The organism is Bradyrhizobium sp. 186 (assembly GCF_023101685.1).
In the GTDB taxonomy this organism is placed as follows: Bacteria; Pseudomonadota; Alphaproteobacteria; order Rhizobiales; family Xanthobacteraceae; genus Bradyrhizobium.
In genome coordinates this window covers 9,330,278-9,387,533 of record NZ_CP082164.1, presented here as the reverse complement: position 1 = coordinate 9,387,533, position 57,256 = coordinate 9,330,278, and the positions used below count along the sequence as shown (strand labels likewise).

Sequence of the window (57,256 nt, the reverse complement as noted above, 5' to 3'; positions counted from 1 at the left end):
GCCGGCTTCACCGGGATCTCCGCGCCGGTGCGCATATAGTCGCGGACGAACTTCAGCATCGCGCCCAGCTTGCCGCCGGGGTGGAAATGCGCGAACTCCAGCGCGGTGAAGCCGCGGCCTTCGAGCAGCGCGATCGCAATGGCGTCGCCGATCGCGGCCTGCATCAGGGTCGAGGTGGTCGGCGCGAGATTGTGCGGGCAGGCCTCGCGCGCCTTCGGCAGCTCGATCACGATGTCGGCGGCTTGTCCCAGCGAGGAGGCGGCGTTCGACGTCACCGCGATCATGGGAATCGCAAAGCGCGCCGAATAGTTCACGAGGTTCTTCATCTCCGGCTGCTCGCCGGACCAGGACAGCGCCATGATGACGTCGTCAGTCGTGATCATGCCGAGATCGCCATGGCCGGCTTCGGCCGCGTGCACGAAGAAAGCGGGCGTGCCGGTCGAGGCCAGCGTCGCCGCGATCTTGCGCGCCATGTGGCCGGACTTGCCGAGCCCGGTGACGATGACGCGGCCCTTGGCCTGCCGGATCAGGTCGACAGCCTTGGCAAAGGTCTCGCCCAGCGGGCCGCGTAGCGCTGCTGCCAGCGCGTTGATGCCGCCGCTCTCCGTCTCCAGCGTGCGGAGCGCCGACTCGACGCTGGCGGGGGTGGGGCCGGATGATTGGGTCATCAGCGGTTTCGAACTCGGCATGCATCAATCCAGGGAAGTGGGCGATTGCCCGATTGGCGCCTGCTTAGCACGCCGTGGCCTTCGAGGCGACGCGACCTCCAAGGCCCTCAACCGGTCATTAACCATAATTGTTTTAACTCCATTAACGATGGTTCCCGCTGTGCGCGGGAGGTCGTCGTCGAAGTATCTGATTTCGTTGGAGTTGTTCCATCGTGGGGTCGCCTCCAGGCAGGGGCCGGAGCAGTCGCGCGTACGCCTTTCGCGCCGCTTTGCCATGCCTGCTGCTGGCTGTGCTGGAAAGCGCACCGGCAGCGGCCCAGAGCCTCACGCCCGACCTCTTCAATCCCAACCGCGGTGGCTTCGCCGCGCCCGACACACTGCCGACGCGCCGTACGGCGGGCGTGCCGCGGGCGCCGTCGGATGCGATTCCGACGCCGCCCGATCCCAATGCCGATCCGCGCAAGAGCCGCGAGACGCCGGCGGCCTCGCGCATCGGGCAGGTCCCGACCTATGGCCTGCCTGCCGCCAACGGAGCCAGCAGCTCCGGCTACGACTCGCTCAACCGCAAGCGGCAGCAGCCCAAGCTTCATCCGGGGCAGCCGAAGCCGAAGCGCGCCGCCGGGCCCGGCTCGCCGGTGCCTGCTGCCGCGCCGGACACCAGCCTCGGTCCGCCGCGCATCGCGCCGCCGCCGTCCGAGACCGCGAACAAAACGCCGATACCGCGGGCGATGGCCGGCACCGTGCCGGGCCAGCCGCTGCGCCGCCGCCTCAGGCTCGACGACGATCCGTTCGGCGCGGTCGGCGACTATGCCGGCAGCTTCCTGATCAAGGGCGGGCTCGAGCTCTCCGCCGGCTACGACACCAATCCGGCGCGTCTCCAAAAGCCGATCGGCTCGCCGGTTTACGTGGTCGCGCCCGACCTCCTCGTGATGTCGGACTGGGAGCGCCACGCGCTGGTCGCGGATCTGCGCGGCTCGTTCTCGGGCTACGGCAATCAGATGCCGGCGACGATTGACGGTTTTGCTTCGCCGTCACCGGTCGATATCGACCGTCCCGATTTCACCGGCCATGTCGACGGCCGTTTTGACGTCAATCGCGACCTCAAGCTGACCTCGCAATTCCGGCTGCGGCTCGCCACCGACAATCCCGGCAGCCCGAACGTGCAGGCAGGCCTTCAGAAATATCCGATCTACGCCAGCTATGGCGGCACCTTCGGCTTCGACCAGACTTTTAATCGCTTCCAGGTCGCGGCCGGCGCCACCGTCGATCGCACCGCCTACACCAACTCCAAGCTGACCGACGGCTCCACCTTCAGCAACGACGACCGCGACTTCAATCAGTATGGCGGCGTCGGCCGCTTCTCCTACGAGCTCAAGCCGGGCCTGAAGCCGTTCGTCGAGATCCAGGGCGACAGCCGCGTGCACGACCAGGCCGCCGACCGCAACGGCTACTTCCGTGATTCATCCGGCGGCTATGGCAAGGTCGGCTCGTCCTTCGAGTTCTCGCGCATCCTCACCGGCGAGGTCTCGGTCGGCTATTCCGCGCGCAACTATGTCGACCCGCGCCTGAGCCAGCTCGCGGGCTTCCTCACCTCGGGCTCGCTGATCTGGAACGCGAGCGGCCTGACCACGGTGAAATTCTTCACCGACACCCAGATCGCCGAAACCACCATCCCCGGCTCGTCCGGCGTGCTGGTGCGCACCTACGCCGCCGAGGTCGATCACGACTTCCGCCGCTGGCTCACGGCCGTTGGCAAGTTCACTTACGGCACCTACGACTATCAGGGCCAGAATCGCAACGACAAGACCTACTCGCTCGAAGGCAACCTGATCTACAAGCTCAACCGCAACCTCTGGATCAAGGGCACGTTCCGCCACGACATCCTGGACTCGAACCAGCCGGGATCGAGCTCGCAGGGCACGGTGGTGATGCTGGGCGTGAGGATGCAGAATTAGCCCCTGCTGTCATGCCCCGCGAAGGCGGGGCATCCAGTACGCCGCGGCCTCTCGGCTCAATTACTGTGTCTCTGGAATACTGGATCGCCCGCTCCAGTGCGCAAGTGCGCACAAGGCGGGCGATGACAGCTCATTCAAAATCTAGCAGCGGAGCGAAAACCTATCGCGGCAGATCCGTCTTCCCCATCAAGAACGCATCGATCGACCGGGCGCACAGCCGGCCCTCGCGGATCGCCCACACCACCAGCGATTGCCCACGGCGCATGTCGCCGGCGGAGAACACGTTCGGGCGCGAGGTCTGGTAATCCAGCATGTTGGCCTTGACGTTGCCGCGCGGATCGAGCTCGACCGAGAGCATCTTGAGCAGGCCCTCGTGCACGGGATGCACGAAGCCCATGGCGAGCAGGATGAGGTCGGCGTCGAGATCGAACTCGGTGCCGGGAAGCGGCTTGAACTTGTCGTCGACGCGGACGCAGTGCAGCTTCTTGACCTTGCCGTTCTCGCCGGAAAACTTCTGCGTCAGCACCGCGAATTCGCGGATCGCGCCTTCGGCCTGGCTGGAGGACGTCCGCATCTTGAGCGGCCAGTTCGGCCAGGTCAGGCCCTTGTTCTCGTGCTCGGGCGGAGCCGGCATGATCTCGAGCTGGGTCACGGAGAGCGCGCCCTGGCGCAGCGAGGTGCCGATGCAGTCAGAGCCGGTGTCGCCGCCGCCGATGACGACGACATGCTTGCCGCCGGCCAAAATCTCGGTGACGCCGTCGAGCGGCTCGCTGGAGACGCGGCGGTTCTGCTGCGGCAGGAAATCCATCGCATAGTGGATGCCGTCGAGATCGCGGCCGGGGATCGCCAGGTCGCGCGGAGCTTCCGCGCCGCCGGTCAGCGCCACAGCGTCATACTCGTTGAGCATCTCGCGCGGATCGACATTGCCGTCAGCGCCGACATGGCTGTTGTAGCGGAAGGTGACGCCTTCGCCTTCCATCTGCGCCACGCGGCGGTCGATGATGCCCTTCTCCATCTTGAAGTCGGGAATGCCATAGCGCAGCAGGCCGCCGGCCTTGGCGTACTTCTCGAACAAATGCACGTCGTGACCGGCACGCGCGAGCTGCTGTGCGCAGGCCATGCCGGCCGGACCCGAGCCGATCACCGCGACCTTCTTGCCGGTCTTGACCGCCGCGATCTCCGGCTTCAGCCAGCCATTGTCCCAGGCACGGTCGACGATCGCGCATTCGATGGTCTTGATGGTGACGGGGTTGTCGTCGATGTTGAGCGTGCAGGACGATTCGCACGGCGCAGGACAAATGCGGCCCGTGAACTCCGGAAAATTGTTGGTCGAGTGCAGATTGCGCGAGGCCTCTTCCCAGTTGCCCTGGTAGACGAGGTCGTTGAAATCGGGGATCTGGTTGTTGACCGGGCAACCGGGCGTGCCGGGCGCGACCGAGCCGGTGCCGTGGCAATACGGAATGCCGCAATTCATGCAGCGCGCGGCCTGGTTGCGCGTTTCCTTCTCGGAGAGGGGAACGACGAATTCGTGAAAATGCTTCACGCGCTCGGCGACCGGGGTGTACTTGCGGTCATTCCGTTCGATTTCGAGAAAACCCGTGATCTTGCCCATTAAACCCGAAGTCCCTGCCGCTTAATTCGTCTGTTTCTTCCTCATCGTCATTGCGAGGAGCGAAGCGACGAAGCAATCCAGGCTGTTCCCGCGGAGAGATGCTGGATTGCTTCGCTTCGCTCGCAATGACGAGCTTTGATACCTACGCCCCGATCGCGATTTTCGGCTCGGCGTCCGCGTTGGCGGCCATTTCGCGCAGCGCGCGCCGGTACTCGACCGGCATCACCTTGCGGAATTTGGGTAGCCAGTCCTTCCAATTGGCAAGGATGTCGGCCGCGCGCTTGGAGCCGGTCGCCTTGGCGTGGCGCGTGATCAGGACATGCAGCCGCTCGACGTCGGAATCGAGCAGGTTGTTGAACACGTCGACCCGGCCGTGCGCCTCGAGGTCCCCGGTGTGATGATAGGTGCCGGCATTGATCAGCTCTTCCGACAGCACCGGCTCGAGATCGACCATCGCCATGTTGCAGAGCTTGTCGAACTCGCCGCTCTCGTCGAGCACATAGGCGATGCCGCCGGACATGCCGGCCGCGAAGTTGCGCCCGGTCTTGCCGAGCACGACCACGATGCCGCCGGTCATGTACTCGCAGCAATGATCGCCGGCGCCTTCGACCACGGCGACCGCGCCGGAGTTGCGCACGGCAAAGCGTTCGCCGGCAACGCCGCGGAAGTAGCACTCGCCCTGGATCGCGCCGTACATCACGGTGTTGCCGACGATGATGCTCTCTTCCGGCACGATGCCGCTGTTCCTCGGCGGCTTGACGATGATCTTGCCGCCGGAGAGTCCCTTGCCGACATAGTCGTTGGCTTCGCCCTCGAGCTCGAAGGTGACGCCTTGCGCCAGCCACGCGCCGAAGGCCTGGCCCGCGGTACCCTTGAGGCTGACATGGATGGTGTCATGCGGCAGGCCGGCATGGCCGTAGATCTTGGCGAGCGCGCCCGACAGCATCGCGCCGGCGGAACGGTTGGTGCTGTTGATCCCGGCCTCGATCTTCACCGGCGCGCCGCGGTCGAGCGCGGGCGTGGCCTTCTCGATCAGCGTGCGATCGAGCACGGCTTCCAGATGGTGGTTCTGGCGCTCGGAATGGTAGATCTTCTGGCCCTTCTCCTCCTTCTGGCGGACAAAGAGCTTCGAGAAGTCGAGACCCTTGGCCTTCCAATGCGCGACCAGCTTGGTCTGATCGAGCAACTGGGTCTGGCCGATCATCTCGTTGAAGGTGCGGAAGCCGAGCGATGCCATGATCTCGCGGACTTCCTCGGCGACGAAGAAGAAGAAGTTGATCACGTGCTCGGGCTGGCCGGTGAAGCGCTTGCGCAGGATGGGATCCTGCGTCGCGACGCCGACCGGGCAGGTGTTGAGATGACACTTGCGCATCATGATGCAGCCGGCCGCGATCAGCGGCGCGGTGGCAAAGCCGAACTCGTCGGCGCCGAGCAGCGCGCCGATCACGACGTCACGCCCGGTGCGGAAGCCGCCGTCGACCTGGACCACGATGCGGCTGCGCAGCCGCTCGCGCACCAGCGTCTGGTGGGTTTCGGCGAGGCCGATTTCCCAGGGCGAGCCGGCATGCTTGATCGAGGTCAGCGGCGAGGCGCCGGTGCCGCCCTCGAAGCCCGCGATGGTGACGTGGTCGGCGCGCGCCTTGGCGACGCCCGCGGCCACCGTGCCGACGCCGATCTCGGAGACGAGCTTCACCGACACGTCGCCCGTCGGGTTGACGTTCTTGAGGTCGTAGATGAGCTGCGCCAGATCCTCGATCGAGTAGATGTCGTGGTGCGGCGGCGGCGAGATCAGGCCGACGCCCGGCGTCGAATGCCGGACCTTTGCAATGGTCGCGTCGACCTTGTGGCCGGGCAACTGGCCGCCTTCGCCGGGCTTGGCGCCCTGCGCCATCTTGATCTGCATCATGTCGGAGTTGACGAGATACTCCGTGGTGACGCCGAAGCGGCCCGAGGCGACCTGCTTGATCGCCGAGCGCATGCTGTCGCCGTTCGGCAGCGGCTTGAAGCGGTCGGCTTCCTCGCCGCCTTCGCCGGTGTTCGACTTGCCACCGATCCGGTTCATGGCGATCGCGAGCGTGGTGTGCGCCTCGCGCGAGATCGAGCCGAAGCTCATCGCGCCGGTGGCAAAGCGCCTGACGATGTCCTTGGCCGGCTCGACCTGATCGAGGGCTACAGGCTTGCGCTTCTCTTCCTCGGCGCTCTTGACCCGGAATAGGCCGCGCAGCGTCAGCAGGCGCTCCGACTGCTCGTTGAGGATTTTTGCGAAGGCGCGGTAGCGCTCCAGCGAATTGCCGCGCGCGGCATGCTGGAGCAGCCCCACCGACTCCGCGGTCCATGCATGATCCTCGCCGCGGCTGCGATAGGCATATTCGCCGCCGACGTCGAGCGCGGTCTTGTAGACCGGCGCCTCGCCGAACGCGTCGGCATGGCGGCGCACCGCCTCTTCCGCGATCTCCGCCAGGCCCACGCCCTCGACGCGGGTATGGGTGCCGGCAAAGAACTTCCCGACGAAGTCGGCCTTGAGGCCGATGGCGTCAAAGATCTGCGCGCCGCAATAGGACTGATAGGTCGAGATGCCCATCTTGGACATCACCTTGAGCAGGCCCTTGCCGATCGACTTGATGTAGCGCTTGACGATCTCGTAATCGTCGAGCGAGCCGGGCAGGCGGTCCTTCATCGCGATGATGGTCTCGAACGCGAGGTAGGGGTTGATCGCTTCCGCGCCGTAACCCGCGAGACAGGCGAAGTGATGAACTTCGCGCGGCTCGCCGGATTCGACGACGAGGCCGACCGAGGTGCGAAGACCCGTGCGGATCAAATGATGATGCACGGCGGCGCAGGCGAGCAGCGACGGGATCGGCACGCGGTCGGTGCCGACCATGCGGTCGGACAGGATGATGATGTTGACGCCTTCGCGCACGGCGCTTTCAGCGCGTGCGCAGAGCTCGTCGAGCACCTGGTCCATGCCGGCCGCACCGAGGCCGGCGTGGAAGGTGGTGTCGAGCGTGCGCGACTTGAAGTGGGTTTCGGCCACGTCCGAGATCGAGCGGATCTTTTCGAGGTCCGCGTCGGTCAGGATCGGCTGCCGCGCCTCGAGCCGCTTGGTGGTGGCAAGCCCCTGGAGATCGAACAGGTTCGGCCGCGGTCCGATGATCGAGACCAGGCTCATCACCAGCTCCTCGCGGATCGGGTCGATCGGCGGGTTGGTGACCTGCGCAAAGTTCTGCTTGAAGTAAGTGAACAGCGGCTTAGCCTTATTCGACAGCGCCGAGATCGGCGTGTCGTTGCCCATCGAGCCCGCGGCTTCCTCGCCAATGGAGGCCATCGGAGTCATCAGGATGGTGATGTCTTCCTGGCTGTAGCCGAACGCCTGCTGGCGATCGAGCAGCGACAGGTTGGAGCGCACGCCGGTGGTCGGCACCTTCGGCAGCTCTTCCAGCACGATCTGGGTGCGTTCGAGCCACTTCTTGTAGGGATGGCTCCGGGCGAGCTCGGCCTTGATCTCGTCGTCGGGGATCAGGCGGCCCTGTTCGAGGTCGACCAGCAGCATCTTGCCGGGCTGAAGCCGCCACTTGGTGATGATCTGGTCCTCGGGGATCGTCAGCACGCCCATCTCGGACGCCATCACGATGCGATCGTCCTTGGTCACGAGATAGCGCGCCGGCCGCAGGCCGTTGCGGTCGAGCGTGGCGCCGATCTGGCGTCCGTCGGTGAATGCGATCGCGGCGGGGCCGTCCCACGGCTCCATCAGCGCCGCATGATATTCGTAGAAGGCGCGGCGCGTCTCATCCATCAAGGGATTGCCGGCCCACGCTTCCGGAATCATCATCATCACGGCGTGCGGCAGCGAGTAGCCGCCCTGCACCAGGAATTCGAGCGCGTTGTCGAAGCAGGCGGTGTCCGACTGGCCTTCGTAGGAGATCGGCCAGAGCCGGCTGATGTCCTTGCCATAGAGGTCTGAGCTGACGGACGCCTGGCGCGCCGCCATCCAGTTGGTGTTGCCGCGCAGCGTGTTGATCTCGCCGTTATGCGCGATCATGCGGTAGGGATGCGCCAGCGACCAGGCCGGGAAGGTGTTGGTCGAGAAGCGCTGATGCACAAGCGCCAGCGCGCTCTCGAAGTCCTTCTCGTGCAGGTCGGGATAGTACTTGCCGAGCTGGTCGGCGAGGAACATGCCCTTGTAGATCACGGTGCGGCACGACATCGAGCAGGGATAATAGCCGGCAAGGCCGCGGTCGCGGCGCTGGTAGATCGCCTGCGAGATCGACTTGCGCAGGATGTAGAGCCGGCGCTCGAAATCGTCCTCGGTCTTGGCGGTGCCGTTGCGGCCGATGAACACCTGCATGCAGGCCGGCTCGGTCGGCTTCACGGTGACGCCGAGCGAGGAATTGTCGGTCGGCACGTCGCGCCAGCCGAGCAGCGTCAGGCCTTCCGCCTTGATCTGGTCGGCGATGATGCTCTTGATGACGTTGCGCCAGGCGGTGTCGCGCGGCAGGAACAGCGCGCCGATCGCATACTCGCCGGGATTGGGCAGCGTGAAGCCGAGCTCCTTGGCCTTGCGGGTGAAGAACGCGTGCGGGATCTGCACCAGAATGCCGGCGCCGTCGCCGGCGCGCGGGTCGGCGCCAACAGCGCCGCGATGCTCGAGGTTGCAGAGGATGTTGAGCGCGTCCGCGACGATCTCGTGGGACTTCTTGCCCTTGATGTTGGCGATGAAGCCGACGCCGCAGGAATCCTTTTCCAGACTCGGATCGTAGAGCCCTACGGCCGGCGGACGCGAATTGTGTTCCTGAATCGGATCGGTCGTTTTCGAGGCGACCGTCGCCGACAGTTCTTCTGCCACGATGCTTGCCCGCTCGAATTGCGACCCGTTCATGTCCTCGTCCTCTCCATGCGGCAAGCTTCCTCACCGCCATCTTCGGCGCACCTTGGGCGTTCCGCGGCACCCGCTTCTGGGTCACCGCTCGTCCGCTGCGAGCCGCATTTTCTTAAATTCAGGCCAAGGCGTTCTACGTCCCCGAGAACGGCTTTGCCTGTTATCTTCCTGGCGCTCGAAAGCACCGACTTTCGTTGCAATCCCTATGCCGGAACCGCAAGCAAAATTGAGACAGTCTACCTGTCCTAACCATCACCTTGCCAAATTTTTGTCTATCACACAAGCGCGCGAAAGTCCCGATTCCCAACGTGTCAATCACCGCTTTCCGCACGGCGCGCGGCCCCGGTTTTGAAGCAAACGCGCCCCGATCCGGCCCAAGCGCCGCCGGAATCCCCAACGAAGCTTCGATCAACCCTTCGGAAGGCGCGCCACGCCGATAGAAGCGAAAGAGCGCGAGACGTTCGGGGGCCTGACAGGAGCGTTTCGACCATGAAGTTTTTCACAGGATGTGTGGCTGCCGCCGTGCTGGCGCTGGTGGCAACGGCCGCTGAGGCGCAGGTACCGGCGAACGAGGCGGCGCGGGGGGCCTATGTCGCCGTGTCGGATTTCGACGGACCGTACGGGCCGCCCGAAGCCGCCCCTCCGCCGCCGCGCCACGGTTATGGCTACGGCGACGAGCGCGCGCCCGCGCTGCTGCCGGCAACCGAAGTCTACGCGGTACTGCGCGAAAATGGTTTCTCGCCGCTCGGCATCCCGCGCCTGCGCGGCGCCGTCTACACCATCTCCGTGATCGACCGCCGCGGCGACGACGGCCGGCTGGTCATCGATGCTCGCGACGGGCGGATCCTCCGCTTCATGCCGGCCTATGACGCCTTCGGCATGGCGCCAGCCTATGAGGAGCGCGCGGTCGTGCCTTACGGGCCGCAAAGCGCGTTGCCGCCGCCGACCGCGATCCGCGGCGGCCCGCCGCGGCCGCCAGCCCCGATCCCGCACGTCGCAAGCCGCACCGTGCCGCTGCCCAAGGCCGCCCCGCCGCGCGGCGAGACGCCGGTGGCCGCCGCCAAACCGGCATCGCCCGAGCCGGCGCCTGCCGCGCAGGTTCAGCCTGCGCAGCCTGTGCAGCAGACGGCCGCTGCGCAGCCGAAGCCCGCCGAGGCAGCGCCACAGACCGCCGCGCCAACCGTCGACCAGGCCAAGCCCGCCTCGACGATCCTGCCGACCCAGGACATGCCTGCCGCGCAGGGGTTGGATTAGGCGCTACCGGTGATCGAATTGTCGTTGTGACGTGAGCTGGTGCCACACTTTCGGTGTCGTCCTGGCTTTCGCCAGGACGACGGCGGGGGAAGAGCAGAGCAAAACAAACGGCGCCCGAAAATTCCGGGCGCCTTCTCGCGTCAAGGCAACCGCCCCTCAGCTCCGCCCATACCCCGCCGCTTCCAGGATCAAATTCGCCACGTCCTTCGGATGCGACACCAGCGAGAGGTGGCCGGCGTCGAGCTCGACGGTGGTGGCGTTGATGCGCTTGGCGAGGTAGCGCTCGAAATCGGGATTGATGGTGTAGTCGTTCTTCGACACCGCGTACCAGCTCGGCTTCGTGTGCCAAGCGGCTTCTGTGGTGCGGCCGGCGAAGATCGAGGCCGCCGTCGGCCATTGCACGGCATAGAGCTCCTTCGCCTGCTCCGGCTTCACGCCGTTGGCGAAATATTTCAGGAACGCGTCTTCCGACAGCTTCGTGAAGCCGTCGCGTTCGACAATGCCGGCGCGGACGGGGCCGGTCGGAAACTGCTTCGAGAGCGCGACAAAATCCTCGTTCGCATCGGGCGCGCGTGCGGCGATGTAGACGAGCCCGGAGACCTTCGGGTCGGTGCCGACCTGGCTGATCACGGTGCCGCCCCAGGAATGGGCGACCAGCACCGTCGGGCCGTCCTGCTCGGCCAGCGCGCGCTTGGTCGCCTCGACTGACTCGGCGAGCGAGCTCAGCGGATTCTGCACGGCGGTCACGTGCAGCCCGGCAGCCTGAAGGATCGGGATCACTTCCGACCAGCTCGAGCCGTCGGCCCAGGCGCCGTGCACCAGTACGATATTCTTGGCTTTCACGGTCTGCGGCATCTGCGCGTGAGCAAGGCTGATGGGAGCGGCCAGCAGGCCCGCGGCGACGAAAAGGTTGCGCCAAAGTTTCATGATCGTTCTCCGTTTTATTTTGGGTTCGATGCCCTAAGGACGGAGCGCGGGGCGGCGGCGTTACGCCACTTCACCGCTCTGTGATGCGGTGCGAAAACAGCTAGGCAAAAAGACCGCCAAGCAAACGGTGTCGTCCTGGCGAAAGCCAGGACCCATACCGCGAGGTCTGCCGATCGTGCGCGGTAGGAGTACCGAACGACAAGTCTTCGCCAAACATTCTCCTGGGGTAATGGGTCCTGGCCTTCGCCAGGACGACGGCCGGGATGGGGCAAGGACAAACAAAAAACGCCCCGGGGCACCGGGGCGTTTTCCGAACCTGGAAAGTGGTGCGTGCTTTAGGCGGCGGCCTGCGAGCTCTCGATCACCTGCGCGCCTTGCGCACCGGTGTTGATCGCGATCTGGCGCGGCTTCTTGGCCTCGGGAATCTCGCGCACGAGGTCGACGTGGAGCAGGCCGTTCTCGAGCGAGGCATCCTTCACCTGCACGAAATCGGCAAGCTGGAAGGCGCGCTCGAAGGCACGCGCAGCGATGCCGCGGTAGAGCACTTCAGATTTGCTGTTCTCGTTGGCGACTTTCCCGCCCTTGATCGTCAGCGTGTTTTCCTTCGCGACGATGGAGAGCTCATCCTTGGCGAAGCCGGAGACTGCAACGGTGATGCGGTAGGCGTTCTCGCCGGTACGCTCGATGTTGTAAGGGGGATAGCCGGGGCTGCCGTCCGAGCTCGTCTGGTCGAGCAGGTTAAAGAGACGGTCGAAGCCGACGGTGGAACGGTAGAAGGGGGTCAGATCGTAGGTACGCATGGTCAAGTCCTCCATTGAGCGACTGTTTGGTAACCCGCCCGCCTATCGGGCCGGGCTTAGTCTGTGTGCAGCCTGATGTTCCGGTCCCGAAACACTGGTAGCGGCCTGCACCATGATGATATGGGTTTTGGGAAACTGCGTTCAAGAGGGCGGCACTCGCGCCTTTTCGGCGCTCCCGCCCCCTTGATTTCAGCACTTCCCGCCCATGACGTTGGTTTCGATCCCTTCCAACCCCGCGCCCGAAGACGTCGTCAGCGGCACCATCAAGACGCCCGATGGCGCCGAGCTGCGCTTTGCGCGCTGGGCGCCGCCGTCGAACCGCAAGGGGACCGTCTGCGTCTTCACCGGGCGCAGCGAGCAGATCGAGAAATATTTCGAGACGGTGCGCGATCTGCGCGACCGCGGCTTTGCGGTGGCAATGATCGACTGGCGCGGGCAGGGCCATTCCTCGCGCCGGCTGCGCGATCCGCGCAAGGGCTATGTGCGCGACTTCGCCGACTTCGAGATCGACGTCGAGACCTTCGTGCAGCAGGTGGTGCTGCCGGATTGCCCGCCGCCCTTCTTCGCACTCGCCCATTCCATGGGCGGCGCGGTGATGCTGCGGGTGGCGCATGCGGGAAAACGCTGGTTCGATCGCATGGTGCTGTCGGCGCCGATGATCGACCTGCCGGGCCGCGCCACCTCGTTTCCGGTACGCACGCTGCTCAAGACGATGCGCCTGATGGGGCAGGGCGGCCGCTACATTCCCGGCGGCAACGACCGCCTCACCGGGCTCGATCCCTTCATCAACAATCCCCTGACCAGCGACCCCGTGCGCTATGCGCGCAATGCCGCGATCCTGGAGGAGGATCCGACGCTCGGGCTGGCCTCACCGACGGTCGCCTGGGCCGATACCGCCTTCAGGGCGATGAACACCTTCAAGGGCATGAGCTACCCGTCCGAGATCCGCCAGCCGATCCTGATGCTGGCGGCGTCCAACGATAAGGTGGTCTCGACCGCGGCGATCGAGGAGTTCGCCTATCATCTGCGGGCCGGCTCTCACCTCGTCATCGCCGGCTCGAAGCACGAGATCCTCCAGGAGCAGGACCGCTACCGCGCCCAGTTCTGGGCCGCCTTCGACGCCTTCGTGCCGGGCACGCCGCTGTTCAAGTGAGAGGGCTGGCCGCGGCAGCTCACAGCGTCTTCAGATACTCGATCAAATCGTAGCGCTCTGCGTCGTCCTTGAAGCCGCGGCCGATGACGCCCGGACGCTTCTCCTCGCCCGGCTTCCGCTCGAAGGAATGGCCGGATGTGCTGTTGCCCTTGATCGGCTGCTCGTCGGTCCCCATTGTCGAGAATTGCGTTTCGCCCGTCTTGCAGGTCTCGCCCTCGGCAACGGCGAAGCCGACGTCCTTCGGATCGTAGTCACGACGGCCCATGCAGAATTTCTGCGGGCGCTCGTTCGCCGGCTTCAGCATCCAGTAGAGGGATGGCACGGAGCCGTTGTGAAGATAGGGCGCCGTGGCCCAAATGCCGTTCAGCGGACGCGCGCGATAGCGCGGTCCGCGCGCCGTATTGGGACAGTTCTTGCGCGAGAGATTCCATATCTCGGCCTGTTCGGCCTCAGAGACATTCTTGTCCGTCATCCACTTCCGGGCGACGAGATCGACCACGGTCATCAAGCCGAGCGCGTAGGACATTTCCGTCGCGGAGCTATCGGTCGACGTGTCGCATTTCCACCACGTCTTCAGGTCGCTCGTCTGCACGTTGAGATAGCCGGGAATCTGCAGTGTCCTGTTGCCCAGCACCAGGGACTGTTCGGGGTCCGTCCTGATCTCGTCGACGGGTATCGTCACCGCATCCAGCATCTTGCTGGTCCCGCTGGCCTGCCAATGCGACGAGGACCAGAAGGCCGGCTCGTTGAGGGACGGCAGATGGCATCCCGCGCACATCTCCGCGTAGATCGCGCGGCCCCGGTCGACCCGCTTGGAATCGAGCTTCCATGCGTCATCGGCAAAGTATTGCGACGGCCATTTCGGTGCCAGCAGCCCGCCGAACTTCTTGTCGGGGTCGGAGGTCTTGAAGGGATCCGGGCCCCGCAGCAGATCCTCGATCCAGCCAAGGGTCCGGATGTCGACCGACGACCGCCACAGCCTGTTCTCGGGATAAGCGTCGGACAGATTGAGCAGCGCCGTCACGCCCAACGCTTCGCCGGCGTTGCGGATCAGCGGCTGCTCGATCGAGGCATCGTACTGGGCGAATTTGAACCACGGCACGGTCCAGATCGGCGGATAGCTCACCGGCGCGTCCTGGGCATGCAGGTTCTTCTCGAATCCGCGGACGCCGCTCAGTGCAAAATCCTGCGCGAAGACCTGGTTTCCGATGCGATTGAGGGCATCGAGGCGGCCAAACCCTTCCTCCGTGTCCTTCTGCTGCTTGCCGTCCCAGGTCTTCTTGCTCTCGATCGTCTTCTCATAGCTCGTGGCCCAGCCGAGCAGGAACTTGCCGATGCCGCGCAGCTGTTGCTTGAGCGCCGCACGGTCGTCATCGCTCGCTTCAGGACCGAGCACGCGATCGGCAAAGCGCTTGAAGCGGAACGGCACGTACACGGTGTAGACGATGGATAGGCCGGTCGTGAGCTCGAGCTTCTTCAGGTCGGTCATCGCCGGGCCGCCATCGAAGCGGACGTCGACGCCCTTGTAGTGGATCTGGCCGGTGTGACAGGCGGCGCAGGTCAGGCCGATCTTGTCCTCTTCGCGGCGTCCCGTAGAGGGGTCGACGACGCCGGTCAACCGCGCAAAGCCGACCGGCAGGCCGTCGACATTCTCGGCTTTCGGCCACCCGGTCGACACGTCCGGCACCTGCGTCGTCTCATAGACATTGGCGTAGCCGAAGCGGCGTAGCGTCGCGGTGTCGGTGCCGATCGACTGCGGGCTCGGGATGAAGCCGAAGCGCTCGAGATAAGCGCTGTCCTTCAACATTCCCGGCTGCGAGAACAGGCGAAGCCGGGGCTGCTCCAACGCGGTGAACCAGTTGTATGGGACTGGAAACGTGGCCGTGCCCTGGCTGGTGTGATGGAACCAGTTCCGGTCCTGGAGCGACCAGTTCTGTTCGAGCCAATAGGCGGCCGTCGTCTCCTGGAGCTTGGGCAAAGGCGGCGGCAGTACCTGCGCCGCCTTTCCCGGTAGGACGGCCCTGACCTGATCGGGAAATTCGGCAACGGCAACATAAGTCACGAGACCGGCGGCGAGCAGCCACGCCGCAACCTTGAGGCCGCCCCGCACTGTGCGCTGGCAGGCCGACAGCACCGGCTGCGACAGCAGCCGCTGGTTGATGCGAGCAGGGAATTTCCGCTCATTGAACAGCGTGCGCACGTCGGCCACGCTGAGATAGCGGTCCTCGCCTTCGCCCTTTCCTATGATCTTCAGGAGGATGGGCCACTCGAATTTCATCAGCAGGGGGTCGTACCAGCGCGCGGCGCTGCCGGCGCGCTTGAGGTTGTCGCGCATGAAGACGTCGATTTCCGAGGCGTTGAGGCCGGGCTCGGTGCCGCCGTTCGGGTCGGCGTAATTTCGGCCGAAGTTCGCAAGGCGCGCGATCTCGTCCTCGTTGACCTTGCCGTCGACGCTGAGAATGCGCGAGCCGGCTCCGCGTTTGTCGAGGGGACCGCCGCGTAGCGCGTCGAGCTGCGCGCCCGACCACATGCTCTTGAGGATGTGACCGATACCGTTGGCGATGAGCGCCACCCAGCGGACCTGGACGCGGGCGAGAGCTTTCTTCAGTCCCTTCTCCCCGCTCGCATCCGCGATGGTCTGCGACAGCGTGCCGAGCGGCACAGTCCCGCCGGCGACAAAACCCTCGCCGACGAGGCCGCGCAGGAACGGACAGGGATTGTCCGGCGATACTTCGATCGATGGAACGAAGGGTTTCGAGGTGGGGTCATGCATGGCCCAAAATCCTGAAAACAGCGAATCGTGAAAAGCAGACACGCCGACAGAGCGCGGAAATTCCTAACAAACAGGCAGTGCGGACGCCGCGGACTATACTACTTCAGCGTGTGACAAAGTGTGGCTGAATTCACTGTGCTGTCAACAAAACCGACGTGTGATCGTCGCGCAGCCCCAGCTTGCCCTCAGGATTCGGCGGCGCGTTTGACGTTGCTCTGGACCAGGGTCAATTTGCCGAGCGGCACGCCTGCTTTCAGAAGGCCCTCGCGGTAATGGGCGATGTCCTCGGGCCGTTTCCAGTGAAAATTGCGCAAGTGGCGGTCGACATTCAGGGTCGGGTAGTTGCCCATGAGCACCCCGGTGGCCTCGTTCGCTTCGGCGGTCCGCCTCAATTGCGCCAGCGCCGCGGCGCGGATCGCCAAGGCCTGCAGGTGATTGGGATTGACGTAGAGCTGCTCGCGGGCCCACGACAGGGTCGCGTCATACTGCCCCAGGAGATAATGGCTGAACGCGTTCAGCGCCGCCCATTGGTAGCGCGGGTCGCTGTTGTCGCGCTGCGCGGCCATGGAAAACAGCTCGATCGCCTCCCGGTGCTCGCCGATGACGAAATGGCAGATGCCAAGCACGCCGCGCGCGCCCATGTCGTACGGATTAAGGGCGACCGCGCGCTTGGCGGCGTCCATCGCGGCCTCGTCATGCCCCTCCATGGCGTGAGCCCAGGACAGGATCGAGAACGCGAAGGAGGAGCGCGGGTCGAGCCGGACGCTGGTTTCGGCAAGGTTCATCGCCTCGGCCCACATCTGGCGCGTGCCCTTGACCCAGCCAAACTGGATGCTCTGGATCTGGATCGTGGCGAGATAGGCATGCGCGATCGACAGTTTGGGCTCGAGCCTGATCGCCTGCCGGAACAGCTCGACGGCGGCGTTCAGGTCCTCCTTGGTCTGCCGGTAGTAGTGGGACAGCCCCTTGAGGAAACGGTCCCAGGCGGTCACGTCGGTCGAGAGCCGCGCCGGCGCCGAGGCCTCGGCCCGGACGATCTCGGTGGCGATGGCGGCGGACAAGTTCGTGGTGATCTCGTCCTGCATCGCGAAGAAATCGCCGATGTCGCGGTCGTAGCGGCCGGTCCAGAGCTGCTCGCCGGTCTCCGGCGCGATCAGCTCGGCGGTGACGCGGATCTTGGCTCCGGCACGCCGCACCGAGCCCTGGATCAAATAGCTCGCGTCGATCTCGCGCGCGATCAGGCGGGTGCTTGTGTTCTTGCCCTTGAACGCGAAGGTCGAGTTGCGGCTCAGCACGCGATAGAATGATTGCAGCGACAGCGCGTGGATCAGGTCTTCGGTCAGGCCGTCGGAGAAATATTCGTCCTGGGCGTCGCTGAGATTGGCGAAGGGCAGCACGCCGACGATCGCGGTCCGGTACTGCTGCGAGAGGGCGGATGCCTCCTTCAGCGCGGGCGCAAGCGCCGGTGCGCCCTCGTGGATCCAGGTCCAGACGCCGACCGGGTCCTTGATGTTCTTGAAGCGATGATTGCCGGCATCGACGAGCGGCACGGTGAGATGCTTGCTCGCCTCCTTGTAGGCCTTGGCCGAGATGGCGAAGCCGCCGGGGCTCGCCACGGATTCGAGGCGGACGGCAATGTTGACATCGTCGCCGAACACCTCGTCCTCGTCGGCGATGACGTCGCCCATATGGATGCCGAGCCGGAACTGCATGGCGCGATCGGCGGGCAGATGATGGTTGCGCTCCGCCATCACCGTCTGCATCGCGATGGCGGCTTCGGTGGCGCCGACGATGCTGGGGAACTCCAGCAGGAATCCGTCGCCGGTGTTCTTCACGACGCGGCCGCCATGATTGAGGATGATGGGGTGGATCGCGCTGCGATGGGCCTTGAAGGCGGCATGGGTACCGGCCTCATCGCTGCCCATCATGCGCGAATAGCCGGCGACATCGGCGCAGACGATGGCAGCCAGGCGTCTTTCCATATCCTCGGATCTCCAAGGGATGGCGGACCGGCCACGGCGTGGCAGTTGCCTCGAATCCCGCAATTTGAGAACCCTGCCTTTATAGAGCAGATGAGGCCGAGCGAAAGTATGATCCGCATTGCAAATTCGAGGTAAATTCTACGCAATCGCGGCGGTGGACGGTGCGGGCCGAACCGATTAAGCCGAATCCCTCGAGACCGCCCGATCGGGCGGCGGGGGACCTCACATGCTGGGCATTCACGAACTCTGGCTCTTCGTCCTGTCGGGCGTGCTGCTTAATGTGACGCCGGGGCCGGATACCGTCTACATCATCGGCCGCAGCATGCAGATGGGCTGGCGAGGCGGGGCCGCCGCCGCGCTCGGCATCAGTTGCGGCTGCTTTTTCCACGTCGCGGGCGCGGCGATCGGCCTTTCGGCGCTGCTGATGGCCTCATCCACCGCATTCTCGATCCTGAAGCTGGTCGGCGCGGCTTATCTTCTGTTCACCGGCCTCCAGATGCTGTGGTCGCGGCCCACGCTCGCCGCACCCGTGACCGGCGAGGACGACCGCAGCTCGCTGCGGCGCGTTTTCCTCCAGGGCGTCTTCACCAACGCACTCAATCCCAAGGTGGCGCTGTTCTTCCTGGCCTTCCTGCCGCAATTCGTCGCAGCCGATGCGCCGCACAAGCCGCTCGCCTTCCTGACGCTGGGCCTGATCTTCATTTGCACGGGAACGCTGTGGTGCCTGGTGCTGGCGGCGTTTGCGGCGAAGGCCGCCCACCGGCTCCGGCAGTCCGAGGGCGTGATCGCCTGGATCAACCGTACCCTCGGCGGCCTCTTCATCTATCTCGGCATCCGCGTCGCCATGCTGGAGACGCGGTAACTTCTTTTACGCAAACTCCTTCAGCAGCGCGCTGCCGGCCAGATAGAGGCCGAGCAGGACCATCGCGATCAGGAACCAGTGGCGAAACGCCTCGGCCGGCATCCGCGCCCGCACCGACTGGCCGATGAACATGCCGGCAAAGGCGCAGGCCATGGCGATGGCGCCGGGCATGGCGTTGGCCGGGGTCATCAAGCCGCCCGCCGTGAGGTTGAAGGCCAGCGCCAGCGTTGCCACTGTGAAGAACACGCCGAGCGCCTGCACCAGCTCGTCCTTCTCCATCCCGATCGCCTGCATGAACGGCATCGAGGGGATCACCTGCACGCCGGTCGAAGCCGAGATCACGCCGGTAACGACGCCGACCACGCCGCCGACCCATTTCTCGTTCTTCGGCGCGACGCGGAACTGGAACTTGTTCAGCCCGATCGCGGCGTAGATGACGAGCAGGACGCCGAGCACGATCGTGCCGTAGCGCGCATGGGGACCAGTGAGCGCGCCGGCGTTGAGCCAGCATCCGATCACGGTGCCGATCATCAGCGGCCACAGCCGCTTGAGGATGTCGCGCAGATAGGGGCCGACAAAGGTCTGCCAGATATTGGTGACGATGGCGGGCACGATCACGATAGCGATCGCGCGGCTCGGGGCCATGCTCACCGCGAGCAGGCCCATAGAGACGGTCGGCAGGCCGAGCCCGACCACGCCCTTGACGAATCCGGCGATCAGGAAGACGGCGGCGATGACGATGAGGAGCGGGTCGATCATGCCGCCACATTGACCGAAGCCGCGTGCCGGCACAATCTGGAGGTTACGGAGACTGCCTTCGCCTTGGACGAAGGCTAAGCGGAGGAAGCCTCCCATGCGCTTCGATCTCGTCGATCTCCAGCTCTTCATTGCGGTGGCTGACCAGCGCAGCATCACCCGCGGCGCCGAGCGGTCGCACCTGGCGCTGGCCTCGGCGAGCGCACGCATCAAGGGGCTCGAGGATGCGCTCGGCGTCGCGCTGCTCAAGCGCGGGCGCCGCGGCGTGGAGTTGACCGCGGCGGGCGAGAGCCTGCTCGATCACGCCCGCCTCGTGATCCACCAGATCGACGCCATGCGCGGCGATCTGGCGGGCTTTGCCAGCGGCGTGCGGGCAAGCGTGCACTTCCTCGCCAACACCTCAGGCCTGTCGGAGCATCTGCCGAAGGCGCTCGCGGGCTTCCTGCGCGAGCATCGCGACGTCGCCATCGACATCGAGGAGCGCGAGAGCACCGACATTGCCGCCGCGATCACCGCCGGCGCCGCCGACCTCGGCTTCGCCGCCGAGCACGCGCTGCCCGACCATATCGAGCGGTTTCCCTTCAGCGAGGACCGCCTGACGCTGGTAACGTCGCGGCGCGGCCCGTTCGCCGGTCGCCGCCAGATCGATTTCCAGGAGGCGGGTGATTGCGAGTTCGTCGGGCTGACCAGCGCCACCGCGCTTCAGGTCCACATTTCCAAGCATGCCGCGCGGCTCGGCATGCGCCCACATTTCCGCGCCCGCCTGCGCGACTTCGACGCGATCTGCCAGATGGTCGCCGCCGATGTCGGCGTTGCGCTGGTGCCCGAAGCCGCCGCCCGCCGCTGCGCCAAGCTGATGCCGCTCGCCATGGTCCGCCTGCGCGACGCCTGGGCCAACCGCAGGCTCGTGATCTGCGCGCGCAGCTTCAAGACGCTGCCGCGGCCGGCGAAGATGCTTGTGGAGCATCTGCGCGCAGCGGCGATGTGAGGGGTGCCGCAGTGATGTGGGCTCGCAGTGTGGCCGCGATCCCCGCTCTGCTCCCTCCCCCCTTGCGGGGGAGGGCGTGGAAGGGGGGTAGCCCAGGAAAAGGTGCGTGTTTAGTAGGCTAACAAGCGCTCGCGCGAATCGAGACAGTCCCCGTGTGGCACCCCCCTCCCTAACCCTCCCCCGCAAGGGGGGAGGGAACGCACTTTTGTCGTGGCGGCGTTCCTGATTCCGTTCGCTACTTCGCCGTCTCCACGCCGGCGTCCTTGATCACCTTCGCCCATTTCGCGGTCTCGTCCGCGATGAACTGCCGAAAATGCTCCGGCGTGTCGCCGATCAGCGTTGCGCCTTGCGCCGCGAGCTTCTCTTTCACCGCCGGATCCGCCATCGCCTGCGTCGCGAGACGATGCAGCGCCGTGACGATCTCTGTCGGTGTGCCCTTGGGCGCCACCATGCCGTACCAGTTCTCGATGCGGAGGTCCGGAAAGCCGGCTTCCGCCGTGGTCGGCACATCAGGCGCAGTCGGTGCGCGTTCCGCCGAGCCGACCGCGACGGCGCGCAAGGAGCCTGCCTTGATCTGCGGCAGCAGCACCGGGAGGTCGAGGAAGGTCATCTGCACCTGCTGGCCCAGAAGATCGTTCACCGCAGGCGCGGCGCCGCGATAGTGCACATGCACGATGTCGATCTTCGCCGTCAGCTTGAACAATTCGCCGGCGAGATGCGGCAGGCTGCCGGGGCCGGAGGAGGCGAAGTTGAGCTTTCCGGGCTGCGCCTTCGCCAACGCAATCAATTCGCCGATGTCCTTTGCGGGCACGTTGGTCGCGACCACCAGCATTTCCGGCACGGTCGCAACCAGCGTCACCGGCGTCAGGTCGGACAGCGTGTCGTAGGCGACCCTCTCCATGCTCGGGCTGATCGCGAGCGCGCCGGCACTGGAGATCGCGATGGTGTAGCCGTCGGACGGGGCCTTTGCGACCGCATCCGTGCCGAGCACGCCGCCCTGGCCGCCGCGATTGTCAATCAGCACCGGCTGACCGGCGAGTTCGGACATGCGCTGGCCGATCACCCGCGCGATGATGTCGTTGGGGCCGCCGGCTGGGAACGGCACCACCAGACGGATCGGCTTGGCCGGAAAATTCTGCGCCGACGCGAGCGCCGGAAACAGCAACAGGGTCGCGAGGACGAACTTGCGCCAGTTTTTCATCCAAGCTCCCTTTGTCGCCTATCCGTTGAGCAGCTTCAGCGCTTCTTCGTGAACCCGCGCATCGCCGGCGGCGACGATGCGGCCGCCACCCTGGGCCGGCTTGCCTTCCCAGGTGGTGACGACGCCACCGGCACCGGTCACGATCGGGATCAGCGCTGCGATGTCATAGGGCTTCAGCTCGGTCTCGACCACGAGATCGACGTGACCTGCCGCCAGCATGCAATAGGAGTAGCAGTCGCCGCCATAGCGCGACAGCCGCGCGCCCTTCTCGATGCGGCCGAAAATGGTGCGATCGCGCTCGTTCATCAGCAGCGGGCTGGTGGTGTAGGTCGTGGCCTCCGACAGCGAGGCGCAGCGGCGGACCTGGAGCCGGCGCTCGCCGGAGGGGCCCTTATAATTGGACGAGCCGTTGTCGCCGGAGAAGCGCTCGCCGATGAAGGGCTGATGCATCATGCCGAACACCGGCGCGCCCTTGTGCAGCAACGCAATCAGCGTGCCCCAGATCGGAAAGCCGCCGATGAAGGATTTTGTGCCGTCGATGGGGTCGAGCACCCAGACATAGTCCGAATCCTCGCGCTCGTTGCCGAATTCCTCGCCGACGATGCCGTGCTGGGGGAAGTTGGCCTTGATCAGCCGCCGCATCACCGCTTCCGCGGCGCGGTCGGCCTCGGTCACGGGATCGAAATCCTTGGTCTTGCTCTTGTCGTCGATCGAGAGCGAGGTGCGGAAGAACGGCAGGATAGTTTCGCCGGAAGCGGTGGCGAGCCGTCCGATGAAGGCTGAGAAGTCGATCACCGTCACGGCACATCCTCGAAACGAAAGTCGGGTGAAGCTCGCATCTGCCTATCTCAATTCGCCTGTGGCGGGCAGCGGTGTCTTGATTTGCACCCTGGTATTTTGGATGCCGCGCCTCGCTGCCTCAAACAAATCATAGGTTGGCCAAATATCGATCATTGAGTTGAATACTTAGTTCCGAACATGCCTTGTTCGTATGCAAATGACTATCAAGCCATTGAAATTCCTTATTAAAAGAACTGAATCTGGGTTTCTCTGGAAGCAACCGAGCCATGTGTGTTTTGCATGGGAAACGGCTCAAAAGCCCTTGCACTTTGTGCGTCGCGGCCGCATATTGTTGCGGTGCGGTAGCGCTTTGCGTTACCGCTGCCCTCCTTGGGCGTTTCCTCCCTAGACTTGGGCCGCTTGTTCATAACAAGCGGCCCTTTTTTCTTGGGCCTGCTGTTTTCATTTTCGCGCGCGCAACGGTGCGAAGCGAAACATGCTCGCGCCAGATGCGCGCGCGATCTGATCACAAAGAAAAGCGAGCGCTATTCCGCCGCGGCCTGGAACGGGCCGAGATCGCCGAACGGGATCGTGGTTGCCAGCACGTCGGCGAGCGCCGCGAAGTCGGAGGCCACCTGCGCAAAGCGCGGGCTGCGCTCGCGCCGCCGCTCGTCCATGTAGATCCCGCGGTTGAGCTCGAGCTGCACCGCGTGCAGGCCGCTCGCCGGATTTCCGTAATGCTCGGTGATGAACCCGCCGGCATAGGGCTTGTTGCGGCCGATCGAATAGCCGAGCCTGCTCAGGGTGTCCTCGACCCGGTCCGGCAAGAGCGGCGTGCAGCTTGTGCCGTAGCGGTCGCCAATCACGATGTCGGGCCGCCGCGGCTCGTCGCGGGAGACGCCGACCGAGGGCATCGAGTGACAGTCGACCAGCACCACGGTGCCAAACATCTGGTGCACCTTGTTGATCAGCCGGCGCAGCGCGCGGTGGTAGGGCTTGTAGAGCGTCTCGATCCGCCCCAGCGCGTCGTCGACCAGAATGCGCTCGCGATAGATCTCCTGGCCGTCGCCGACCACGCGCGGGATGGTGCCGAGCCCGCCCGCCACCCGCATCGAACGGGTATTGGCGAAGCTCGGCAGGCGTCCGAAGAACATCCGCGGGTCGAGCTCATAGGGCTCGCGATTGACGTCGACATAGGAGCGGGGAAAGTTGACCCGCACGGTCGGAAAGCCGCGATCGCTGAGATGGCCGATCAGCTCGTCCATAAAGGAATCTTCCGACCGCCGCAGCGTCGGCAGGTCGATCCGCGAGGCCAGCAGGAATTCGTCGGGGTAGGTCGAGCCGGAATGGGGCGAGTTGAAGATGACCGGCGCGCGCCATTCGGCGGGCTCCACGATCTCGAAGGCTGGCGACATGTCGCCGTCAAACCGGGTCATCTTCTCAGGCTTCGTCCCTTCGCGCCGCAAGATCCGGAAAGATCCGGCAAGGTCCGGATCGAATCGATTCGGCCGGTCGAGCGGCTCTTATGTGCCCTCATTGTCCGGAATCGCAACCAGTCTGCCAAGCGAAAAGATGTGATCGGCGCTGGAACGTATCTTAACCCTGCGGGGATGGAGCGGGTTCTCTCCGAGCGGCTCGATTGCTTCCAGCCGCATTCCGGTTCACAAGGGGCGCCCGCGCAGCTCGCCAAGGGTCTCGCTCAGGGTAAAGATTTTCACCCGAAATTTACCCTCTGTCGGGCTTAGTGACCTCTGCTGATGTGCTTTGAGGATTCGACGTTCCTGCCATGCCAAAGATCCTGCTCGCCGAAGACGACAACGACATGCGCCGTTTCCTGGTCAAGGCGCTGGAAAACGCCGGTTTTCAGGTCTCGTCCCATGACAATGGCATGGCCGCCTATCAGCGGCTGCGGGAAGAGCCGTTCGAGATGCTCCTGACCGACATCGTGATGCCGGAGATGGACGGCATCGAGCTCGCCCGCCGGGCCTCGGAACTCGATCCCGACATCAAGATCATGTTCATCACCGGCTTCGCCGCGGTGGCGCTGAACTCGGATTCGGACGCCCCCAAGAACGCCAAGGTGCTGTCGAAACCTGTGCACCTGCGCGAATTGGTGAGCGAAGTGAACAAGATGCTGGCGGCCTAAATCGGCCAGCGTCTGTCCTTGCGCCGGCTCCACTGAGCCGTTATAGGGACCCCACCCGATCTAGACGACCTCTAGGGCACGTAGCTCAGCGGGAGAGCACTACCTTGACATGGTAGGGGTCACAGGTTCGATCCCTGTCGTGCCCACCATCCTTCGCTCGCGAAGCGAGAGAAGGATGCCGCGCCGAAGCCGAACAGGCGCAGGCGGGCTTTTCGCCCCCAGCTAAGGCGGCTATTTCAGTTCCGTGTTTGCGACCGGCAGGATGGAGGCGACGTGCCAGCCGCTCGCATCTTCAACGTATGTCTGGCTGATCAGAAACGTATTTTGTTGGGGTGGCTTGCCCGGAAGACCTCGCGTGAAAACGATGGGGACGAGGATCTGTATGACCTCGTTCGAGATCACAGCGACACGGAATTGCGACATGTCGGGTTCAAGATGCCAAGTGCCCTCGTAATACGCCTTGAAGCGGTCGGCGACCGCATCACGGCCTCTCGTATCGATGCCTCTCGCAAACAAGAGCGTGCTGGGCGAATTCCAGAGCATGGCCCTCACATTGTCCGCGTTATGCGCATTCTGTGCGGCAATGAATTTTTCGAAGATGGTTCGCGCCTCGGCATCATTTGCGGCAGCCAGCGCGCGTCCACCTGACGAGAACGTCACGGCGAGAAACAGCGCCGCGGCAATTGCCGCAAGATGACGACCTCGTGCAAATGATTGTGGCTTGACGGAGTCCGGAGACATCTCGGGTCGGATCATGTTCACCTCTCGTTGTTTCAGCGCTGGGGTTTGACCGGCGCATTGTCGGAATTCGGATGGCACTCACGAGCCGGGTTCTCGGGAAGCCGGCGGAGTATTGGATGATGCTCATAATAACACTATTCGCTCCGCCGACTTTTCAGGATCGCGCGATCGGCGGTCACCGCTGCATCACATATGCGTTGGGCCAGGCGATGCTGGATGCCGCGGGATCCTCAGGCAACCCTCTCGCAATCGGGTGCGACCGCCCGGAACAGCCCGGCGCCATCGGGCATTGATGCGTCATGTCCAAGGGGGTGCCTACGCCGAATTCTACCAGGCGCTGGGCGAGCCGGAGCTCGGCTTTCTCTTGGTCTGCACCGCGGACTTCGCGACCGCGGAAGGGTTCGGCCCCGACGTCGAGCTCACGCGAACGCAGACCATCATGCAGGGCGCCTCCCATTGCGACTTCCGCTATCGCCGCGATCCGGGCGCGGCGCGATGAAGGGGAGGTGGGTCATGCGGGCAATTTGTCTTGCAAGCGCGATGTCGACACTGATCGGCTCGACAGCTCACGCAGGGATCATCGACTGGCCGGCCGAGCTCCAGCACTGCCACGCGCTGCGCGAGAATATCGCGCCGCTGCTCCAGGCCGGCGAGGGTATATCCGCGGCGCGCAAGAAAATCCCCGGTGCGGAGCCGCGGTAGCGTGCCGGTTACATACTCCGTCATTGCGAGCGGAGCGAAGCAATCCAGGAATGTATCCGCGGATTCTGGATTGCTTCGCTCCGCTCGCAATGACGATGATGAAGCAGTTGCTCGCAGCGCCGGGCGAGGTCATCCGACCAGATACTTCGCGACAGCCGCCTCATCCCATGCGATGCCGTTGCCGGGCTCCTCGCTCGGCAGCGCAAAACCGTCCTTGATCTTCAACCGCGTCGCCAGCACCGCGTCGGCCCAGTCGACATATTCCAGCCAATGCGCGGTCGGCGTCACGCACAGCAAATGCGCGCTGACTTCCGAGAACAGATGCGTCGACATCTCGATGCCGGCGGCGTGCGCCAGCGAGGCCGCGCGCAGCCAGCCGGTGACGCCGCCGATGCGCTGCACGTCCGGCATGACGTAATCGCAGGCCTCTGCCGAAAGCGCGGATTCCATCGCGAAGGCGCTGTCAAAATTCTCGCCGATCTGGACCGGCGTGCGGAGCGCGTCCGCAATGCGGGCGCAGCCGGCGTAGTCGTCATGGCGGATCGGCTCCTCGATCCACAGCAGCCCCTCGTCGTCGAGCATCTCGCCGCGGCGAATGGCCTCGGTCACCGTCAGCGCTTGATTGTAGTCGCACATCAGCGTGACCTGGTCGCCGACGGCCTTTCGCACCGCGCGCACGACGGCGAGGTCTTCCCGCGCGTCGAGCCGACCGACGCGGATCTTTGCAGCCTGAAAACCCTCGGCCAGCAGCTTGTGCGCCTCATCGACCGCGGCCGCCGCCGGCATGATGCCAAGCCCCTTCGAATTGTAGGCCTTGACCGGCTTCGGTGCGCCGCCGAGCAGGCGCGCCAGCGGCAGGCCTCTGCTGCGCGCCAGCGCGTCCCACGCCGCCATGTCGATGCCGGATTGCGCCAGTCGCTGGAGGCCGGCCAAACCCAACAGCGTGAAGCGCTGGGTCAGCTTGCGCTCGATCTCGAACGGCAGCAGCTCGTCGCATGCGAGCAGCTCCGACATTTCCGTGACCATCGCCGTCAGCGGCTTCAAGGCCGACGGCGTGATCGAGAACAGATAGGCATGTCCCCGTGCGCCCTGGTCGGTCTCGCAGTCGATCAGCACCAGCGCCGCCTTGGCGACCGCGCCGGTCGAGGTTTGGAGCGGCAGGTTCATCGGCACGATCACGGGGCGCGCGGCGAAGCGCTTGATGCGGATGGTTTCGGTCATTCGGAGGATCTCCCGGCGGAGCTGATGCAGTCTGCGCCGATCTTAAACATTCGACATGAAACGAAAAAGCCGATTTCTGCGACGACCATGGATTGGCGTTGGAAGAGCTCTGTGCGGCCGTATATCGACCCGGCGGTCGTGAAGTCCGGCGATACGGCACGGGTGCGCTCGCTGCTGGAAAGCGCGCTGGCTTCGCTCAAGCGGAGATGAGGCGTGTCATCGCTTCGCGCCTTCGCTGAATGCGGTTTCGATCACCTCGCCGAATGGTTGCCAGGAGCGGCCGTCAAACTGGACGAGCCGCATCTGCTTGATCGGCAGATAGCTGTCTGGCGAGGTATTCATCCTGATGCTGGGCAACGCAACGGGGGGCTGATGATCCCTGAGCGAAGCCGCCTGACGCATGATGTTCTCGCGCGATAGGTCGTCGCCGCATTGTTTCAGCACTCGCGTCAGCGCCTCGGCCACGGCGTAGCCATAGAGCGCAGCGCTGTTGTTCGTGCTTTCTACGTGATGGTACTTGTCCATGAAGGCGAACCAGTCCTTCATTGCAGGATCGTCTTTCCATGCGGGATCGCTCGGATCCTTCAGAAAGGCCGCCGAGATCACGCCGGCCGAATTCTCCAATCCTGCGGGCGCCATCGCATTGGCGATCGAGGCGGAGGCATCGTTCACGATGAAGACCGGGCGCCATTTGAGTGCCGCCGCCAGCTTGATCACCTTGGCCGCCGTCGACGGCACCCCGAGAAAGACGAAAATATCGGCGCCGGCGCGCTTGAGGATCGAGACGTGCCCTTCGAGATGTTCATCGGCGATGTCGAAGGCGATATCGACGAGGACAAGACGGTTCAGATCGCCAAGACCTTCCTCGATGCCCTTGAAGAGCACGCGCCCGAACTGATCGTTCTGCCAGAGCACCACGATCTTGCGATGCGGATAATAGGCCTGGATGTAGTTGGCGTAGATGCGCCCCTCGGCCTTGAACGAGGGTTGCCAGCCCATGGTCCAGGGAAACGCCTTGGCCTGGCTCAGCTCCTCGTCGCCGGAGGCGACGAAAAGCTGCGGGATTTTCTTCTCATTCAGATACCGGCGCGTGGCGAGATTGCCGGGCGTGCCGAACGATCCGAACATCAACAGCACGTCGTCCTTCTCGACCAGATTGCGGGTCAGCTCCAGCGCCGTCGTCGGGTCGGAATTGTCGTCGCGCGTGATGAAACGGACCTTGCGCCCGTTGATGCCGCCACGATCGTTGATCATATCGAAATAGGCGGCCTCCGCCTTGCCGATCGCGCCGAATTCCGAAAGCGGTCCCGAATACGGCATCACATTGCCGATGCGGATTTCCTTGTCGCCAGCGGATTGCTCTGCATGTTGCTGGGACATCGCCCCCAGCGACGCCAACGCGACCACGAAAACGAGCAGCACCCTGCCGACGATGCGCATGTCCGACACCTTGATGTTGGCCCCACATGGAGGTCGGCTCAATCGGTCAAGCCCGCTTGATCTAGGTCAAGCGTTTGTCAATCCTGTGGCTTGACGGCTCGTTTCGAAGCAGCGCACCTGTCATCCTCGAAAGGAAATGGCAGGCGTGCTGACGCGCTGACTGTGGCGGGCCGCTAGGGCAGCCCGCGGACTTTGAACTCTAGCTCGACCCGGCGGTCGTGAAGTCCGGCGATACGGCACGGGTGCGCTCGCTGCTGGAAAGCGCGCTGGCCTTGCTGAAACCGGCGTGAGGACGCGTGCGCATCCGCGCTCTTTTCGATTGAGAGAGTGTGCCGCGTGGCACCGCCCTCCTTGGCACCGCGGGGAGGATTTATCGATTGGTCGTGGTCATCCTTGCAACAAGATCACCGAATGGCCCGTAGGACTGGCGGGCAGGATCGCCGTACAGTCCGCCAATTTTCTGTGTCTCCATAACGAACGTCTCGTAGGCCGCCTTGGCGAACTCGGGTTTTTTATCGGCGAGTTTGGTTCGGCAATCGTCTAATGAAAAATGAATCGATCTGTGATAGATCACGTTTGGGATAGCGGACCTTAATTTGGGTGGTGGTCAAAATTGACCAGGGGTATCAGACATCAGAGGTCCATGATGGTCCATCACCGCCCACCATTGGCATCCTCAGTAACTGAGAGCATCGCGCTCCCGCCGGATCCAGGCGAGCCTCATGACCATTCAGCGACCACCTTGTCCCAAATGCCAGACAACGACGATGCTGGCGCGCATCACGCCCGGTCCCGCCGGTTTTGACATTCGTACCTTCGAATGTCCCGCTTGCGATTTCATCCATCAGATCGCGGTCGAGTTGGTGGACCCGATGAAATCAGCTGATACCTTGGCTTGGTTTCAGGGCGAATTGCGGGCGCCTGCGTAGGACGCGCACTTAACGCTGCGCGGTATCAGGACCGCCGCTTTCGAGCGTCGAATCGAAACGCGTTTGATTTTGCATGATACGCCTGACAGCTATCGCCAGGAGCCGCATTGGGTCGATAGAGGCACAGGTCTGTGCTACCGTTCAGCCGATGCGTTGACGAGGTGCAGCTTGGTCGCGGGCGAAGCCGGCGGCATTGCCTTCTCAAAATCTGCGAGAATGCTGGCGCCGAGCTCCGAGGCGGGGATCGGCCGGCCGAAGAAGAAGCCCTGGACCTGATCACCGTCGGCCGTGTCGAGAAAAGCCGCCTGGTTGGCGGTCTCGACGCCTTCGACCGTCACTCGCATGTGCAACTCGCGTCCGAGCGCGATGATCGCTTTCACCACCGTCCCGACCTGGCAATGGGAGCCGTCGAGGCCCTGCATGAAGGTTCGATCGATCTTGATCTTGTCGAACGGAAAGCGCCACAGATAGCTGAGACTCGAATAGCCAGCCCCGAAATCGTCCATCACGATGGCCACGCCCATCGCCTTGAGCGTCCGGAGCTGCGCCATGATCGTTTCGGTGTTGCCGAGCAGCAGGCTTTCAGTGATCTCCAGTTCGAGCCGGTGCGCCGCGAGTCCCGCCTCTTTCAGTGCGGCGGCGACGATGTCGCTGATGGTGCCCGCCGCGAACTGCGCGGGTGACAGGTTCACTGCAACGGTCAGGTGCGCCGGCCAGGTCGCGGCGGTGCGGCATGCCTCCCGCAACACCCACGCCCCGATCTTGTCGATAAGCCGTAAGTCCTCGGCGACGGGAATGAAGGTCAATGGCGGAATGAGCGTTCCGTCCGCCGCGGGCATCCGGATCAGCGCCTCGAAGCCGGCAAGGTGGCGCTGAGATATTTCGAAGAGCGGCTGGTAATGCAATTCGAAGCGATCATTAAGTACCGCCTCGCGAATCGTCCTCTCGAGCTCGATGCGCGCTTGTAGCTCAGTATCCATCTCGGGCAGGAAAAACCGGATGCAGTTTCGGCCGGCTGCCTTGGCCGCGTACAGCGCGAGGTCGGCACTCTTGAGCAACCGCTCAGGGGTGGTGTCTTCCTCCGTCGCCAGCGCCACGCCGATGCTGGCGGTGGTGAGGATCTCGTGCTGCGTGAATTTCACGGTCGCATTTGCGGCGGCGGCAAGATGGCGCGCAAACGACTCGGCCTGAGCTTTGCCGGCGATGCCGCTCTGCACGACGACGAATTCGTCGCCGCCGAGCCGGGCCACCACGTCGTCGATCCTGACCGCTGCGCGCAGACGCTCGGCGATGGACTTTAGCAGAAAGTCGCCGCCGTCGTGACCAAGCGTATCGTTGACCTCCTTGAAGCGGTCGACGTCGATGAAGTGCACGGCAAGGCTGCCGCCCCGGATCGGCAGGCGAGCGATGGCTCTCTCCAGTTTTTCGATCAGATGGGGGCGGTTGGTCAGCCCGGTCAACGCGTCGTGGTGGGCGAGGAAGCGGATGCGTCGGTCCGCCTGTTTCACCTTTGTTTCGCGATACCAGGCAATTGCGGGAATGGAGAAGGCGAGACCCGAGAGCAGGCAAAGGAATACTGCCGCGGTCAGGAACGTATTGTGGACATTCTTGCGTTGCTCGGTTTCGTCCACGTAGGCCGCAACGACCGCGGTGAGGCGACCATCGGTCTGGACCGGGACATAGGCAAGCGCGAAGAATGCCGGTCGGTCGGGCGAATTGCCCTCCCTGACGTCGACGATCGGTTGACCGTCAACGACTGATCGCGCCGCATCGGGGCTGTACTCGGACAAGTCGACGAGCGCGATCTTTTCGCGGGTCGAAACGAGCTGGGAATAACCATTGCGGTTGAAGATCTCGTAGTGAAAGACCTCACCGGAATGTCGCGCCGACAGGAAGAACGCTATGCTTGCGGCGGAAGGCTGCTCGCCGCCGGCGATTTGCTCGAGATCGGAGACGCTGGCGGCCAGGAACCACGCCCAGCTGCGAGCGGTGGACGTCGCATCTTGACGGAGAAGGTGATCGGTCGTGATCTTCAGGGTCATCCCGGTACCCGTCAATAGAATGGCGAGCGCGGCGACGATGGTGACGATGTTTCGCTGAGGCCAGATGCTGGCGAGCGACGGCATCCGCGGCTACCGGGTCGATCGCATTTTCGTGAGCTCGTTCCGGACCGTTTTCAGCAGCTCGGCATTGCGCTCACTTTTCGAGGCCCAATCATTGGCAATGGCTGCGAATACGGCATTTGCCGCATCGAGGTCCGACGGCGATGGCATGATCACCTGGCGCTTCGGATCGGACTTCAGTTCCCGCATAATGCTGTTTTCTGCAGCTTCGTAGGTATCCATGAAGCGCGCGGCAGCCCACTCACCACTGTATTTGAGGATGATCGCCTGCGCGGATTTCGGCAGTCCGTTGAATGTTTTCCGGTTCATCAAAACCATCAGCGGCGCGCCGCTGATTCCAAGAAGGTAATGATAAGTCGCAACGCGTTTGACGCCATAATCGACCAATGGAGACGGTGGCACGAGCGCGCCGTCGATGCGGCCGTTGCCGATGGCTTCTGAGATCTTGGTGACCTGCAGAAACACGGGCTGCGCTCCGAGTTTTTCCAGCGCGGCGGCTTCGCCCGGATTGTTGACGCGAATTCTCTTGCCCTTCAAATCATTCAGCGACGTGATCGGGATCTTGCTGTGTATCGTCTCCGGTTCGGTGACGTAGGCGCCGATCACGGTGTAGTCATCGTATCCTTGCAATGCGTTGGAGGCCACGAGCCGGTTGAACACAGCAACGGACTCCCGCATGCTCGTAAACAGACCAGGCATCTCGATGATTGCATTATCTGCGAACCGGTTGCGCGTCAGTCCCGTCACCACGTAGGCGATGTCGGCCGCACCATCGAGCACGAGCTGGGGCTGCTCAGCCGGATCCTTGCCAAGCACGCCGCTGAAATAGGTCTCGATGTCGATCAGGCCTCTTGCCTCGGCGTTGACCGCGTCGACGAATGGTTTGACCGCGGCGAGATAACTCGTCGAGCGGTCGGAGCTGGGGAAGGCCAATTTGAGCTTGACCGGTTCGGCGGCCGACGCCGAAATCAACACAAAAGAGATCACCGCGCATCGTGCCAGCAACTTAAGCATCGGTTTTCCGATCGTGGCGGCGGCGCGTCACACAGTTGTGCGAGACGCCGATTTCCTCTGATCTTTAGCGAACTCCCATAGATAGAAACGCTATAGATAACTCTCATAAATAGAAAATAGCGACCCGACCGGCGATCAAATCGCGCATCGTGGTTGAGGCGTGCTAACGCCAGCGAGACAATTGTCTGAGAGGCGCCAATGCGACTTGGCTCACTTCAGCGGCTCGTGCCCGCGAGGCAATGGCGCGAAACTCGAGGCTCGCCTTGTCAGAGGCTGACGGCCCGAGGCCATACTAGGGGCGAAAGGCGATACTGCAAGAGACTGATCAAATTTGCACAGACACCGGGGGATCAGCTCGCAATACTGCGTCAGATCATCATTCCCTTCCTTCGCGACTATAAGACTTATGTCCTGAACGGTGGCGATGCGCCCACGAAACTGATCATGCGCTATCGGAAAGGGTCTTCATTCCCTCCCCCACAAGAAGCGGTAGGGAACGCACCTTTGGTGCGGTGACGTCATTCCAATTGTTCGCGCGCTGGTGAAGAGGGCGACGTGTTGCCCGCGCACTCCACTCTGCTCCCTGCCTCCTTGTGGGGGAGGGGGATAACCCAGCAAAAGGTGCGATTTAGTTGGCGCACACTGCCGGCGACACGCCGCTACGGCAGTCCGCGCGCCTCGAGCTGGTGCACCAGCAGCAGCGTCGGCTCGGCGAGGCTGTCGCCGGAGCCGTCGAGCCCGAACGCGGCGGCGATGCCGTCGCGGCTGCGCAGGAGCGCGGTGCGCGGGCAATGGCCGGCGCCGCAGAGCGTCTTGTTCAAGGTCTCGCCCTGTGCCACGAGGCTTGCGGGATCGCCCGCGGCCCAGGCCAGCACGATCGTCGCGTCGACATTGAGAATGCCGGGGAAGACCGACCGCTTGTCATATTGGCTGGCGTCTGTGCCGAGATAGGCCTTCTCGCTGTCGCTGGCGTCCTTGCCGACGCGGTAGATCCCCGACACCAGCACGACCGCGGCGACATCGGCGCGGTCGGCCTGGAGCTCGGGATGCGCCAGCAGGCTGGCGACATGGAAGGCACCGGCGCCATAGCCGACCGCAACGATCTCGCGGGCGTCGCCGTTGAACAGATCGATATTCCCGTGAACCCAGGACAGCGCCGCCGCGACGTCGGTCGCGCCCATCGGCCAGGTCGCCGCCGGCGCGAGGCGATAGTTCACGCGCACGCCGATCATGTCGTTGCGCGCGGCAAAGCACATCGCCTGGTCCTGGATTTGCCGCGACAGGTCCGGCGCCGCATGGTCGCCGGTGAAGGTGTCGCCCACCACGAACAGCAGTACCGGCCGCGGCGTCTCCGCCTTGGTCGTGCTGGTGGCGACATCGAGCACATTGGCCTCGCTCTCACCATAGCGCAGGCCCCGCGAGAAGCTGACCTGGTCGCACAGCCGTGCGGTGCCGCCGGCGGTCGTGTCGGTATCGGTGAGGCCCACCCGGACAAGATCGGAGGGCACCGCCAGCCGCGCCGGCAACGGGCCGTGCGCAGAGGCCGTTGTCATGGTCAGAACAAGGAAAAATGCGAGATAATTCTTCATCATATCGGTGCCGGCCTTGCGCGCCTCATATTGGTGCGCTCGTTTGGCCTGTCTTTTCAATTCGCCTTATTAGTCCGTCTTGAGGCGATTTCACGGCACCTTTGGTTCGCCATAGAAGCTCGGCTTAATTTCCTGGCTGGAACGTGCATTCCGCCCCGCTGCCGTCCTTCCGGCGGATGGCGTTGGGGTCGATCGTGCAGCTCAGCCTGGTCAGGCTCTCGAAATTCGATCCCGCCGCGCCGTCCGGCGGAATGCCGGCCAACGCCTCGGTCGCGAATATCTCGTTGGCCGTGGAGCCGTTCACGGTCTTGACCTTCTTGCCGAAGCTGACCTCGCAGTTGCGCAATGTGATGTCGACATTGCCGGTGCGGCAGACGATCCTGTCCGCGCTCACCACGATCACTTTCTTGTAGGGCACGTCGCTGTTGGCGGCGAACAGCATCGCCACCGCCTTCTTCTCGGCGCCCGACAGCTCCGGTGACATTGGCGCGATCACGCCCGCGAGCGCCAGCGCCGTGGCACCCGAGACTTTTCCGGGCGTGGCGTCGGAAGCGGCGGCGACGTGGGAGGCGCCGGCAATAACGAGGGCAGAGACGATGCGGGCGGGTGTTGTGAATTTCATGCCTGTCTCTCCCCAATCACGGCTTCGACGCCGCGAGCGGTGCCGAACCTATGACAGAACTGCCGGTTTTGGCAGAGCCATATGCTCCGGCCTGTCTGCCGATGGCCCGGATGACCGCGGCGGCGGCGGCCGTGCCGGACTGGAGCGCACCTTCCATGTAGCCGAAATAGGCGAAGCAGGTGTGCTCGCCGGCAAAGAACAGGCGATTCTGGAAGCCCTTGTAGAGTAACGGACCGGCCCGGCAGACCTCGCCGGGCGCGGGACAGGAATAGCCGCCGGCGGTCCATTCGTCGCGCGGCCAGGCCATGAACTCGGGCTCACCGGCCAGATGCGCGACATAGCCCTTGTAGACGCCGCCGATCCGCTCCGCATAGAACGCATCGACATCCCTCTGGTCGCCCGGTCGGTAGTGCTTGAGCGCTTCCTTGGCGACGTCGGCGCCGGCAAACAGGCTTCTTCTTGCTGAAAACCCGGCCGCCGAAGCGGTCGCGGGCCTCGAACAGCGTGATGTTGCAATGCCCGACAAGCTCGGACGCTGCCATCAGGCCGGCGAAGCCGCCGCCGATGATCGCGACTTTCGGACGCCGTCGCGCCAGCGCGAGGCGCGCGGCGGGTGAGGGGACCGAGGGGGAGGCGGGTTGACGGTCGAGCTTGTCCTGGACCCGACGTTGACGCTCCACGCCCGAAATCTTGGGCCCGTAACGCCGGTGCAGTCGCGCAAAAAGCGAACGCATCGAAAATGCCTTTCAAAAATGTCATGCGGCAGGCAGCCGTGCGCGGGCGCAACTCTTGAATTTCTTCGACCAGTAGCGGACCTCGTAGGCCCAAGTCCGCAAACCGCGCAACGGTTGCGCGGCGCGGCTGTTTTGCCCCAACGCGTCAAACGGTTGCGCAGCGCGACCCAGGTCTCATGCCGGCAAGGTCATTCTACTGTGCATGGGGTTGTTTTCGAGTTTTTTTGTCGGGGCTGCGAACGAACAGGCTTCGTCATTCCGCGGCAACTCATCCCGGTGCGCGGTTGCTCGCATTTCCGTGATGGAACCTAATGGCGAGTGTTGCGACTTACATATGACGCGGAGAGAAACGTGCGAGGCTGTCATGGCAGAGCAGTGGAAGCATACCGCCGATCCGGCCGAGATCATGCGGGCAAATGGTCACCCTGAGCTGGAATACGCCGCGGGCTGGACCATCGCCGGCCTGATCACCATCGGCACCATCGTCGCCGCTTGGGTGTTCGCGATCTAGGTAGTCTTAGGCGGCCGGAAACCGGAGTTCAAAGGCCGCGCCTTCGATGCGGCGATGTTGCGTGCGAGCGAGGCGCGGCTGCAAAGGAGCTTTCCGACAGAGCAAGCGCAAGATGCCTCACGCGTCGTCCGCCTCGCCGATCAGCACTAGCCCTTGGCGAATTGACGATAGTCCGGCTCACGATGAAACCAGAATTCGTAGCCGCTGACGCCCTTCTGCATAGCGACGTCGTGAATCGGCTGGTTGAGCGGAACGATCGGAACGTCGCGCATGCAGAGCGCGACAAAATCCTTTACGGCTTTGTCGTACTCCGCCGCGTCGGCGCTGAACCGCGCCTTGTCGATCAGCGCGTCCATCTCCTTGTTCTGATAGGAGGAGATGTTGAAGATCGAGTTGTTGCCGTGAAAATTCCAGTAGAAGTAATATTCTGGATAGTCGAGCCAGCCGCTGAAACGGTTGAGCGCGAGCGGGAGCTCCTTCTTGTTAAGTGTGGTGCGCCAGTTCGCGCCGGGAATCTTCTCGATCGAGGCCTTGATGCCGATCTTTGCGAGGCTCTCCTGGATCAGGATCGCGGTCGGCTCGCCGACCGTTGCCGTGCCCGCGTCGAGCGACAGCGTCGTCTCCAGTCCGGACTCGAAGCCCGCCTCCTTTATCAGCGCCTTGGCCTTGTCGAGATCGGTGACATAGGGAAACGGTTGCGGCCACGCCGGCTTTGGGACATCCGCAGACCCGCCATACATCGGAACGGACCGCCCGAAAAACGCGCTGGTCTGGATCTGCTCGTAAGGCATCGCCCAAGCGATGGCCTGACGCAGCTTGACATTGTCGAACGGAGGCTTCGCGGTGTTCAGCGCAACGTACCAGAGCGCATTTGGAATAGGGACGCCGGACACCTTGACCTTGCCTTCTCTGATGATCTGCTCGAAATCACGCGGCGCAAAGCCGCTCGAGAGGTCCGCATCGCCCCGTTCGAGCATGGCGCGACGGGTGCCGGCGGAGGGGACATCGCGCGCAATGACGCGCTTGATCTTGGGCAGCGGTCCGCTCTTCCAGTCGTCGAACCGCGTCAACACGGTCTCGCTGCCGGGCTTCCAGCTTTCGATCCTGTAGGCGCCGCCGCCGGCCTCGTTGTTCCTAAGCCAGGCCAGCGCCCAGGGGTCCTCCGGCGTCGCATTCTTTTTGGCGAGTTCGGAATTGATGATGAAGGGCACGACGACCGCGACGTTGAACAGCAGCATCTTGTCCTTGCGCACATAGTCGATGCGGAAGGTATGGTCGTCGACAATCACGAATTGCTCGGGTTTTTCAAGCGATCCTGCCGACATCTGAAAGGTCGGAAAGCCGCCGACCTTGACGGCGCGGTCGAACGACCATTTGACGTCCTTCGCCGTGACCGGCGTTCCGTCGTGGAATTTCGCGGTCTGTCTCAGCTTGAAGGTGCACGACATGCCGTCGGCGGCAACCTCCCAGCTCTTCGCCAGCTCGGGCGCGAGCGTCGCACGATCATAGGAGGGCGTGCCGTCGGGCAGCGTCTTGGAGGCGTAAGTCAGCAGGCGATCGTAGCAGTTCCAGGACAGGCCGTTCACGGTCTGGTTGGAGCCGACGCCTTGCATGTCCAGCGAGTTCGGTCCCAGCTCCTGCACCACCAGCAGCGTCTCCGCGCGCCCCTGCGCCCAGGCGAGCGGCGGAGCGACTGCCGTCATTCCGGCCGCACCCAGACCGCCGAGTACCACGCTACGGCGGCTGATATGGAAAGGGGATGTGCTCATGGGTACCTCCGAGACAGAATTTCCCGCATAGAGGCAAGGCACATGCCACCGTGGCGCCGCATCGTCGCGATTTGCGCTTGCGGTGGCCATGAAAGGCCGGCGTGCAACGTCATCCCGCCTGTTTCAGCTCCGTCACGAGATATTCCACCAGTGCGCGCACCTTGGTCGACGGCCGGGGCCCGCCCGGAAACACGGCGTGCACCTCGATAGGCGCGAGCCTGTAGCTCTTCAATAGCGGCATCAGCGTGCCCGACATGATCTCGGGATTGGCCATTACCGGCGATGTCATCGCGATGCCTAACCCTGCCAGCACGCTTGCAAACACGCCGGGGCCGGAATCCGTGTGGATGCGCCCGCGGACATCGACCGAGGTTTCCGTTCCATTGCGGGTGAACGACCAGGTCGCGCGGCCGAACAGGCCGGGACCGAAGATGCAGTCGTGCGACGCGAGATCGGCCGGTGTCTTCGGCGTGCCGCGCGCGGCGAGATAGGAAGGGGCGGCCACGAGCAGGCGCGGCAGTGTCTCGAGCTTGCGTGCACCAAACGCGGAATCGCCGAGCGGGCCGAGCCGGATGGCGATGTCGGCGCCTTCGGCGACGAGATCCTGCCGTTCGTCGACGACCGACAGCTCGGCGCGGAGCAGGGGATGCGCAGCCAGAAACACCGGCAGGCGCGGGATCACCTGTCGCGTGCCGTAGATGATGGGCATCGCGATGCGAATGGTCCCGCGCAGCGAGTCGACGCCGCGGGCAGCGTCCTCGGCGTCTTCGATATCGGCGAGGACTTCGCGCGCACGGGTGAGGAACAGCGCCCCGGCGTCGGTCACGGTGATGCGGCGCGTCGTGCGCAGCAACAGCTTGACGCCGAGCCGCGCCTCCAGCTCGCCGATGATGCGCGATACCGAAGGCTGCGACAGCCCGAGCTCGCGCGCGGCCTTCGAAAAGCTGCCGCCCTCCGCCGCCCGGACGAACACGGTCAATTCTTGGAGCCGGTCACTCATTTGAAATCCAAATAAATGTTCTCCATGTCTACCGTATACCCCTTTATTTCCAAATGATCCAGATAGAGCGGGCCAACAGCAACCGATGGAGCTTCCCATGGCCCTGCAAGACAAACTCCAACACAAACTCCAACACAAACTCCAAGACAAACTCCAAGACAAACTCCAAGACAAGCTCGATGCCTTCAAGGCCGATTTCGAAGGCGGCCGCTTTCCGCTCAAGCCCAGCAAGGAGGCGCTCGACACCATGCATCGCGCAACCGCCGAACTGATCGCGAGCGGCCAGGCGCAGCGCGCGAAGAAGGCCGGTGACGCCGCCCCGGAATTTTCGCTCAAGGACCCCGACGGAAGGCCGGTGTGCTCGCGCGACCTGCTCGCCAGGGGACCGCTAGTCGTGTCCTTTTATCGTGGCGTCTGGTGCCCATACTGCAACCTTGAGCTCCAGGCCCTCCAGGAGGCCCTGCCGGAGATCGCCGCGCGCAGTGCGAGCCTCGTTGCGATCTCGCCGCAGACCGCGCCGAACAGCCGCAAGTCGCAGCGCGACAACAAGCTCGCCTTCCCGATCCTGAGCGACGTCAGGAGCGAGGTCGCCGAAGCCTTCGGCATCCGCTTCGCGCTGCCGGACGATCTCGTCGCGCTCTACAAATCGTTCAAGAACGACCTGCCTTCGTTCAACGACAACCCGTCCTGGGTGCTGCCGATGCCCGCGCGCTACGTCATCGGCCGCGACGGTGTCATCGCCTACGCGGAGGTGAATCCGGACTACACGCACCGCCCGGATCCGTCCGAGTTCTTGCCGGTGCTGGACCAGTTGCAGGCGGGCAAGGCGGCCTGAGCCCTACGGCGTCACCGTGCCGCGCACCACGGCGCGCGGTGCAGTTAGCTCTTTCCATGTGGAATTGGCGATATGCACCGGCGAGAACGCGGGACGCTCGATATAGCGGCCGTCGCCGGCCTCGGCGCGCAAGTTCCCATCCTTCCACACGATCCGGCCGCGCGAGAGTGTCGCGGCCGGACCGCCCGTGCAGGAAAAGCCTTCGAACACGTTGTAATCGATGCGGCTCATCTGCCGCTTCGCGCTGATGGTTTTTGTCGCCTTGGGATCCCACACCACGACGTCGGCATCCGAGCCCACGGCGATTGCGCCCTTGCGTGGATAGATGTTGAGGATGCGAGCGATGTTCGCCGAGGTCACCGCGACGAACTCTTCTTTCGTCAGCCGTCCCGTGGCGACGCCCGCGGTCCACAACAGCGCCAGCCGATCTTCCAGCCCGCCGGTGCCGTTCGGGATCTTTCTGAAATCACCGACCCCAAAGCGCTTCTGCTCGGTCGTGAAAGCGCAGTGGTCGGTCGCGACCACCTGGAGCGAGCCGGATTGCAGGCCGGACCACAGGCTGTCCTGATGCGACTTGTCGCGGAACGGCGGCGACATCACCCGCTGCGCCGAATGATCCCAATCCTTGTTCTCGTATTCGCGGGCATCGAGCAGCAGATGCTGGATCAGCGGCTCGCCATAGACGCGCTTTCCCGCCGCCCGCGCCCGCGCGATCGCCTCATGCGCCTCGCGGCAACTGGTGTGCACGATGTAGACCGGCGTGCCCGTCATGTCGGCGATCATGATGGCGCGGTTGGTGGCTTCGCCCTCGACTTCCGGCGGCCGCGAAAATGCATGGCCTTCGGGGCCGGTGACGCCGCGCGCCATCAGCGCCTCCTGCATCAAGGCGACGACGTCGCCATTCTCCGCATGCACCACCGGCATGGCGCCGAGATGGGCGCAGCGCGCGAAGGAATTATAGAGCTCGTCATCGTTCACCATCAGCGCGCCCTTGTAGGCCATGAAGTGCTTGAAGGTGTTGATGCCGTAGGTTTTGACCACGGTCTCCATCTCGTCATAGATCTGCTTCGACCACGACGTCACCGCCATGTGGAAGCCGTAGTCGGAAGCCGCCTTCTCGGATTTGTGGCGCCACTCCTGATAGGCCGCGAGCATCGACTGGCCAGGATCGGGCAGGCAGAAATCCACCACCATGGTGGTGCCGCCGGTCAGCGCCGCCTTCGTTCCCGACTCGAAATCGTCGGCGGTCACCGTGCCCATGAACGGCATTTCGAGATGGGTGTGCGGGTCGATGCCGCCCGGAATCACGTAAGCGCCGCCGGCGTCGACGATCTCCGTTCCCCTGGGCGCCTCGATCGACGTGCCGACAGCGACGATGGTGTCGCCGTCGATCAGCACGTCCGCGCGGCGCGAATGATCATGATTGACGACGGTGCCGCCGCGGATGAGGAGGGACATGGGAACTCCGGTGGAAGTGAGTGCTGCGTTGAAGCTAAGCGGGCCCGTCGGAGTGCAACAGGCGAAATTTTAGTCAGTCTTTGGAGTGTGCTTGGGCGCGGCGGTTAGCGACAGAGCGTGTTGCATGTGCGAAGACGCACCCGAGCCATGTCTTCGCGCGTTGCCTCGCGCTCTTGCGCGTCGGCGCCGGCCGGAGCACTCTGCCCGTGCGGCGCAAAGAACACCGCCAATAAAAACTGCGCGAGGAAGCATCCATGGCGGTGACGCGGATCGACTGCGACATCCACCCGGCGGTCGGTGGCACGCGCACGACGCTGTTGCCCTATCTCAGCGATCACTGGAAAGAGCAGGTCGTGAGCCGCGCCATCGACGGGCTCGACCTCACCAGCTATCCGCCGAGCATGCCGCTTTCCGTCCGCGCCGACTGGCGGCATTCGCCGCGCGTCGCCCCGGAATGACATCTTGATGGGCCGCCGTTGCCGATTGTGATTTCAACGCGGGTGCGATATGCCTCTCGCGCTTTCAGAGGCGGAGACGAGCTTTGTCCAAACAATCCCTGCGAGAGGAGGCCGAGCGCCTGATCCGCGAATCGATGGAAAAGAAGAGTGTCGTCGTCAAGCAGGGCGATACTCGCATCGAGGCAGTCTGCGGCAAGTGCGGCGCGCCGAACCGGGTGCAGGCGCCGAAGGGCCAGACCCGCGTCAAGTTCGCCTGCAAGCAGTGCGGGCAGCAGCAAGAGACGCTGTAGGCCGCGGCGCCTAGTCACCCTTCACGAACGCCGCGAATGCCTCCGCATGATCCGGATGCCAGCGCGACAGGGCCGGACGGTTCTCGACGATATCGCCGGCCGCCCACAGCATGCGCTTTTCGTCGAGCGCACGCGGCACATCATTGTCAGGGCACAGGATGTAGAAATCGCCGGCCTCCAGCCGCGCGATCATGAAATCGACTGTCTGCTCCGGCGTCCAGGCGCCCGCCGGCTTCTCGGTTCGGCCCTTCGCGGTGAGTCCCGTGAAGACGAAGCCCGGGATCAGCAGGTGCGCGGTGATGCGGCAGTCTTTCGTATTGCGCAGCTCGTGCTGGAGCGCCTCGGTGAACGCCTTCACGCCGGCCTTCGACACGTTGTAGGCGGGATCGCCCGGCGGCGTGGTGATGCCCTGCTTCGAGCCGGTGTTGATGATGAGGCCGGCGTTGCCGCGCGCGATCATGTCGGGCGCGAAGATGCGCGAGCCGTTGATGATGCCCCACATGTTGACGCCGATGATGCGCTGCCAGTTGTCGGGCTCGCCGAATAACGTGCTTCCGGGCTGGATGCCGGCATTGTTCATGAGGATGTCGGTGCCGCCGAAGCGTTCGCGCACGGCGCGCTCCAGTTCCGTCACGCTCTCGGCTTTGCCGACATCAACCGCGGAGGTCATCACATTTGTGGCAACCGCGACGGATGACAGTTTTGTTGCGGCTTCCGCCAACCGGCCTTGGTCGATATCGGCGATGCACACCTTCATGCCGGCACGCACGAAGGCCATGGCGGCGGCAAGACCGATGCCGGATGCGCCTCCGGTAATTACGGCGACGTTGTCTTTGGCGATGACGGGATGCGGCATGGGGCGTCTCCGGAGAGGGGCCTAATAGAGCTATAACATGGCGGTGGCGCGACCCTGCACAAGTCGGCATGGGAGGTCTTCGTTCCGCGCCGACTTTACGCCTATCCGCCATCGCAGTATTCTACCAAGCTAACGATCCCGCCCAGATCGAACCAATCAATCACCTGACAGGGAGTGCAGCCATGGCTGTGTCGCAGGCTATTCCGATCACGCGCCATCCGTTCGCGAACGGGTCCTACAAGCAGATGCTGATCGACGGGAAGTGGGTCGACGCTGCGTCCGGCAAGCGCTTCGAGACCCACAATCCTGCCACCGGCGAGCTGCTCGCAACCGTTGCCGAGGGCGACAAGGAAGACATCGACCGCGCGGTCGCGGCTGCCCGCCGCGCCTTCGAGGGGCCGTGGAGCAAAGTAAAACCGTTCGAGCGGCAGAACCTGCTGCTCAAGCTCGCCGACCTCGTCGAGAAGAATTTCGACGAATTGTCGCAGCTCGACACTCTCGACATGGGCGCGCCGGTCAGCCGCACCCGCGCCTATCGCCTGCGCGCCGTCGGCATGCTGCGCTACTACGCTGGCCAGACCACCGCGATCCATGGCGAGACCGTCGAGAACTCGCTACCCGGCGAGATCTTCTCCTACACGCTGAAGGAGCCGATCGGCGTCGTCGGCGCCATCATCCCCTGGAACGGCCCGCTGACCGCCACGATCTGGAAGATCGGTCCCGCAATCGCGACCGGCTGCACTGTGGTGCTCAAGCCCGCCGAAGAGGCGCCGCTGACCTCGCTGCGTATCGCCGAGCTTGCGATGGAAGCGGGCGTGCCGCCCGGCGTCATCAACGTGGTGCCCGGTTATGGCGAGACCGCGGGTGCTGCGCTTGCCTCGCACCACGACGTCGACAAGGTCGCCTTCACCGGCTCGCATGTCACGGGGCAGTCGATCATTCGCGCCTCGGCCGGTAATCTGAAGCGCGTCTCGCTCGAGCTCGGCGGCAAGTCGCCGGACATCGTGTTTGCCGACGCCGATCTCGATGCTGCGGTGCCGGGCGCCGCGATGGCCGTGTTCGCCAATTCCGGCCAGATCTGTAGCGCCGGCACGCGGTTGTTCGTCGAGCAGTCGATCTACGAGGAGTTCGTCGGCCGCGTCGCCGAGTTCGGCAAGAAGCTGCAAGTCGGCAACGGTCTCGATCCCAACACCCAGATCGGTCCGCTCGTTTCCGAGCAGCAGCTCGAACGTGTCACCAGCTATCTCGACATCGGCCAGAAGGAAGGCGCCAAGGCGCTCGCCGGCGGCGGCCGCGTCACCGAGGGCGCGCTGTCGAAGGGCTTCTTCGTGTCGCCAACGGTATTCGCCGGCGTGCAGGACAACATGCGCATCGCGCAGGAGGAGATTTTTGGTCCCGTCATCTCCGCGATCGCCTTCAAGGACATGGACGAGCTGGTCAAGCGCGCCAACGCGACCACCTTCGGTCTCGGCTCCGGCCTGTGGACGCGCGAGGTCAGCAAGGCGCACCACGTCGCGAAACGCTTGCGTGCCGGCTCGGTGTGGGTGAACTGCTACCAGGCGATGGACCCGGCGATGCCGTTCGGCGGCTACAAGATGAGCGGCTACGGCCGCGAGTCCGGCAAGCAGCACGTCGAGGAATATCTCAACGTGAAGGCCGTCTGGATCAAGACGGCGTAACGCTTATTTCCTCCCGCGTCCCGCTAGAGGGAATATTTGCTTTTGCAGGGGCGGCGCCTTTTCCGGTGGGCCGCCCCTCGCTATATGATACGCATCCTTCCATAGCCATTGGGGTCAACATGAAATTCGAGGTGTTGTTCAAACCGTTGCAGGTCGGTCCGTACAAGCTCGCGCATCGCGTCGCGATGGCGCCGCTCACCCGGATGCGGGCCGAGCGCGAGAGCTTTTCGCCGCGGCCGCTCAACGCCGAATATTACGGCCAGCGCGCCACGCAAGGCGGCCTGCTCATCGCCGAGGCGTCTCCCGTGCTCTCGCATGGCCGCGGCAATCCAGCCACGCCCGGCATCTATTCGGAAGCGCAGATTGCCGGCTGGCGCAAGGTGGTTGATGCCGTGCATGCCAAGGGCGGCATCATCTTCCTCCAGCTCTGGCATGTCGGCCGGGTCTCGCATTCCTCCTTCCATGGCGGCGCGCTGCCGGTCTCTGCCTCTGCAATCGCGATCAAGGCCGAAGGCATGAAGGCGATGACCGCCGACGGCAAGGTTTCCGATTACGAAACGCCGCGCGCGCTGGAGACGGACGAGGTCAAGGAGATCGTCGAGGCGTTCCGGCAAGGCGCGAAGAACGCGCTTGCCGCCGGCTTCGACGGTGTCGAGATTCACGGCGCCAACGGCTATCTGCTCGAGCAGTTCTTGCAGTCGCGCAGCAACCAGCGCACCGATCAATACGGCGGTTCGATCGAGAACCGCGCGCGGCTTCTGCTGGAGGTGACGCAGGCCGCGATCGACGTCTGGGGCGCGGGCCGCGTCGCCGTGCGGCTGTCGCCGCACGGCATCGCCAATGATTCCGGCGAGGCCGACCCTATGCCGCTCTACACGCATGTGGTGAAGGCGCTCGACAAGCTCGGGCTCGCCTATCTGCATTTCATCGAGCCGCGTTCCAGCGGGTCGGGACGCGCCGAGGTCAACTGGCAGAACGTGCCGTCCGCGATGGTGCTGTTCCGCCCGCTCTACAGCGGCGTGTTGATGACCGCCGGCGGCTTCACCGGCGATACCGCCAACACGGCAATCGCCGATGGCCATGCCGACATCATCGCTTTCGGCCGCATCTTCATCTCCAACCCGGATTTGCCGCGGCGTCTGGAGCACGACTATCCGGTCACGCCGTACAACCGCGCGACATTCTACGGCGGCGAGGAGAAGGGGTACACGGACTATCCGGTGTATGACGAACTGACGCCGGCGTAAGTATTCTCCTCCGTCATTCCGGGGCGACGCGGACGGGCCCGCGCCTTTCGGCGCGTCCCGGAATGACAATGGTGTATTGTCGCCCTCGCAAGACGACGGAGAGAAACCCACCATGGCCAAAGCCGCTGCATCCGCAGGAACCGCCACCGGCCAATGCCTGTGCGGCAAGGTCACCTTCGAGATCGACATTCCCGCACGCTGGGCCTGGCACGATCACTCCGCCGCCAGCCGCCGCGCCCACGGCGCGGCTTACGCGACCTATGTCGGAAGCTGGAAGAAGCGTTTTCGCATTACCGCGGGCAAGACCGCGCTCACCCGCTACGAAGACGCTAAGACACAAACCGCGCGCAGCTTCTGCGCCCGTTGCGGCACACCGATCGCCTATGAACGCCCGCGCGGACCGCATATGGTCAACATTCCCCGCGCGCTGTTCAATGAGCGCACCGGCCGGCAGCCGCTTTATCACATCGCGATCGAGGAGCTCCAGGAATGGGCCTACACCGGCGAGCCGCTGGTGCCGTTGAAGGGCTTTCCCGGCGTGGTCTGGCAGCGCTCGAAAAAGAAGAAGCGCGCGGGCGGAGAGGATCCGTTCGAGCTGGGGCGCGAGGAGATGTAGCGCGAAACTGCGCGCTCTGCTCGCCCGCGCAACGCAGCCATGACCGCGCTCCATTGCGCGCATCCTCCGACTTCGGCCATCATGCCCCCGGCTTGCGGCAACGCCCGCGAGGCCTGGAGGAAATATGAAGAACAAGATCACCGGCCGCTCCGCCTTTCTCGCGCTGCTCAAGGATGAGGGCATCACGCATCTGTTCGGTAATCCCGGCACCACCGAGCTGCCGATCATGCATGCGCTGAAGGATCATCCGGATCTCACCTATGTGATGGCGATGCAGGAGAGCCTGGTGGTCGCGATCGCGGACGGCTACAGCCGCGCCTCCGGCAAGCTCGTCGCCTGCAACGTCCACGTAGCGCCCGGCCTCGGGACGCAATGGGCTCGCTCTACAATGCGCAGTTCACGGGTACGCCCATGATCCTCACCGCGGGCCAGCAGGAGCAGGGCCACGGCCTGATGGAGCCGGTGCTGTACGGGCCGCTGGTGCGCATGGCCGAGCCGCTGGTGAAATGGGCGGTCGAGGTGACGCGGCTCGAGGATCTGCCGCGCATCGTCCGCCGTGCCGCAAAAGTCGCGACCACGCCGCCGACCGGGCCGGTGTTCATCTCGCTGCCCGGTGACATCCTGAACAGCGAGGCCAGCATCGATCTAGGCCGCTCGACCCGCATCGACGCGCGCACAAAGCCGTCCGATGAGGCGCTGAAGGCCTTTGCCGCGCGCCTGCTGAAGGCCGAGCGCCCCGTGATCGTCACCATGGACGAGGTGGTCAAGAGCGACGCGCTGAAGGAGGCCGCCGAGCTCGCGGAGCTGCTGGGCGCTGCCGCCTATCAGTCCTCGACGCCCTACGGTTCGCACTTCCTCTCCGAGAGCCCGAGCTTCGTCGGCACGCTGGCGCGGGTGCAGAAGGTCGCGCGCGATACGCTCGCACCGTACGATCTGCTGATCGCGCTCGGCGGCGATCCCCTGCGGATGTCGGTCTATAGCGAGGTCGATGCGCTGCCGGACGGCCTCGGCATCGTGCAAATTGGCTTGGTCGATTGGGAGATCGCAAAGAACTACGGCGCCGAGATCGCGCTGAAGGCGGACCTGAAGGAAACGCTGCGCGCGCTGATCCCCGTGCTGAAGGAAATGGGCGGCGCTGCACTGGTGAGCCGCGCAAAGCAGCGCCTCGCCGAGCTCGCGCCGAAGAACTGGACCGCGCGCCGCGCCGCGCTGGTCGAGCAGATCGGCAAGGCCGCCGACCGTAGTCCGATCGATCCGGACTGGCTGGTGTTGCAAATGGTCGAGGCGATGCCCGACAACGCCATTCTCTTCGACGAAGGCCTTACCTCCAGTCGCCAGATCACGGCGCTGCGCGCGCACCGCGACCGCTTCGGCTATCACGGCCTGGCCTCCGGCGGCATCGGCTGGGGCCTGCCTGCCTCCGTCGGCGCCAGCATTGCCAATCCGGATCGCCCCGTGGTGTGCTTCTCCGGCGACGGCAGCGCGATGTATTCGATCCAGTCGCTGTGGACGGCGGCGCATCACAAGCTGCCGCTCAACGTCGTCATCGCCAACAATGGCGGCTACCGTATCATCAAGCAGCGCCTGCTCGCCTTCCACGGTGACGACAACTACGTCGGAATGGATTTTGTCGATCCGCCGGTTGATTTCGCAGGGATCGCGAAAGCGCTCGGCTGCGAGGCGATCAAGGTGAGCGACCCGCGCGAGCTGAAGGCGACCTTGTCGTCCGCGTTCAATCGGCCGGGGACGAAGCTGATCGAGGTGATGGTGGACGGGAAGGTGTGACTGCAACCGCCGTCATTGCGAGCGTAGCGAAGCAATCCAGGATCCCTCCGCGGTGAAAGTCTGGATTGCTCACATGGGGAATGTGTATGTCAAGGATGAGCAGTCACCTTTTTGTTCGACTGCAGCCACCTCTTCGTCCCGACCGCGGGTTCTGCAGGATGGCGCGCGCAGATCAAGTCAAGGCCGGCCTGTTAGGGCCGCCGCGAAGCGGCTTGGCCTTGAGTTGAGCGAGCACGCCATCATGCTTGGTGCGTTGGGCCGATAGGAGCTCCTCGCGTTGGCGGTTCTGTCAGGGCATCTGCCATCCTCGCATTTGCGATCCAAGGGTCGAGCCGGTTCGACGATCTGGGTTGCTTGCCAGATCAAACTCACATTCGGTCGTCGCACAAGGCGACTGCACCACGATTCCGCTTGCGGCGGGCAGGCTCGAGAGGACGAGGCCATTCTTCGTTGCGGCGTTTGAAGCCATGCAATCCATCGGTTCGTCCACCCGGATCTTCCGAGACTGATCGGGCCTCGGCAGATGGGTTATGGTTCTTTCGTTGCGCGCGGGCGGCGAAGCACGCCGCTTGGTGCGGTCCGGATCAGGCGGCGGGCTTCATCACGGCCCCCTCGATGGTCTCGCCCGCGGTGACATACTTCCACAAGGTCACGAGAAGCTTGCGCGCCAGCGCCACGATCGCGCGCTTGCGGCCTTGCGGGCTTCGCTCCTTGAACCAGCGCGTCAGGGCCGACTGCGGCTGGTGACGTATCCACAGCCAGGCGAGCTGGATCATTGTGGTCCGCAGCCTGGGATTGCCGGCCTTCGACACGCCCTGCTCGTGCCGGATGCCTCCGCTTTGCCACGGCGTCGCCGCAAGCCCCGCATAGGCGGCGACCTGGCGGCGGTTGGAGAACTGCCGGTAGAACGCCTCCGACCAGAGCACGGCCGCAAAGTTGGCGCCGAGCCCTTTCAAGGCCAGCAGCATCGCCACCGGATCCGGCGCGACCTTGTCTGCAGCGTTCTTGTCTGCAGGCTTCCGGGCTGCGGCCAGCAGAGCATCTCGCGCGGCCTCGACCGCCTTGATCTGTTCCAGAAGCAGTTCGACCCGATCGAGCTCGCGGCCGATCTGCGCCTTCAAATGCGAAGGCAGCTCCCGCCCGTCGCCCGTGCGCAAGGCCTCAAGCCGCGCCCGCCGATTGCGCCGCAGCGGCACGTAGTCGGATATCCCCTGCGCGAACAGAAGACCCTTGATCCGGTTCACATGCGTGATGCGCTCGGCGATCAGCGTCGCTCGTTCGCGACACAGCCTGCGCCGGTCCTCCTCTTCAGGCGAGGGCGCAACCACCATCGCACAGACCCGCGGCTCGCCGCGCTTGTAGGCCAGAAGCGCCCGCAACAGCGCCTCGCCATCGAGCCTGTCAGTCTTGGCCCGCCGCCGCCGTCGCGACGTCGCAATCGAGGCGGGATCGACCACGTGGCTCTCAATGCCGTTCTGTTGCAGAACACGGTGCAGCCAGAACCCGTCCAGCCCAGCTTCCTGGATCGTGATGATCGGATAGCTCTCGCGGGTCCTGGCCTCCGCCTTGCGCCTGAGTTCCGCAAACAGCTTCATCAGCTCAGCCGTATCGCCGGCCGTGACGCTGTGCCTGGACATCTTCTCGCCCGTACCAGGCGAAAGTGACGTAATCACCCACGTCGAACGGCTCAGTTCCAAAGACACAAAAATTGCGCCAAACTGCGTGCGGATAGCGGTCGGTCCGTCGGAAGGATGATCGAGCAACATCGTCGTCTCCAGGTTGAGGGGGTCAGCAACCTCAGTCTGGCCTCAGACCTGGTCGCTATCCACTCCCCATGGAATCTTCGCTGCGCTCGCAATGACGATGTGGAGGCAGTATGCCTTCCGCGCCTACCCCTTCTTCCCCACGCAATACCCCGCTGCCGGATGTGGCGCATCGAGCCGCGCACGCCCGGCGCCGAACAGCTTCTCCCGCAGCGTGCCCTGCGCATACTCCGGCTTGTAGCGCCCACGCCTGGTCAGTTCCGGCACCAGCATGTCGGCGATGTCCTCGAAATCGCCGGGCGAGATCGCGAAGGCCACGTTGAGGCCGTCGACGTCGGTCGCCTCGAACCATGCCTCGATCTTGTCCGCGACCATCTCCGGCGTGCCGACCACGACGGGGCCGGCGCCGCCGACGCCGACGTGCTCGATGACATCGCGCACGGTCCAGACGCGGTCGGGATCGGCCCGGGTGACGTTGTCCATCGCGCTGCGGCCGGCGTCGTTCTGCACGTGGCGCACCTGCTGGTCGAGGTCGTAGCCGGAGAAGTCGACGCCGGTCCAACCCGACATCAGCGCCAGCGCGCCTTCGGGGCTGATGTGGCGGCGATAGTCGGCGTATTTCTCTTTCGCCTCGGCCTCCGTCCGCCCGAGGATGATCGTCATCATCGAGAACATCAGGATCTCCGCGGGATTGCGGCCGAGCGCGGCCGCCTCCTGGCGGATCGCGGAAACGCGCGGCGCGATCACCTTGGCCGACGGCCCCGACATGAACACGCATTCGGCGTGCTGTGCCGCGAACTGCCGGCCGCGCGGCGAGGTGCCGGCCTGGTACAGCACCGGCGTTCGCTGCGGCGACGGCTCGCTGAGGTGGATGGTGTTATTGATGCGGTAGTTCGCGCCCTCGTGGTTGACGCGATGCACCTTGGTGGGATCGGTGAAGATACCACGCTTGCGATCCCGCAGCACCGCGCCGTCCTCCCAGCTCCCTTCCCAGAGCTTGTAGACGACCTCCATATACTCATCCGCGATGTCGTAGCGGTCGTCATGTCCGGTCTGCTTCTCCTTGCCGGCGCCGCGCGCGGCGCTGTCGAGATAGCCGGTGACGACGTTCCAGCCGATCCGTCCCTCGGTGAGGTGGTCGAGCGTCGACATCCGCCGCGCGAACGGGTAGGGCGGCTCGAAGGAAAGATTGCTGGTGACGCCAAAACCAAGATTCTGCGTCACCGCCGCCATCGCCGACAGCAGCAGCAGCGGCTCGTTCGACGGCGTCTGTGCTGCATTGCGCAAGGCTGCGTCAGGGCTGTTGCCGTAGACGTCATAAACCCCGAGCACGTCGGCCAGAAACAGCCCGTCAAAACGGCCGCGCTCCAGCGTCTTGGCAAGATCGATCCAGTATGGCAGCCGGTTATATTCGGCGGTACGATCGCGCGGATGGGTCCACAGGCCCGGTGATTGGTGCGCGACGCAATTCATCGCAAATGCGTTGAGCCTGATCTGCTTGGCCATGCTGGTCCCTCGGCGCCCTGTACCGGGCGCTCTTCGAATGATAGATGTGCGCCCGAACTTGGCGAAGTTCTTGCATATAACGCGACCTTGGCAGGGCCACAATCAGCGGCGCCGCTGCCCTTGGCAAGCCAATCTCAAGAGACCAAGAACGAAATCCCAAGCACTATCGAAGTCCCCGCCACTTTCGAAGGCCCGCCCATCTCGGGTATGCTCCTTCGTCCCGTAACCCAAAAAAAGCAAATAATGACCAGAGCCGACGCCATCGCCCGCGCCCGTGACGATTTCAAGTCCGGCGCGTTCCTCACTGAGCTCGACCGCCGCGTTGCCTTCCGGACCGAAAGCCAGAACCCGTCGCGCGGCGCGGAGCTGCGTGCCTATCTGGAACAGGAGATGGTGCCTGCTTTCGCCGCGCTCGATTTCCAAAGCCGCCTGGTCGAATCCCCTAGCGGCAAGGCGCCGTTCCTGTTCGCCGAGCATCACGAGAGTGGGACGGCGCCAACCGTGCTGATCTACGGCCATGGCGACGTCGTCGACGGCATGGAAGGCGAGTGGCGCGAGGGCCGCGATCCCTGGCGCACCACGGTTTCAGGCGCGCGCCTCTACGGCCGCGGCACAGCCGACAACAAGGGCCAGCACAGCATCAACATGGCAGCGCTTCGCGCGGTGCGCGAGGCCCGTGGTGGCAAGCTCGGCTTCAACGTCAAATTCATCGTCGAGATGGGCGAGGAGATCGGCTCGCCCGATCTCGGCAAGGTCTGCGATCTCAACCGCAACGCGTTGAAGGCCGATTTGTTCATGGCCTCCGACGGTCCGCGCCTGTCCGCGGACCGGCCGACGCTGTTTCTTGGCTGTCGCGGCGGCATCCGCATCCATCTCGATGTGAATTTGCGCGACGGCGGGCATCATTCCGGCAATTGGGGCGGCGTGCTCGCCAACCCCGCGACCATTCTGGTCAACGCGATTGCCACGCTGGTCGACGGCCACGGCCGCCTTCAGCTCGATGCCCTGAAGCCGCCGCGGCTCACCAACCAGATCCGCAGCTATCTCGCGGATGTGCAGGTCGTGCCGACCGAGGACGAGCCGGCGCTCGCGGAGAACTGGGGCGAGGAGGGACTATCGGCGGCCGAGCGGCTCTACGCCTGGAACACGCTCGAGGTGCTGGCGATGTCATCCGGCAATATCGCGAAGCCGGCCAATGCCATTCCCGGCCATGCCAATGCTGTGCTGCAACTGCGTTTTGTCGTCGGCACGAAGATCGATGGTCTGATCGAGGCCATCCGTGCGCATCTGGTCCAGAAGGGCTTTCCGATGATCGAGGTGCGGGCGGCGCAGAGCTTTGCCGCCTCGCGCACCGATTTCGACAGCCCCTGGATCAAATGGGCGGCGGATTCGGTGCAGGAGACCACCGGCAAGACGCCGGCGGTGCTGCCGAATTTCGGCGGCTCGCTGCCGAACGACGTGTTTTCCGAGATTTTGGGCCTGCCGACGATCTGGGTGCCGCACTCTTATCCCGGCTGCTCCCAGCATGCGCCCAATGAGCACATCCTGCTGCCTTTGACCGAAGAGGCCTTGACGGTGATGGCCGGCCTGTTCTGGGATCTCGGAGATTTGCCGCGGCCGTTAACCTGAGCCGCGATCCAGCCGAAAGTCACATTCTAATCCTGGCCGATTTGTGCTTGCATCCGGCCGCATCATCCTGAAGGGGAAGAAAAAAGTGAAACATTTCCGTACGATCGGCATCGCGCTTGCCGCGACCTTTGCCGTCAGCCAGGCCGGGGCCCAGGAGCTGACCGGCACGCTGAAGAACATCAAGGACACCGGCGCGATCACGCTCGGCTTCCGCGACTCCTCGATCCCGTTCTCCTATCTCGATGACAACCAGAAGCCCATCGGGTTCGCGATGGACATCTGCTACAAGATCGTCGACGCCGTGAAGAAGGAGCTCAAGCTCGACAAGCTCGAGGTCAAGCTCAATCCCGTCACCTCGGCGACCCGCATCCCGCTGATGGCCAACGGCACCATCGACCTCGAATGCGGCTCGACCACCAACAATGCCGAGCGGCAGAAGCAGGTCGCCTTCACCAACACCCATTACCTGACCGCCAGCCGCTACGTCTTCAAGAAGTCGAGCGGCCTCAAGTCGATCGATGATCTCAAGGGCAAGTCGGTGGTCTCGACTGCCGGTACCACCAACATCAAGCAGCTCACCGAGGCCAATGTCGCGCGCGGGCTCGGCGCCAACATCATCCCGGCCAAGGACCACGCCGAATCCTTCCTGATGGTCGAAACCGACCGCGCGGTGGCCTTCGTGATGGACGACATCCTGCTTGCGAGCCTCGTTGCCGGCTCCAAGTCGCCGGACGACTACGTCATCTCCAAGGATGCGTTCTCCAAGCCCGAGCCGTACGGCATCATGCTGCGCAAGGACGACGCGCCGTTCAAGAAGGTGGTGGATGCGGCGACCGCCGCGCTCTACACCTCCGGCGAGGGCCAGAAGATCTACGAGAAGTGGTTCACGCAGAAGATCCCGCCGAAGGGCTTGAACCTCAACACCCCGATCTCGGCCGAGCTGAAGAACGAGTTCGCCAAGCCCACGGACTCGCCGAACCCGGACGATTATAAGTAGGCCCAGATCGCGGGGGATCAGAATAATGTCCGGTCACTCTTGACTCCAGAGTGGCCGGACATTTGCATAGGCGCCTGCTGCATCCATGATTGGCGCGTTCGCGCGGGGGACACGTGAACTACCACTGGAACTGGGGAATTTTCTTCGAGCCGAACCCGATGGGGACCGGCACCTATCTCGACATGCTGCTGTCGGGTCTGGTGCTGACCCTCAAGACGGGTGCGCTTGCCTGGATCATCGCGCTGATCACCGGATCGATCGTCGGCGTGATGCGCACGCTGCCGTCGAAGCGGGCGTACTGGTTCGGCTTTGCCTATGTCGAATTCTTCCGCAACATGCCGCTGCTCGTGCAACTCTTCCTGTGGTTTTTCGTGCTGCCGGAATTGCTGCCGAAAGCAGCCGGCCTCTGGCTGAAGCAACTGCCGAACGCGCCGTTCTGGACGGCGGCGATCGGCGTCGGGTTCTTCATGTCGGCACGCGTCGCCGTGCAGTTGCAGGCGGGCATCGGCTCACTGCCGCGCGGGCAGCGGATGGCGGCGACCGCGCTGGGCCTGACCACAATACAAGGCTACCGCTACATTCTGCTGCCGATGGCGTTCCGCATCATCCTGCCGCCGCTGACTTCCGAGTTTCTCAACACCATCAAGAACACGGCTGTGGCCATCACCATCGGCCTGCTCGAGCTCACCGGACAGGCGCGCTCGATGCAGGAATTCTCGTTCCAGGTGTTCGAGGCCTTCACCGCCGCGACCCTGCTCTATCTCCTCGTCAACGCCGTCGTCGTGACCGCGATGCGCTTCCTCGAGCGCTACGTCGCGATCCCCGGCTACATCACGGGGAAATAGCACCATGTTCAGCAGTTTCGATTTCGAAGTCATCCGCCGCGCGCTGCCCTATCTGTTCTACGAGGGCATGACGTTCACGGTGACACTGACGGCGCTCTCCGCACTCGGCGGCCTGATCTTCGGCACGGCGATCGCGCTGATGCGGCTCTCCGGCTTCAAGATCCTGGGCCGCATCGCCGGCGTCTATGTCGACTTCATGCGCTCGCTGCCGCTGGTGCTGGTGATCTTCTGGTTCTACTTCCTGGTGCCCTATATCGGGCAATGGGTGACCGGCGCATCGCGGCCGATCAGCGTCGGCGCGTTCGCGTCCTCGCTCATCACCTTCATCATGTTCGAGGCCGCGTACTTCTCCGAGATCATGCGTGCCGGCATCCAATCGATCTCGCGCGGCCAGCCGGCCGCGGCCAGCGCGCTCGGTCTCAACTACGCCCAGACCATGCGCTACGTCGTGCTGCCGCAGGCCTTCCGCAACATGCTGCCGGTCCTGATCACGCAGACCATCGTCCTGTTCCAGGACACCTCGCTGGTCTACGTGCTGTCGATCACGGATTTCCTCGGCGCCGCGAGCAAGGTCGCGCAGCGCGACGGCCGCCTGGTCGAGATGTATCTGTTCGCCGCCGTCGTCTACTTCACCATCTCCTGTGTCGCATCCTTCGGCGTCCGCCGCCTCCAGGCGCGCATCGCCATCATCCGTTAGAGTCCGCCATGATCGAGATCAGCCACGTCGACAAATGGTACAGCCCGACCTTCCAGGTGCTGACCGACTGCACCACCAGCGTCACCAAGGGCGAGGTTGTGGTGGTCTGCGGTCCGTCGGGATCAGGCAAGTCGACGCTGATCAAATGCGTCAACGCGCTGGAGCCGTTCCAGAAAGGCGACATCAGCGTCGATGGGACCAAGGTCAACGATCCCAAGACCAATCTGCCGAAGCTGCGCTCGCGCGTCGGCATGGTGTTCCAGCATTTCGAGCTGTTTCCGCATCTCAAGATTATCGACAATCTCTGCCTCGCGCAGCAGAAGGTGCTGGACAGGTCGCATGACAAGGCCGTGACGAAGAGCATGATGCTGTTGGAGCGCGTCGGCCTGAAGGAACAGGCGCAGAAGTTTCCCGCGCAGCTTTCCGGCGGCCAGCAGCAGCGCGTGGCGATCGCGCGCGCGCTTGCTATGGACCCGATCGTCATGCTGTTCGACGAACCGACCTCGGCGCTAGACCCCGAAATGGTGAGCGAGGTGCTCGATGTCATGGTCGACCTCGCCCATGAGGGCATGACCATGATGGTGGTCACCCACGAGATGGGCTTTGCCCGCAAGGTCGCCAACCGCGTCATCTTCATGGACCGCGGCGAGATCGTCGAGGACGCGCCGAAGGACGACTTCTTCGGCAAGCCGCGCAGCGACCGCGCGCAGAAGTTCTTGTCGAAGATTCTGTCGCATTAGTCGTCTGACGTCATTCCGGGGCGGCTCGAGGAGACGAACCCGGAATCTCGAGATTCCGGGTTCAATGCTGCGCATTGACCCGGAATGACGCCAAATAGGGTTTATCGGCGCCTGCGAATTTCGTATAGCAGCGGAAGTTCCGTTAATTCCCCGCCAGGAGACCTGCCTTGGACTCGATCGCCTACGTCAACGGCTCATTCGTCCCGCTCTCGGACGCCAAAGTCTCGGTCCTCGATCGCGGCTTCCTGTTCGCCGACGGCATCTACGAGGTTTCGGCTGTGCTCGACAGCAAGCTGGTCGACAATGCCTCGCATCTGGCACGGCTGGAACGTTCGGTCGGCGAGATCAAGCTGAAGCTGCCGGAGACGGTCGAGCGCATCACAGAGCTGCAGAAGGAGCTCATCGCGCGCAACAAGGTCGAGAACGGCCTGGTCTATCTCCAGGTGACGCGCGGCGCCGACAAGGGGCGCGACTTCGCCTTCCCGAAGGGCGACGTCAAGTCGAGCCTGGTGATGTTCACCTCCGAAAAGGACATCATCAACGCGGCGTCGGCGAAGACCGGCATCAACGTGATCACGGTGCCCGACATCCGCTGGGAGCGGCGCGACATCAAGAGCGTGGCGCTGCTGGCGCAGGTGCTGGCGAAGCAGGCCGCGGCGGAAGCCGGCGCGGGTGAGGCCTGGATGCTGGAAGACGGGTATGTCACTGAGGGCGGTTCGTCCTCAGC

48 protein-coding genes, 1 tRNA gene and 3 pseudogenes (2 of these 52 cut by a window edge) are annotated in these 57,256 nt (G+C 64.1%); 26 read left to right on the top strand and 26 right to left on the bottom strand.

Annotated elements, in window-relative coordinates:
• A protein-coding gene (locus IVB18_RS44710; protein ID WP_247986439.1) for a KpsF/GutQ family sugar-phosphate isomerase crosses the window boundary here: on the bottom strand, positions 1–689 show its 5' portion. 319 nt of this gene lie to the left of the window's left edge; only the first 689 of its 1,008 coding nucleotides appear in the window; the start codon lies at positions 687–689; its stop codon lies beyond the left edge, outside the window.
• A gap of 191 nt (positions 690–880) precedes the next feature.
• Between IVB18_RS44710 and IVB18_RS44705 the strand changes: the two genes are divergently transcribed.
• Positions 881–2,623 (top strand): outer membrane beta-barrel protein, encoded by a 1,743-nt coding sequence (locus IVB18_RS44705; protein ID WP_247986438.1) that lies wholly within the window; start codon positions 881–883, stop codon positions 2,621–2,623.
• A 160-nt stretch (positions 2,624–2,783) separates the two neighbouring features.
• On the opposite strand, the gene IVB18_RS44700 is transcribed toward IVB18_RS44705, so the two are convergent.
• Both IVB18_RS44700 and gltB read right to left on the bottom strand, forming a co-directional pair.
• Positions 2,784–4,235, bottom strand: coding sequence for a glutamate synthase subunit beta (locus tag IVB18_RS44700; protein WP_247986437.1), 1,452 nt, complete (start codon positions 4,233–4,235; stop codon positions 2,784–2,786).
• Between the two features lie 142 nt (positions 4,236–4,377).
• Complete coding sequence (gene gltB, locus IVB18_RS44695; RefSeq protein ID WP_247986436.1) at positions 4,378–9,111, bottom strand: glutamate synthase large subunit; 4,734 nt, start codon at positions 9,109–9,111, stop codon at positions 4,378–4,380.
• 489 nt (positions 9,112–9,600) lie between these two features.
• Here gltB and IVB18_RS44690 point away from each other — a divergent pair, with 489 nt between their 5' ends.
• Positions 9,601–10,365, top strand: coding sequence for a hypothetical protein (locus IVB18_RS44690; protein WP_247986435.1), 765 nt, complete (start codon positions 9,601–9,603; stop codon positions 10,363–10,365).
• A gap of 156 nt (positions 10,366–10,521) precedes the next feature.
• On the opposite strand, the gene IVB18_RS44685 is transcribed toward IVB18_RS44690, so the two are convergent.
• Together IVB18_RS44685 and IVB18_RS44680 are read right to left on the bottom strand one after the other, a co-directional pair.
• A complete protein-coding gene (locus IVB18_RS44685; RefSeq protein ID WP_247986434.1) occupies positions 10,522–11,292 on the bottom strand; it encodes an alpha/beta hydrolase in 771 nt (256 codons plus the stop codon).
• A gap of 335 nt (positions 11,293–11,627) precedes the next feature.
• Positions 11,628–12,092: an Hsp20 family protein gene (locus IVB18_RS44680; RefSeq protein WP_247986433.1), complete on the bottom strand. Its 465-nt coding sequence runs from the start codon at positions 12,090–12,092 to the stop codon at positions 11,628–11,630.
• Positions 12,093–12,297: 205 nt separating this feature from the next.
• On the opposite strand from IVB18_RS44680, the gene IVB18_RS44675 reads away from it, so the two are divergent.
• Positions 12,298–13,245, top strand: a complete 948-nt coding sequence (locus tag IVB18_RS44675) for an alpha/beta hydrolase (RefSeq protein ID WP_247986432.1) — start codon at positions 12,298–12,300, stop codon at positions 13,243–13,245.
• Between the two features lie 19 nt (positions 13,246–13,264).
• Here IVB18_RS44675 and IVB18_RS44670 read toward each other — a convergent pair whose 3' ends face one another.
• Together IVB18_RS44670 and IVB18_RS44665 are read right to left on the bottom strand one after the other, a co-directional pair.
• Complete coding sequence (locus IVB18_RS44670; RefSeq protein WP_247986431.1) at positions 13,265–16,018, bottom strand: di-heme-cytochrome C peroxidase; 2,754 nt, start codon at positions 16,016–16,018, stop codon at positions 13,265–13,267.
• A gap of 185 nt (positions 16,019–16,203) precedes the next feature.
• On the bottom strand, positions 16,204–18,000 hold the full coding sequence (locus IVB18_RS44665; RefSeq protein ID WP_247986430.1) for an adenylate/guanylate cyclase domain-containing protein: 1,797 nt from the start codon (positions 17,998–18,000) through the stop codon (positions 16,204–16,206).
• Between the two features lie 226 nt (positions 18,001–18,226).
• Here IVB18_RS44665 and IVB18_RS44660 point away from each other — a divergent pair, with 226 nt between their 5' ends.
• Positions 18,227–18,862 (top strand): LysE family translocator, encoded by a 636-nt coding sequence (locus IVB18_RS44660; protein WP_247986429.1) that lies wholly within the window; start codon positions 18,227–18,229, stop codon positions 18,860–18,862.
• A gap of 6 nt (positions 18,863–18,868) precedes the next feature.
• Here IVB18_RS44660 and IVB18_RS44655 read toward each other — a convergent pair whose 3' ends face one another.
• Positions 18,869–19,621: a sulfite exporter TauE/SafE family protein gene (locus IVB18_RS44655; RefSeq protein ID WP_247986428.1), complete on the bottom strand. Its 753-nt coding sequence runs from the start codon at positions 19,619–19,621 to the stop codon at positions 18,869–18,871.
• A 94-nt stretch (positions 19,622–19,715) separates the two neighbouring features.
• Here IVB18_RS44655 and IVB18_RS44650 point away from each other — a divergent pair, with 94 nt between their 5' ends.
• The gene (locus IVB18_RS44650) at positions 19,716–20,606 is read left to right on the top strand and encodes a LysR substrate-binding domain-containing protein (protein WP_247986427.1); all 891 of its coding nucleotides are present in this window, start codon (positions 19,716–19,718) and stop codon (positions 20,604–20,606) included.
• A 235-nt stretch (positions 20,607–20,841) separates the two neighbouring features.
• Here IVB18_RS44650 and IVB18_RS44645 read toward each other — a convergent pair whose 3' ends face one another.
• From IVB18_RS44645 to IVB18_RS44635, 3 genes are all read right to left on the bottom strand, one after another.
• Positions 20,842–21,807 carry a tripartite tricarboxylate transporter substrate binding protein gene (locus IVB18_RS44645; protein ID WP_247986426.1) on the bottom strand — a complete coding sequence of 322 codons (966 nt, stop codon included), beginning with the start codon at positions 21,805–21,807 and terminating at the stop codon, positions 20,842–20,844.
• Positions 21,808–21,825: 18 nt separating this feature from the next.
• Complete coding sequence (hisN, locus tag IVB18_RS44640; RefSeq protein ID WP_247986425.1) at positions 21,826–22,608, bottom strand: histidinol-phosphatase; 783 nt, start codon at positions 22,606–22,608, stop codon at positions 21,826–21,828.
• 524 nt (positions 22,609–23,132) lie between these two features.
• On the bottom strand, positions 23,133–24,023 hold the full coding sequence (locus IVB18_RS44635) for an N-formylglutamate amidohydrolase (protein WP_247986424.1): 891 nt from the start codon (positions 24,021–24,023) through the stop codon (positions 23,133–23,135).
• 350 nt (positions 24,024–24,373) lie between these two features.
• Here IVB18_RS44635 and IVB18_RS44630 point away from each other — a divergent pair, with 350 nt between their 5' ends.
• Positions 24,374–24,733, top strand: coding sequence for a response regulator (locus tag IVB18_RS44630; protein WP_007597092.1), 360 nt, complete (start codon positions 24,374–24,376; stop codon positions 24,731–24,733).
• Positions 24,734–24,807: 74 nt separating this feature from the next.
• Positions 24,808–24,882 (top strand) — tRNA-Val (locus tag IVB18_RS44625).
• A gap of 82 nt (positions 24,883–24,964) precedes the next feature.
• Here the strand turns inward: IVB18_RS44625 and IVB18_RS44620 are convergent.
• On the bottom strand, positions 24,965–25,489 hold the full coding sequence (locus IVB18_RS44620; protein WP_247986423.1) for a DUF4440 domain-containing protein: 525 nt from the start codon (positions 25,487–25,489) through the stop codon (positions 24,965–24,967).
• 298 nt (positions 25,490–25,787) lie between these two features.
• On the opposite strand from IVB18_RS44620, the pseudogene IVB18_RS44615 reads away from it, so the two are divergent.
• A pseudogene (locus tag IVB18_RS44615) lies at positions 25,788–25,973 on the top strand (L-2-amino-thiazoline-4-carboxylic acid hydrolase); the annotation flags it as partial.
• Positions 25,974–25,987: 14 nt separating this feature from the next.
• The gene (locus IVB18_RS44610; protein ID WP_247991970.1) at positions 25,988–26,176 is read left to right on the top strand and encodes a hypothetical protein; all 189 of its coding nucleotides are present in this window, start codon (positions 25,988–25,990) and stop codon (positions 26,174–26,176) included.
• Positions 26,177–26,305: 129 nt separating this feature from the next.
• Here the strand turns inward: IVB18_RS44610 and IVB18_RS44605 are convergent, their stop codons facing one another.
• Positions 26,306–27,397, bottom strand: a complete 1,092-nt coding sequence (locus IVB18_RS44605; RefSeq protein WP_247986422.1) for an enolase C-terminal domain-like protein — start codon at positions 27,395–27,397, stop codon at positions 26,306–26,308.
• A 24-nt stretch (positions 27,398–27,421) separates the two neighbouring features.
• On the opposite strand from IVB18_RS44605, the gene IVB18_RS44600 reads away from it, so the two are divergent.
• Entirely contained in the window at positions 27,422–27,607 is a 186-nt protein-coding gene (locus tag IVB18_RS44600) for a hypothetical protein (protein WP_247986421.1), read from the top strand.
• A 6-nt stretch (positions 27,608–27,613) separates the two neighbouring features.
• On the opposite strand, the gene IVB18_RS44595 is transcribed toward IVB18_RS44600, so the two are convergent.
• The gene (locus IVB18_RS44595) at positions 27,614–28,837 is read right to left on the bottom strand and encodes an ABC transporter substrate-binding protein (protein WP_247986420.1); all 1,224 of its coding nucleotides are present in this window, start codon (positions 28,835–28,837) and stop codon (positions 27,614–27,616) included.
• A 722-nt stretch (positions 28,838–29,559) separates the two neighbouring features.
• Between IVB18_RS44595 and IVB18_RS44590 the strand changes: the two genes are divergently transcribed.
• Positions 29,560–29,766 (top strand): response regulator, encoded by a 207-nt coding sequence (locus IVB18_RS44590; protein ID WP_247986419.1) that lies wholly within the window; start codon positions 29,560–29,562, stop codon positions 29,764–29,766.
• Between the two features lie 134 nt (positions 29,767–29,900).
• Here the strand turns inward: IVB18_RS44590 and IVB18_RS44585 are convergent, their stop codons facing one another.
• On the bottom strand, positions 29,901–31,892 hold the full coding sequence (locus IVB18_RS44585; RefSeq protein WP_247986418.1) for an EAL domain-containing protein: 1,992 nt from the start codon (positions 31,890–31,892) through the stop codon (positions 29,901–29,903).
• A gap of 6 nt (positions 31,893–31,898) precedes the next feature.
• Positions 31,899–32,864 (bottom strand): TRAP transporter substrate-binding protein DctP, encoded by a 966-nt coding sequence (dctP, locus tag IVB18_RS44580; RefSeq protein ID WP_247991880.1) that lies wholly within the window; start codon positions 32,862–32,864, stop codon positions 31,899–31,901.
• Here dctP and IVB18_RS44575 point away from each other — a divergent pair.
• Positions 32,824–32,964, top strand: a complete 141-nt coding sequence (locus tag IVB18_RS44575) for a hypothetical protein (protein ID WP_247991969.1) — start codon at positions 32,824–32,826, stop codon at positions 32,962–32,964. The two genes, dctP and IVB18_RS44575, sit on opposite strands and share 41 nt — an antisense overlap.
• Before the next feature lie 598 nt (positions 32,965–33,562).
• Here IVB18_RS44575 and IVB18_RS44570 read toward each other — a convergent pair.
• The 4 genes from IVB18_RS44570 to IVB18_RS44555 form a co-directional block, all read right to left on the bottom strand.
• Positions 33,563–34,492 carry a carboxylesterase family protein gene (locus tag IVB18_RS44570; protein ID WP_346732686.1) on the bottom strand — a complete coding sequence of 310 codons (930 nt, stop codon included), beginning with the start codon at positions 34,490–34,492 and terminating at the stop codon, positions 33,563–33,565.
• A 124-nt stretch (positions 34,493–34,616) separates the two neighbouring features.
• Entirely contained in the window at positions 34,617–35,114 is a 498-nt protein-coding gene (locus IVB18_RS44565; protein WP_247986416.1) for a hypothetical protein, read from the bottom strand.
• A gap of 16 nt (positions 35,115–35,130) precedes the next feature.
• Positions 35,131–35,421 (bottom strand): FAD-dependent oxidoreductase, encoded by a 291-nt coding sequence (locus IVB18_RS44560; RefSeq protein WP_247986415.1) that lies wholly within the window; start codon positions 35,419–35,421, stop codon positions 35,131–35,133.
• A 10-nt stretch (positions 35,422–35,431) separates the two neighbouring features.
• Entirely contained in the window at positions 35,432–35,656 is a 225-nt protein-coding gene (locus IVB18_RS44555) for an FAD-dependent oxidoreductase (protein ID WP_247991879.1), read from the bottom strand.
• A gap of 556 nt (positions 35,657–36,212) precedes the next feature.
• Here IVB18_RS44555 and IVB18_RS44550 point away from each other — a divergent pair.
• Complete coding sequence (locus IVB18_RS44550) at positions 36,213–36,359, top strand: hypothetical protein (RefSeq protein ID WP_247986414.1); 147 nt, start codon at positions 36,213–36,215, stop codon at positions 36,357–36,359.
• 146 nt (positions 36,360–36,505) lie between these two features.
• On the opposite strand, the gene IVB18_RS44545 is transcribed toward IVB18_RS44550, so the two are convergent.
• Positions 36,506–38,128 (bottom strand): ABC transporter substrate-binding protein, encoded by a 1,623-nt coding sequence (locus IVB18_RS44545; protein ID WP_247986413.1) that lies wholly within the window; start codon positions 38,126–38,128, stop codon positions 36,506–36,508.
• Between the two features lie 109 nt (positions 38,129–38,237).
• Positions 38,238–39,128, bottom strand: a complete 891-nt coding sequence (locus tag IVB18_RS44540; protein ID WP_247986412.1) for a LysR family transcriptional regulator — start codon at positions 39,126–39,128, stop codon at positions 38,238–38,240.
• 97 nt (positions 39,129–39,225) lie between these two features.
• Here IVB18_RS44540 and IVB18_RS44535 point away from each other — a divergent pair, with 97 nt between their 5' ends.
• A complete protein-coding gene (locus IVB18_RS44535) occupies positions 39,226–39,963 on the top strand; it encodes a peroxiredoxin-like family protein (RefSeq protein WP_247986411.1) in 738 nt (245 codons plus the stop codon).
• A gap of 3 nt (positions 39,964–39,966) precedes the next feature.
• Here IVB18_RS44535 and hydA read toward each other — a convergent pair whose 3' ends face one another.
• Positions 39,967–41,421, bottom strand: coding sequence for a dihydropyrimidinase (hydA, locus tag IVB18_RS44530; protein WP_247986410.1), 1,455 nt, complete (start codon positions 41,419–41,421; stop codon positions 39,967–39,969).
• 254 nt (positions 41,422–41,675) lie between these two features.
• Here hydA and IVB18_RS44525 point away from each other — a divergent pair.
• Both IVB18_RS44525 and IVB18_RS44520 read left to right on the top strand, forming a co-directional pair.
• A pseudogene (locus IVB18_RS44525) lies at positions 41,676–41,852 on the top strand (amidohydrolase); the annotation flags it as partial.
• 110 nt (positions 41,853–41,962) lie between these two features.
• Positions 41,963–42,169, top strand: a complete 207-nt coding sequence (locus IVB18_RS44520) for a hypothetical protein (protein WP_247986409.1) — start codon at positions 41,963–41,965, stop codon at positions 42,167–42,169.
• A 10-nt stretch (positions 42,170–42,179) separates the two neighbouring features.
• Here the strand turns inward: IVB18_RS44520 and IVB18_RS44515 are convergent, their stop codons facing one another.
• A complete protein-coding gene (locus tag IVB18_RS44515; protein ID WP_247986408.1) occupies positions 42,180–43,025 on the bottom strand; it encodes an SDR family NAD(P)-dependent oxidoreductase in 846 nt (281 codons plus the stop codon).
• A gap of 182 nt (positions 43,026–43,207) precedes the next feature.
• Between IVB18_RS44515 and IVB18_RS44510 the strand changes: the two genes are divergently transcribed.
• The 4 genes and pseudogenes from IVB18_RS44510 (at position 43,208) to IVB18_RS44495 (ending at position 48,352) form a co-directional block, all read left to right on the top strand.
• A complete protein-coding gene (locus IVB18_RS44510; RefSeq protein WP_247986407.1) occupies positions 43,208–44,704 on the top strand; it encodes an aldehyde dehydrogenase family protein in 1,497 nt (498 codons plus the stop codon).
• A gap of 119 nt (positions 44,705–44,823) precedes the next feature.
• Positions 44,824–45,951 carry an alkene reductase gene (locus IVB18_RS44505; protein ID WP_247986406.1) on the top strand — a complete coding sequence of 376 codons (1,128 nt, stop codon included), beginning with the start codon at positions 44,824–44,826 and terminating at the stop codon, positions 45,949–45,951.
• A 112-nt stretch (positions 45,952–46,063) separates the two neighbouring features.
• Positions 46,064–46,567 carry a GFA family protein gene (locus IVB18_RS44500; protein ID WP_247986405.1) on the top strand — a complete coding sequence of 168 codons (504 nt, stop codon included), beginning with the start codon at positions 46,064–46,066 and terminating at the stop codon, positions 46,565–46,567.
• Between the two features lie 124 nt (positions 46,568–46,691).
• Positions 46,692–48,352 (top strand): annotated as a pseudogene (locus IVB18_RS44495) (thiamine pyrophosphate-binding protein).
• Positions 48,353–48,936: 584 nt separating this feature from the next.
• On the opposite strand, the gene IVB18_RS44490 reads toward IVB18_RS44495, so the two are convergent.
• Entirely contained in the window at positions 48,937–50,118 is a 1,182-nt protein-coding gene (locus IVB18_RS44490) for an IS110 family transposase (protein ID WP_247983422.1), read from the bottom strand.
• Between the two features lie 123 nt (positions 50,119–50,241).
• On the bottom strand, positions 50,242–51,621 hold the full coding sequence (locus tag IVB18_RS44485) for an LLM class flavin-dependent oxidoreductase (RefSeq protein ID WP_247986404.1): 1,380 nt from the start codon (positions 51,619–51,621) through the stop codon (positions 50,242–50,244).
• 243 nt (positions 51,622–51,864) lie between these two features.
• Between IVB18_RS44485 and IVB18_RS44480 the strand changes: the two genes are divergently transcribed.
• The 6 genes from IVB18_RS44480 to IVB18_RS44455 all read left to right on the top strand — a co-directional run.
• Positions 51,865–53,250 (top strand): M20 family metallopeptidase, encoded by a 1,386-nt coding sequence (locus IVB18_RS44480; RefSeq protein WP_247986403.1) that lies wholly within the window; start codon positions 51,865–51,867, stop codon positions 53,248–53,250.
• Positions 53,251–53,335: 85 nt separating this feature from the next.
• The gene (locus IVB18_RS44475; RefSeq protein WP_247986402.1) at positions 53,336–54,247 is read left to right on the top strand and encodes an amino acid ABC transporter substrate-binding protein; all 912 of its coding nucleotides are present in this window, start codon (positions 53,336–53,338) and stop codon (positions 54,245–54,247) included.
• 113 nt (positions 54,248–54,360) lie between these two features.
• Positions 54,361–55,092, top strand: coding sequence for an amino acid ABC transporter permease (locus tag IVB18_RS44470; protein ID WP_247986401.1), 732 nt, complete (start codon positions 54,361–54,363; stop codon positions 55,090–55,092).
• 4 nt (positions 55,093–55,096) lie between these two features.
• The gene (locus IVB18_RS44465) at positions 55,097–55,789 is read left to right on the top strand and encodes an ABC transporter permease subunit (RefSeq protein ID WP_247986400.1); all 693 of its coding nucleotides are present in this window, start codon (positions 55,097–55,099) and stop codon (positions 55,787–55,789) included.
• An 8-nt stretch (positions 55,790–55,797) separates the two neighbouring features.
• Positions 55,798–56,529, top strand: a complete 732-nt coding sequence (locus tag IVB18_RS44460; protein WP_247986399.1) for an amino acid ABC transporter ATP-binding protein — start codon at positions 55,798–55,800, stop codon at positions 56,527–56,529.
• 167 nt (positions 56,530–56,696) lie between these two features.
• On the top strand, positions 56,697–57,256 hold the 5' portion of the coding sequence (locus IVB18_RS44455; protein WP_247986398.1) for a D-amino-acid transaminase. It continues 301 nt past the right edge of the window; only the first 560 of its 861 coding nucleotides appear in the window; its start codon is at positions 56,697–56,699; the stop codon falls past the right edge of the window.

Coding starts and splice junctions, on each gene's coding strand:
- IVB18_RS44700 (WP_247986437.1), bottom strand. CDS start 4,235: ATGGGCAAGATCACGGGTTTTCTCGAAATCGAACGGAATGACCGCAAG.
- gltB (WP_247986436.1), bottom strand. CDS start 9,111: ATGAACGGGTCGCAATTCGAGCGGGCAAGCATCGTGGCAGAAGAACTG.
- IVB18_RS44690 (WP_247986435.1), top strand. CDS start 9,601: ATGAAGTTTTTCACAGGATGTGTGGCTGCCGCCGTGCTGGCGCTGGTG.
- IVB18_RS44685 (WP_247986434.1), bottom strand. CDS start 11,292: ATGAAACTTTGGCGCAACCTTTTCGTCGCCGCGGGCCTGCTGGCCGCT.
- IVB18_RS44680 (WP_247986433.1), bottom strand. CDS start 12,092: ATGCGTACCTACGATCTGACCCCCTTCTACCGTTCCACCGTCGGCTTC.
- IVB18_RS44675 (WP_247986432.1), top strand. CDS start 12,298: ATGACGTTGGTTTCGATCCCTTCCAACCCCGCGCCCGAAGACGTCGTC.
- IVB18_RS44670 (WP_247986431.1), bottom strand. CDS start 16,018: ATGCATGACCCCACCTCGAAACCCTTCGTTCCATCGATCGAAGTATCG.
- IVB18_RS44665 (WP_247986430.1), bottom strand. CDS start 18,000: ATGGAAAGACGCCTGGCTGCCATCGTCTGCGCCGATGTCGCCGGCTAT.
- IVB18_RS44660 (WP_247986429.1), top strand. CDS start 18,227: ATGCTGGGCATTCACGAACTCTGGCTCTTCGTCCTGTCGGGCGTGCTG.
- IVB18_RS44655 (WP_247986428.1), bottom strand. CDS start 19,621: ATGATCGACCCGCTCCTCATCGTCATCGCCGCCGTCTTCCTGATCGCC.
- IVB18_RS44650 (WP_247986427.1), top strand. CDS start 19,716: ATGCGCTTCGATCTCGTCGATCTCCAGCTCTTCATTGCGGTGGCTGAC.
- IVB18_RS44645 (WP_247986426.1), bottom strand. CDS start 21,807: ATGAAAAACTGGCGCAAGTTCGTCCTCGCGACCCTGTTGCTGTTTCCG.
- IVB18_RS44635 (WP_247986424.1), bottom strand. CDS start 24,023: ATGACCCGGTTTGACGGCGACATGTCGCCAGCCTTCGAGATCGTGGAG.
- IVB18_RS44630 (WP_007597092.1), top strand. CDS start 24,374: ATGCCAAAGATCCTGCTCGCCGAAGACGACAACGACATGCGCCGTTTC.
- IVB18_RS44620 (WP_247986423.1), bottom strand. CDS start 25,489: ATGATCCGACCCGAGATGTCTCCGGACTCCGTCAAGCCACAATCATTT.
- IVB18_RS44610 (WP_247991970.1), top strand. CDS start 25,988: ATGCGGGCAATTTGTCTTGCAAGCGCGATGTCGACACTGATCGGCTCG.
- IVB18_RS44605 (WP_247986422.1), bottom strand. CDS start 27,397: ATGACCGAAACCATCCGCATCAAGCGCTTCGCCGCGCGCCCCGTGATC.
- IVB18_RS44600 (WP_247986421.1), top strand. CDS start 27,422: ATGCAGTCTGCGCCGATCTTAAACATTCGACATGAAACGAAAAAGCCG.
- IVB18_RS44595 (WP_247986420.1), bottom strand. CDS start 28,837: ATGCGCATCGTCGGCAGGGTGCTGCTCGTTTTCGTGGTCGCGTTGGCG.
- IVB18_RS44590 (WP_247986419.1), top strand. CDS start 29,560: ATGACCATTCAGCGACCACCTTGTCCCAAATGCCAGACAACGACGATG.
- IVB18_RS44585 (WP_247986418.1), bottom strand. CDS start 31,892: ATGCCGTCGCTCGCCAGCATCTGGCCTCAGCGAAACATCGTCACCATC.
- IVB18_RS44570 (WP_346732686.1), bottom strand. CDS start 34,492: ATGAAGAATTATCTCGCATTTTTCCTTGTTCTGACCATGACAACGGCC.
- IVB18_RS44565 (WP_247986416.1), bottom strand. CDS start 35,114: ATGAAATTCACAACACCCGCCCGCATCGTCTCTGCCCTCGTTATTGCC.
- IVB18_RS44560 (WP_247986415.1), bottom strand. CDS start 35,421: ATGGCCTGGCCGCGCGACGAATGGACCGCCGGCGGCTATTCCTGTCCC.
- IVB18_RS44555 (WP_247991879.1), bottom strand. CDS start 35,656: ATGGCAGCGTCCGAGCTTGTCGGGCATTGCAACATCACGCTGTTCGAG.
- IVB18_RS44550 (WP_247986414.1), top strand. CDS start 36,213: ATGGCAGAGCAGTGGAAGCATACCGCCGATCCGGCCGAGATCATGCGG.
- IVB18_RS44545 (WP_247986413.1), bottom strand. CDS start 38,128: ATGAGCACATCCCCTTTCCATATCAGCCGCCGTAGCGTGGTACTCGGC.
- IVB18_RS44540 (WP_247986412.1), bottom strand. CDS start 39,128: ATGAGTGACCGGCTCCAAGAATTGACCGTGTTCGTCCGGGCGGCGGAG.
- IVB18_RS44535 (WP_247986411.1), top strand. CDS start 39,226: ATGGCCCTGCAAGACAAACTCCAACACAAACTCCAACACAAACTCCAA.
- hydA (WP_247986410.1), bottom strand. CDS start 41,421: ATGTCCCTCCTCATCCGCGGCGGCACCGTCGTCAATCATGATCATTCG.
- IVB18_RS44515 (WP_247986408.1), bottom strand. CDS start 43,025: ATGCCGCATCCCGTCATCGCCAAAGACAACGTCGCCGTAATTACCGGA.
- IVB18_RS44510 (WP_247986407.1), top strand. CDS start 43,208: ATGGCTGTGTCGCAGGCTATTCCGATCACGCGCCATCCGTTCGCGAAC.
- IVB18_RS44505 (WP_247986406.1), top strand. CDS start 44,824: ATGAAATTCGAGGTGTTGTTCAAACCGTTGCAGGTCGGTCCGTACAAG.
- IVB18_RS44500 (WP_247986405.1), top strand. CDS start 46,064: ATGGCCAAAGCCGCTGCATCCGCAGGAACCGCCACCGGCCAATGCCTG.
- IVB18_RS44490 (WP_247983422.1), bottom strand. CDS start 50,118: ATGTTGCTCGATCATCCTTCCGACGGACCGACCGCTATCCGCACGCAG.
- IVB18_RS44485 (WP_247986404.1), bottom strand. CDS start 51,621: ATGGCCAAGCAGATCAGGCTCAACGCATTTGCGATGAATTGCGTCGCG.
- IVB18_RS44480 (WP_247986403.1), top strand. CDS start 51,865: ATGACCAGAGCCGACGCCATCGCCCGCGCCCGTGACGATTTCAAGTCC.
- IVB18_RS44465 (WP_247986400.1), top strand. CDS start 55,097: ATGTTCAGCAGTTTCGATTTCGAAGTCATCCGCCGCGCGCTGCCCTAT.
- IVB18_RS44460 (WP_247986399.1), top strand. CDS start 55,798: ATGATCGAGATCAGCCACGTCGACAAATGGTACAGCCCGACCTTCCAG.